This window comes from Pseudomonas sp. 1 R 17 (assembly GCF_900067035.1).
Lineage (GTDB): Bacteria > Pseudomonadota > Gammaproteobacteria > Pseudomonadales > Pseudomonadaceae > Aquipseudomonas > Aquipseudomonas marginalis.
This window is the reverse complement of record NZ_FKLB01000007.1, coordinates 1-57,671: the sequence shown is the minus strand read 5'-3', so window position 1 is coordinate 57,671 and position 57,671 is coordinate 1. Positions and strand designations below refer to the sequence as shown.

At 62.0% G+C, this 57,671-nt stretch carries 43 protein-coding genes and 1 pseudogene; 23 read left to right on the top strand and 21 right to left on the bottom strand.

Annotated features, from left to right (window positions below; translation table 11 throughout):
- Positions 1-34: 34 nt before the first annotated feature.
- The gene (locus tag BFP99_RS01170; RefSeq protein ID WP_027608253.1) at positions 35-412 is read right to left on the bottom strand and encodes a COG4315 family predicted lipoprotein; all 378 of its coding nucleotides are present in this window, start codon (positions 410-412) and stop codon (positions 35-37) included.
- A 155-nt stretch (positions 413-567) separates the two neighbouring features.
- Here BFP99_RS01170 and phoB point away from each other — a divergent pair, with 155 nt between their 5' ends.
- From phoB to BFP99_RS01155, 3 genes are all read left to right on the top strand, one after another.
- Positions 568-1,257, top strand: a complete 690-nt coding sequence (phoB, locus tag BFP99_RS01165; protein WP_003176964.1) for a phosphate regulon transcriptional regulator PhoB — start codon at positions 568-570, stop codon at positions 1,255-1,257.
- Positions 1,258-1,339: 82 nt separating this feature from the next.
- Positions 1,340-2,626: a phosphate regulon sensor histidine kinase PhoR gene (phoR, locus tag BFP99_RS01160; protein ID WP_235865632.1), complete on the top strand. Its 1,287-nt coding sequence runs from the start codon at positions 1,340-1,342 to the stop codon at positions 2,624-2,626.
- 271 nt (positions 2,627-2,897) lie between these two features.
- A complete protein-coding gene (locus tag BFP99_RS01155; protein ID WP_027608251.1) occupies positions 2,898-4,238 on the top strand; it encodes a hemolysin family protein in 1,341 nt (446 codons plus the stop codon).
- 3 nt (positions 4,239-4,241) lie between these two features.
- Here the strand turns inward: BFP99_RS01155 and BFP99_RS01150 are convergent, their stop codons facing one another.
- The 8 genes from BFP99_RS01150 to BFP99_RS01115 form a co-directional block, all read right to left on the bottom strand.
- Positions 4,242-4,913: a peptidoglycan DD-metalloendopeptidase family protein gene (locus BFP99_RS01150; protein ID WP_065926746.1), complete on the bottom strand. Its 672-nt coding sequence runs from the start codon at positions 4,911-4,913 to the stop codon at positions 4,242-4,244.
- An 82-nt stretch (positions 4,914-4,995) separates the two neighbouring features.
- A complete protein-coding gene (locus BFP99_RS01145) occupies positions 4,996-5,907 on the bottom strand; it encodes a response regulator (RefSeq protein ID WP_027608249.1) in 912 nt (303 codons plus the stop codon).
- A gap of 168 nt (positions 5,908-6,075) precedes the next feature.
- Positions 6,076-6,837 (bottom strand): phosphate signaling complex protein PhoU, encoded by a 762-nt coding sequence (gene phoU, locus BFP99_RS01140; RefSeq protein WP_027608248.1) that lies wholly within the window; start codon positions 6,835-6,837, stop codon positions 6,076-6,078.
- Positions 6,838-6,907: 70 nt separating this feature from the next.
- Positions 6,908-7,741 (bottom strand): phosphate ABC transporter ATP-binding protein PstB, encoded by an 834-nt coding sequence (gene pstB, locus BFP99_RS01135; protein WP_027608247.1) that lies wholly within the window; start codon positions 7,739-7,741, stop codon positions 6,908-6,910.
- A 93-nt stretch (positions 7,742-7,834) separates the two neighbouring features.
- On the bottom strand, positions 7,835-9,505 hold the full coding sequence (gene pstA / locus BFP99_RS01130) for a phosphate ABC transporter permease PstA (protein ID WP_027608246.1): 1,671 nt from the start codon (positions 9,503-9,505) through the stop codon (positions 7,835-7,837).
- 15 nt (positions 9,506-9,520) lie between these two features.
- Positions 9,521-11,554 (bottom strand): ABC transporter permease subunit, encoded by a 2,034-nt coding sequence (locus tag BFP99_RS01125; RefSeq protein ID WP_174562752.1) that lies wholly within the window; start codon positions 11,552-11,554, stop codon positions 9,521-9,523.
- Between the two features lie 384 nt (positions 11,555-11,938).
- Positions 11,939-12,925 (bottom strand): phosphate ABC transporter substrate-binding protein PstS, encoded by a 987-nt coding sequence (locus BFP99_RS01120; RefSeq protein WP_016978637.1) that lies wholly within the window; start codon positions 12,923-12,925, stop codon positions 11,939-11,941.
- A 267-nt stretch (positions 12,926-13,192) separates the two neighbouring features.
- Entirely contained in the window at positions 13,193-14,482 is a 1,290-nt protein-coding gene (locus BFP99_RS01115) for an MFS transporter (protein ID WP_027608244.1), read from the bottom strand.
- Between the two features lie 409 nt (positions 14,483-14,891).
- Here BFP99_RS01115 and BFP99_RS01105 point away from each other — a divergent pair, with 409 nt between their 5' ends.
- Positions 14,892-15,296: an acyl-CoA thioesterase gene (locus BFP99_RS01105; protein WP_003176975.1), complete on the top strand. Its 405-nt coding sequence runs from the start codon at positions 14,892-14,894 to the stop codon at positions 15,294-15,296.
- Between the two features lie 57 nt (positions 15,297-15,353).
- Positions 15,354-16,253, top strand: coding sequence for a D-hexose-6-phosphate mutarotase (locus BFP99_RS01100; RefSeq protein WP_065946488.1), 900 nt, complete (start codon positions 15,354-15,356; stop codon positions 16,251-16,253).
- Between the two features lie 57 nt (positions 16,254-16,310).
- Here the strand turns inward: BFP99_RS01100 and BFP99_RS01095 are convergent, their stop codons facing one another.
- The 5 genes from BFP99_RS01095 to BFP99_RS01075 form a co-directional block, all read right to left on the bottom strand.
- Complete coding sequence (locus BFP99_RS01095) at positions 16,311-16,847, bottom strand: DUF3299 domain-containing protein (protein WP_027608241.1); 537 nt, start codon at positions 16,845-16,847, stop codon at positions 16,311-16,313.
- Between the two features lie 77 nt (positions 16,848-16,924).
- A complete protein-coding gene (locus tag BFP99_RS01090) occupies positions 16,925-17,170 on the bottom strand; it encodes a GlsB/YeaQ/YmgE family stress response membrane protein (protein ID WP_065926751.1) in 246 nt (81 codons plus the stop codon).
- Positions 17,171-17,274: 104 nt separating this feature from the next.
- Positions 17,275-18,360, bottom strand: a complete 1,086-nt coding sequence (locus BFP99_RS01085; RefSeq protein WP_065926752.1) for a 5-(carboxyamino)imidazole ribonucleotide synthase — start codon at positions 18,358-18,360, stop codon at positions 17,275-17,277.
- 11 nt (positions 18,361-18,371) lie between these two features.
- On the bottom strand, positions 18,372-18,863 hold the full coding sequence (gene purE, locus BFP99_RS01080) for a 5-(carboxyamino)imidazole ribonucleotide mutase (RefSeq protein WP_003176980.1): 492 nt from the start codon (positions 18,861-18,863) through the stop codon (positions 18,372-18,374).
- A 308-nt stretch (positions 18,864-19,171) separates the two neighbouring features.
- The gene (locus BFP99_RS01075) at positions 19,172-20,080 is read right to left on the bottom strand and encodes a LysR substrate-binding domain-containing protein (protein ID WP_065926753.1); all 909 of its coding nucleotides are present in this window, start codon (positions 20,078-20,080) and stop codon (positions 19,172-19,174) included.
- 182 nt (positions 20,081-20,262) lie between these two features.
- Between BFP99_RS01075 and aspA the strand changes: the two genes are divergently transcribed.
- The 8 genes from aspA (at position 20,263) to BFP99_RS01035 (ending at position 37,311) form a co-directional block, all read left to right on the top strand.
- Positions 20,263-21,687, top strand: coding sequence for an aspartate ammonia-lyase (gene aspA, locus BFP99_RS01070; RefSeq protein WP_025854459.1), 1,425 nt, complete (start codon positions 20,263-20,265; stop codon positions 21,685-21,687).
- 412 nt (positions 21,688-22,099) lie between these two features.
- Entirely contained in the window at positions 22,100-23,545 is a 1,446-nt protein-coding gene (locus BFP99_RS01065) for an alanine/glycine:cation symporter family protein (RefSeq protein ID WP_065926754.1), read from the top strand.
- 77 nt (positions 23,546-23,622) lie between these two features.
- Positions 23,623-24,600, top strand: a complete 978-nt coding sequence (locus BFP99_RS01060; RefSeq protein ID WP_065946487.1) for an asparaginase — start codon at positions 23,623-23,625, stop codon at positions 24,598-24,600.
- 116 nt (positions 24,601-24,716) lie between these two features.
- Entirely contained in the window at positions 24,717-29,279 is a 4,563-nt protein-coding gene (locus BFP99_RS01055) for a hypothetical protein (protein ID WP_065946486.1), read from the top strand.
- A gap of 48 nt (positions 29,280-29,327) precedes the next feature.
- A complete protein-coding gene (locus BFP99_RS01050) occupies positions 29,328-30,320 on the top strand; it encodes an AraC family transcriptional regulator (protein WP_065946485.1) in 993 nt (330 codons plus the stop codon).
- Positions 30,321-30,459: 139 nt separating this feature from the next.
- Entirely contained in the window at positions 30,460-31,494 is a 1,035-nt protein-coding gene (locus tag BFP99_RS01045; protein ID WP_065926757.1) for a histone deacetylase family protein, read from the top strand.
- Positions 31,491-32,582 (top strand): polyamine ABC transporter substrate-binding protein, encoded by a 1,092-nt coding sequence (locus BFP99_RS01040; protein WP_065926758.1) that lies wholly within the window; start codon positions 31,491-31,493, stop codon positions 32,580-32,582. Before BFP99_RS01045 ends, BFP99_RS01040 begins: the two co-directional genes overlap by 4 nt.
- Before the next feature lie 4 nt (positions 32,583-32,586).
- The gene (locus BFP99_RS01035) at positions 32,587-37,311 is read left to right on the top strand and encodes a dermonecrotic toxin domain-containing protein (protein ID WP_256098055.1); all 4,725 of its coding nucleotides are present in this window, start codon (positions 32,587-32,589) and stop codon (positions 37,309-37,311) included.
- Positions 37,312-37,314: 3 nt separating this feature from the next.
- Here BFP99_RS01035 and BFP99_RS01030 read toward each other — a convergent pair whose 3' ends face one another.
- Positions 37,315-38,856: a MocR-like pyridoxine biosynthesis transcription factor PdxR gene (locus tag BFP99_RS01030; RefSeq protein WP_065946495.1), complete on the bottom strand. Its 1,542-nt coding sequence runs from the start codon at positions 38,854-38,856 to the stop codon at positions 37,315-37,317.
- Positions 38,857-38,946: 90 nt separating this feature from the next.
- Between BFP99_RS01030 and BFP99_RS01025 the strand changes: the two genes are divergently transcribed.
- Genes BFP99_RS01025 through BFP99_RS01015 form a run of 3 tightly spaced genes read left to right on the top strand, consistent with a single transcriptional unit; the run spans position 38,947 to position 40,719 of the window.
- On the top strand, positions 38,947-39,585 hold the full coding sequence (locus BFP99_RS01025) for an FMN-binding negative transcriptional regulator (protein ID WP_065946484.1): 639 nt from the start codon (positions 38,947-38,949) through the stop codon (positions 39,583-39,585).
- Positions 39,582-40,028, top strand: coding sequence for a GNAT family N-acetyltransferase (locus BFP99_RS01020; protein WP_065946483.1), 447 nt, complete (start codon positions 39,582-39,584; stop codon positions 40,026-40,028). The genes BFP99_RS01025 and BFP99_RS01020 overlap by 4 nt, the downstream gene beginning before the upstream one ends.
- Before the next feature lie 10 nt (positions 40,029-40,038).
- Entirely contained in the window at positions 40,039-40,719 is a 681-nt protein-coding gene (locus tag BFP99_RS01015) for a GNAT family N-acetyltransferase (RefSeq protein ID WP_065926761.1), read from the top strand.
- A 3-nt stretch (positions 40,720-40,722) separates the two neighbouring features.
- On the opposite strand, the gene BFP99_RS01010 is transcribed toward BFP99_RS01015, so the two are convergent.
- Positions 40,723-41,622: a homocysteine S-methyltransferase family protein gene (locus BFP99_RS01010; protein ID WP_027608227.1), complete on the bottom strand. Its 900-nt coding sequence runs from the start codon at positions 41,620-41,622 to the stop codon at positions 40,723-40,725.
- Between the two features lie 112 nt (positions 41,623-41,734).
- On the opposite strand from BFP99_RS01010, the gene BFP99_RS01005 reads away from it, so the two are divergent.
- The 4 genes from BFP99_RS01005 to BFP99_RS00990 all read left to right on the top strand — a co-directional run bounded on the left by BFP99_RS01005 (position 41,735) and on the right by BFP99_RS00990 (position 46,111).
- A complete protein-coding gene (locus BFP99_RS01005) occupies positions 41,735-42,556 on the top strand; it encodes an ABC transporter substrate-binding protein (RefSeq protein WP_065946482.1) in 822 nt (273 codons plus the stop codon).
- 29 nt (positions 42,557-42,585) lie between these two features.
- Positions 42,586-43,356, top strand: coding sequence for an amino acid ABC transporter permease (locus BFP99_RS01000; RefSeq protein ID WP_074848264.1), 771 nt, complete (start codon positions 42,586-42,588; stop codon positions 43,354-43,356).
- A gap of 166 nt (positions 43,357-43,522) precedes the next feature.
- Positions 43,523-44,833, top strand: coding sequence for an autotransporter outer membrane beta-barrel domain-containing protein (locus tag BFP99_RS00995; protein WP_065926764.1), 1,311 nt, complete (start codon positions 43,523-43,525; stop codon positions 44,831-44,833).
- Positions 44,834-44,941: 108 nt separating this feature from the next.
- A complete protein-coding gene (locus BFP99_RS00990; protein ID WP_065946481.1) occupies positions 44,942-46,111 on the top strand; it encodes a hypothetical protein in 1,170 nt (389 codons plus the stop codon).
- Between the two features lie 66 nt (positions 46,112-46,177).
- Here BFP99_RS00990 and oadA read toward each other — a convergent pair whose 3' ends face one another.
- Both oadA and BFP99_RS00980 read right to left on the bottom strand, forming a co-directional pair.
- A complete protein-coding gene (oadA, locus tag BFP99_RS00985; protein ID WP_065926766.1) occupies positions 46,178-47,986 on the bottom strand; it encodes a sodium-extruding oxaloacetate decarboxylase subunit alpha in 1,809 nt (602 codons plus the stop codon).
- An 11-nt stretch (positions 47,987-47,997) separates the two neighbouring features.
- Positions 47,998-49,413: an acetyl-CoA carboxylase biotin carboxylase subunit gene (locus BFP99_RS00980; protein WP_027608221.1), complete on the bottom strand. Its 1,416-nt coding sequence runs from the start codon at positions 49,411-49,413 to the stop codon at positions 47,998-48,000.
- A 195-nt stretch (positions 49,414-49,608) separates the two neighbouring features.
- On the opposite strand from BFP99_RS00980, the gene BFP99_RS00975 reads away from it, so the two are divergent.
- Positions 49,609-50,583 carry a LysR family transcriptional regulator gene (locus tag BFP99_RS00975; RefSeq protein WP_027608220.1) on the top strand — a complete coding sequence of 325 codons (975 nt, stop codon included), beginning with the start codon at positions 49,609-49,611 and terminating at the stop codon, positions 50,581-50,583.
- On the opposite strand, the gene BFP99_RS33480 is transcribed toward BFP99_RS00975, so the two are convergent.
- The 3 genes from BFP99_RS33480 to BFP99_RS00965 form a co-directional block, all read right to left on the bottom strand.
- The gene (locus tag BFP99_RS33480) at positions 50,513-50,710 is read right to left on the bottom strand and encodes a PA3496 family putative envelope integrity protein (RefSeq protein WP_074848013.1); all 198 of its coding nucleotides are present in this window, start codon (positions 50,708-50,710) and stop codon (positions 50,513-50,515) included. The two genes, BFP99_RS00975 and BFP99_RS33480, sit on opposite strands and share 71 nt — an antisense overlap.
- A 224-nt stretch (positions 50,711-50,934) precedes the next feature.
- A complete protein-coding gene (gene hexR / locus BFP99_RS00970; RefSeq protein WP_010168370.1) occupies positions 50,935-51,801 on the bottom strand; it encodes a transcriptional regulator HexR in 867 nt (288 codons plus the stop codon).
- A 161-nt stretch (positions 51,802-51,962) separates the two neighbouring features.
- Entirely contained in the window at positions 51,963-54,836 is a 2,874-nt protein-coding gene (locus BFP99_RS00965) for an EAL domain-containing protein (protein ID WP_065946480.1), read from the bottom strand.
- Between the two features lie 279 nt (positions 54,837-55,115).
- Here BFP99_RS00965 and uvrD point away from each other — a divergent pair, with 279 nt between their 5' ends.
- Positions 55,116-57,299 (top strand): DNA helicase II, encoded by a 2,184-nt coding sequence (gene uvrD, locus BFP99_RS00960; protein WP_065926768.1) that lies wholly within the window; start codon positions 55,116-55,118, stop codon positions 57,297-57,299.
- Positions 57,300-57,488: 189 nt separating this feature from the next.
- Positions 57,489-57,671: pseudogene (locus tag BFP99_RS00955) on the top strand (hypothetical protein); the annotation flags it as partial.

Genomic DNA, 57,671 nt, shown 5'->3' with positions numbered 1-57,671 from the left:
GCTTGCCCCCGATGGTTTCAGCAGCACCGCGAAATCAGGGCTTGATCACATGCCATGCCCCACCCTTGCCATCACCGCTCTTGTCACCGGCCTTGTGGTCATCCTTGTAGGTGTAGACAGGTTTGCCCTTGTAGGCCCATTGACTGGTCTGGTCATCACGGGTGATCACGGTCCAATCGCCCATTGATTTGTCGGTAGACTCTGCTTTCAGCGGCGGCCAGTTGGTCGCGCACTGGTCCTTGCACACTGACTTGCCATCGGCGTCCTTGTCGAAGGTGTAAAGGGTCTTCCCACTGTGATCCACTAACAGACCGTTCTGGGTCATCGCCGGCTCCGCCGCGAATGCCAGTGTCGGGAGCGTCAACGCCGCCGTGACCAGCAGGGCCTTCCAAGAAAAAGTACTGTGAGTCATCGGAACCTTCCTTTTGTGGTTGTCAGGATTCGGACCCAAAGCGTAGTCCAGAGTGCCCCGAATTGCCCAAGCGACTAAATTACTGTCACACGACTGCAATAATTCCGTTATCTAATGCGGCGCAAGACAGTTAAATGACAAGAGGATTTTCGAGCATGGTTGGCAGGAGCATTCTGATTGTTGACGACGAAGCGCCCATCCGCGAGATGATCGCCGTTGCGTTGGAAATGGCCGGCTATGACTGCCTGGAGGCGGAGAACTCCCAGCAGGCCCATGCCATTATCGTCGACCGCAAGCCGGACCTGATCCTGCTGGACTGGATGCTGCCCGGCACCTCCGGCATCGAACTGGCCCGCCGCCTCAAGCGCGATGAGCTGACCGGGGATATCCCGATCATCATGCTCACCGCCAAGGGCGAAGAAGACAATAAGATCCAGGGCCTGGAAGTCGGCGCCGATGACTACATCACCAAGCCGTTTTCCCCACGGGAACTGGTAGCGCGCCTGAAAGCCGTGCTGCGCCGTGCCGGCCCGACCGATGGCGAAGCACCTATCGAAGTCGGTGGTCTGCTGCTGGACCCGATCAGCCACCGCGTAACCATCGACGGCAAGCCGGCCGAGATGGGCCCGACCGAATACCGCCTGCTGCAGTTCTTCATGACCCACCAGGAGCGTGCCTATACCCGTGGCCAGTTGCTGGACCAGGTGTGGGGCGGCAACGTGTATGTCGAGGAACGCACCGTCGATGTGCATATCCGTCGCCTGCGCAAAGCCTTGGGCGATGCCTACGAGAATCTGGTACAAACCGTGCGCGGCACCGGCTACCGGTTCTCCACCAAGGGCTGAGCCAGCCACTTTCCTTCCTTAACAGCTGACAAGGACGCATGTTTAAGTGAACCAGAACTGGCATGGCACCCTGATCCGCCACATGCTCCTGTTGATCACCGCCTGCTTGTTGGTCGGCCTGGTCAGCGGCTATTACGGCTGGAGCCTGGCCATCGGTATCGGCCTGTACCTGGGCTGGACCCTCAAGCAATTGCTGCGCCTGCATGAATGGCTGCGCCAGCACAAACCCGACGAAGCACCGCCCGATGGCTACGGCCTGTGGGGTGAGGTGTTCGACAGCATCTACCACCTGCAACGCCGCGACCAACGGGTACGCGGGCGCCTGCAAGCCGTGATCGACCGGGTGCAGGAGTCCACCGCTGCGCTCAAGGACGCGGTGATCATGCTCGACAGCGACGGCAACCTGGAGTGGTGGAACCGCGCCGCCGAGACCCTGCTGGGCCTCAAGACGCCCCAGGACAGCGGCCAGCCGGTAACCAACCTGGTGCGTCACCCGCGCTTCAAGGAATACTTCGAGCAGGACAACTACGAAGAAGCCCTGGAAATCCCCTCGCCCACCAACGACCGTGTGCGTATCCAGTTGTACCTGACCCGCTACGGCAACAACGAACACCTGATGCTGGTGCGCGACGTAACCCGCATCCATCAACTGGAGCAGATGCGCAAAGACTTCGTTGCCAACGTCTCCCACGAACTGCGCACGCCCTTGACGGTGATCTGCGGCTACCTGGAGACGCTGCTGGACAACGTCGAGGAGATCAACCCGCGCTGGAGCCGTGCCCTGCAGCAAATGCAGCAGCAGGGTTCACGCATGCAGACCCTGCTCAACGACTTGCTGTTGCTGGCCAAGCTCGAGGCCACGGATTATCCGTCGGACAACCAACCGGTAGCCGTCCAGAGCCTGTTGCAGACCATCAAGAATGACGCCAAGGCCCTGTCGGGCGAGCGCGGGCAGCAGATCAGCCTGGATGCCGACCCGCAGGTGTTGCTCAAAGGCAGCGAGGGCGAATTGCGCAGCGCGTTCTCCAACCTGGTGTTCAACGCGGTGAAGTACACCCAGGACAAGGGCACTATCCGCATTCGCTGGTGGGCCGACGAGCAAGGCGCACACCTGAGCGTGCAGGACTCTGGCATCGGCATCGACGCCAAGCATCTGCCGCGCCTGACCGAGCGTTTCTACCGCGTCGATTCCAGCCGCAACTCCAACACCGGCGGCACCGGGCTGGGCCTGGCCATTGTCAAGCATGTGCTGCTGCGCCACCGTGCACGCCTGGAAATCAGCAGCGTGCTGGGACATGGCAGTACATTCACCTGCCATTTTCCACCCGCGCAGATGACCCGTTCGCGGCTCGTCGGAAATGACGAATAACTCAAACACAGCACAAAACTAAATGTGGGAGGGGGCTTGCTCCCGATGGCGGTGCATCAGTATCAGATATGCTGACTGACACACTGCTCTCGGGAGCAAGGCCCCTCCCACAATTGGAATTGTGCTGTTTCGAATAAGGCATTCCAGGCCCCACCCGGCAGCAACCACTAGGCAAGCGCCCCGTCAGCCGCTACATTGGCCGACTTGCGCCTGCCTTTCAGGCCCTTCTGTCACCCCCTTATTGAACACACGGAACCTGCAAAACCCAATCATGGACCCTTCCCCTGGTATCACCCTCGCCACACTCTTCGCCGATTTCGGCATGATTCTTTTTGCTCTAATCCTGGTACTGCTCAACGGTTTTTTCGTTGCGGCGGAATTTGCCATGGTCAAGCTGCGCTCGACCCGGGTCGAGGCCATCGCCCACACCAACGGCTGGCGCGGGCAGATCCTGCGTACCGTGCACAGCCAGCTCGACGCCTACCTGTCGGCCTGCCAGCTGGGTATCACCCTGGCCTCCCTGGGCCTGGGCTGGGTCGGTGAGCCGGCGTTCGCGCACATCCTCGAACCGCTGCTGGGCGCCGCAGGCGTCGAATCGCCGGAAGTGATCAAGGGCGTGTCGTTCTTTGCCGCGTTCTTCGTGATTTCCTACCTGCACATCGTGGTCGGTGAACTGGCGCCCAAGTCCTGGGCCATTCGCAAGCCCGAACTGCTGTCACTGTGGACGGCGGTGCCGCTGTACCTGTTCTACTGGGCCATGTACCCGGCGATCTACCTGCTCAACGCCAGCGCCAACGCGATCCTGCGCATCGCCGGCCAAGGCGAGCCCGGCCCGCACCACGAGCACCATTACAGCCGCGAAGAGCTCAAGCTGATCCTGCACTCCAGCCGTGGCCAGGACCCGAGCGACCAAGGCATGCGCGTACTGGCCTCGGCCGTGGAGATGGGCGAGCTGGAAGTGGTGGATTGGGCCAACTCCCGTGAAGACCTGGTGACCCTGGACTTCAACGCCCCGCTCAAGGAAATCCTCGCGCTGTTCCGTCGCCATAAATTCAGCCGCTATCCGGTGTATGACGCGGTGCGCAACGAGTTTGTCGGGCTTTTGCACATCAAGGACCTGCTGCTGGAACTGGCGGCCCTGGACCACATCCCCGAATCGTTCAACCTGGCCGAGCTGACCCGCCCGCTGGAACGTGTGTCGCGGCACATGCCGTTGTCGCAGTTGCTGGAGCAGTTCCGCAAAGGCGGCGCGCACTTTGCCCTGGTGGAAGAAGCCGACGGCAAGATCATCGGCTACCTGACCATGGAAGACGTGCTGGAAGTGCTGGTGGGCGATATCCAGGACGAACACCGCAAGGCCGAGCGCGGCATCCTCGCCTACCAGCCTGGCAAATTGCTGGTACGGGGCGATACGCCGCTGTTCAAGGTGGAACGCCTGCTGGGCGTCGACCTGGACCACATCGAGGCCGAAACCCTGGCAGGGCTGATCTACGACACCCTCAAGCGCGTGCCGGAAGAGGAAGAAGTGCTGGAGGTTGAAGGCTTGCGGATCATCATCAAGAAGATGAAAGGGCCGAAGATCGTGCTGGCCAAGGTCCTGCTGCTGGATTGACCCTCAATTGCCCAATGCAAAATTGGGCAATGTCCCGACCGGCTGGTTGAATTCGTAAGGAATCGACACCAGCCCGGCCGCGGTACTCTGTTGCACCACAAAGTGCAGGTGCGGCCCGCTGCTGTTGCCGGTATTGCCCGACAACCCCAGCGCGCTGCCCACCGCCACACGCTGCCCCGGCCTGACACTCACCGAGCCTTGCTTGAGGTGCAGGTACACACCCTGGGTGCCGTCATCGTGCTGCACGCGCACGAAATTGCCTGACGCATCGTTGCCGCGTCCGATCTGGCTATTCTCGATTTTCACCACCACACCGCTGCGTGCCGCGATGATCGGCGTGCCTTCGGGCATGGCGATGTCCATGGCGTAGCGGCTTTTGGCGTCGGTGTGGCTGAAGCTGCCGTTGGGACCTTGGGTCAGGCGGAACGGACCGCCACGCCAGGGCAAGGGGTAACGGTAGGCTTGTTGCGGGTAAACGGGTTTTGGCCTGTAGAGTACCGGCGGCTGTACGCGCTCGACCCTACGTTCCTGGATCACGAACGCCTGGGCGCCGGGGGTTTGCCGATCGCTGAAAAACACCATGCCGTTGGCATCGGTGGATTTGTACAGGGTCATGGCCTGGGTCGAATTGGCGACCAAGGCCAACATGCAGGACAGCAAAAGGCGAAGGAGCATGGCGCGAACCTGCCGGAGTGAATGAACAGCAAGCTAGCAAGGGATCATGACAATCCCGGGGCACGCCCCTTCGGACTGAAAGTCAGGCCCCCGGCACAAAATGCTTCTGCGCCGTACCGCGCGCAATCAGGCGGGAGATGTAGTCGAGCTTCTGCGCATCCTGGTCGATAAAGCGGAAGGTCAGTTGCAGCCAGTCACTGTCCGGCTTGGGTTCGAAGGCGACGATGGCGTGCAGGTAGCCGTTGAGACGCGCCACCTCGGCGTTGTCGCCCTGTTCCAGGTCGAGCACGGCACTTTCCAGTACCTGAGGCAGGACCTCACCGCGACGCACCACCAGCAGCGCCTCCTTGATGCTCAGCGCCTTGATCACGCATTGCTGAGTGCCGCTGGACAGGCGCAACTGGCCCTGGCCACGGCCGCCAGTGGGTGCAGCGCCTGGCGCTTGGACCGGCGGGGCGTTGTTAAGCAGGCCTTTGCTTGGCGCAGACGCAGCCGCCGCAACGGGGGCTGCACGTACGGCTTCAGGCTTGCCACCGGTCAGGGCACTCAGGGAATCATTGCCGAAGGCCGAGTTCATCTTGGTCGGCGCGCTGGCGACCAGGGCGTCGAGGCGACCGACCTTGTGCAGGGCTTGCTTGACCTTGTTCAGCAGTTGCTCGTTGGTGAACGGTTTGCTGACGTAACCGGAAACCCCGGCCTGGATCGCCTGGACCACGTTCTCTTTGTCGCCACGGCTGGTCACCATCACAAACGGCATGGCCTTGAGGTGCGGTTGCTCACGGCACCAGGTCAACAGCTCCAGGCCGGACATCTCCGGCATTTCCCAGTCGCACAGCACCAGGTCGAAGCTCTCGCGCATCAGGATGGTCTGGGCCTTCTTGCCGTTTACCGCATCTTCAAGCTTGATCCCGGGGAAGTAGTTGCGCAGGCACTTCTTCACCAGGTCGCGGATAAACGAGGCGTCATCCACCACCAATACACTGACTTTACTCATCGACCCTTCATCCTATAAAAACTTCGGCACGCAAAACGCCTGACTAATGGCATTTTGCCAAAACTCTGTAGTCACGTTCGGACTTTCTTTTACCCGATTCGCAAAAAATTCAGGCGCCACAAACGAAAACGCCCGACCAGAGGCCGGGCGTTAATTTCTCGGGCAACCTTACTTATCGTCAGGTTCGCCCGGAACATTAGGGATTTGATCGGCTGAACCCTCAACTTCGGCCTTCATGCGCTTGAGACCCATGTGCCGTACGTCGGTACCGCGCACCAGATAGATCACCAGTTCCGAGATATTGCGCGCGTGATCACCGATCCGCTCCAGGGAGCGCAACACCCAGATGATGCTCAAGACCCGCGAGATAGAGCGTGGGTCTTCCATCATGTAGGTGGCCAGCTCACGCAGGGCGGTCTTGTATTCTCGGTCGATGACCTTGTCGTACTGCGCTACCGACAATGCCAGCTCGGCGTCAAAGCGCGCAAAGGCATCCAGGGCATCCCGTACCATGTTGCGCACCTGGTCGCCGATATGACGCACTTCGACATAACCGCGCGGCGCTTCACCCTCTTCGCACAGCTGGATGGCACGGCGGGCAATCTTGGTGGCTTCGTCGCCGATCCGCTCGAGGTCGATCACCGACTTGGAAATGCTGATGATCAGGCGCAGGTCGGATGCTGCCGGCTGGCGACGGGCGAGAATGCGCAGGCATTCTTCGTCGATGTTGCGTTCCATCTGGTTGATCTGGTCGTCGATCTCGCGCACTTGCTGGGCCAGGCCCGAGTCGGCCTCGATCAGCGCAGTAACGGCATCGTTGACTTGCTTCTCCACCAGCCCGCCCATCGCCAGGAGGTGGCTGCGCACCTCCTCGAGCTCGGCGTTGAACTGCGCGGAGATGTGGTGGGTAAGGCCTTCTTTGCTAATCATGTTGGCGTCCTTGGAGCGTCCGGTAAGGTGCGGAGAACCGCAGCGTCAGTGCAATCAGAACCACAGCTTCCTAGCCGTAGCGACCGGTGATGTAGTCTTCGGTCTGCTTCTTCGCCGGATTGGTGAACAGGGTGTCGGTATCGCCGAATTCCACCAGCTTGCCCATGTACATGAACGCGGTGTAGTCGGAAACCCGCGCCGCCTGTTGCATGTTGTGGGTCACGATGACGATGGTGAACTTGGACTTGAGCTCGTAGATCAGTTCTTCGACTTTCAGCGTCGAGATCGGGTCGAGTGCCGAGCACGGTTCGTCGAGCAGCAGCACTTCCGGCTCCACGGCGATGGTGCGCGCGATCACCAGACGTTGCTGCTGGCCGCCGGACAGGCCGAGTGCCGATTCGTGCAGGCGGTCCTTGACCTCGTCCCACAGCGCCGCGCCTTTAAGGGCCCACTCAACCGCTTCGTCGAGGATGCGTTTCTTGTTGATGCCCTGGATGCGCAGGCCGTAGACCACGTTTTCGTAGATGGTCTTGGGGAACGGGTTAGGCTTCTGGAACACCATGCCCACACGGCGACGCAGTTCGGCCACGTCTTCGCCCTTGCGGTAGATGTTGGTGCCGTAGAGGTTGATGGCCCCGTCCACGCGGCAACCGTCCACCAGGTCGTTCATGCGGTTGAAGGTACGCAGCAGCGTGGACTTGCCACAGCCCGACGGGCCGATAAAGGCGGTCACGCGCTGCTTGGGGATGTTCATGCTGACGTCGAACAGTGCCTGCTTGTCACCGTAGTACAGGCTCAGGCCCGGTACTTCGATGGCCACGGTTTCCTGGGCCAGGCTCAGGCTCTGTTTGTCGCGACCCAGGGCAGACATGTTGATGCCGTGGGAATGGGTGTCGTGTTGCATGGTCTCACTCCGTTCGTAGCTGCACGCTTTTAGCTGCAAGCTGCAAGATTTGAGCAAAAGCGGCTTGTAGCTTGCCGCTTGTGGCGAATAGCTTTAGCTGTCCAGCGCCTTGTACTTCTCGCGCAGGTGGTTACGAATCCACACCGCCGACAGGTTGAGCGTGGCGATCACCAGCACCAGCAGCAAGGCGGTGGCGTACACCAGCGGCCTTGCGGCCTCGACGTTAGGGCTCTGAAAGCCGACGTCATAGATATGGAAGCCCAGGTGCATGATCTTCTGGTCCAGGTGCAGGTACGGGTAGTTGCCGTCCAGCGGCAGCGACGGGGCCAGTTTCACCACGCCGACCAGCATCAGCGGCGCCACTTCACCGGCGGCGCGGGCCACGGCGAGGATCATGCCGGTCATCATCGCCGGGCTGGCCATCGGCAGCACGATCTTCCACAGCGTTTCCGCCTTGGTCGCGCCCAGCGCCAGGGAGCCTTCACGCACCGTACGCGGAATCCGTGCCAGGCCTTCTTCGGTGGCCACGATCACCACCGGTACCGCCAGCAGCGCCAGGGTCAGCGAGGCCCAGAGCAGGCCCGGTGTACCGAAGGTCGGTGCCGGCAGCGCTTCGGCGAAGAACAGACGGTCGACCGAGCCACCCAATACATACACGAAGAAACCCAGGCCGAACACGCCGTAGACGATGGCCGGTACACCCGCCAGGTTGTTCACGGCGATGCGGATGATGCGCGTCAGGGTGTTCTGCTTGGCGTATTCACGCAGGTACACCGCCGCCAGCACGCCGAACGGGGTCACGATCATCGCCATGATCAGGGTCATCATCACGGTGCCGAAGATCGCCGGGAAGATCCCGCCTTCGGTGTTGGCCTCCCGCGGGTCATCACTGAGGAATTCCCACACCTTGCTGACGTAGAAACCGATCTTGGTCACGGTCCCCATGGCGTTCGGCTGGTAGGCGTGCACCACCTTGCCGATGCCGATTTCAATTTCCTTGCCGTTGCCATCGCGAGCGGTCAAGGCATCGCGATTGAATTGGGCGTGCAGGTCGGCCAGGCGCGCTTCGATGTCCTGGTAGCGCGCGTTCAGCTCGGCACGATCGGCCTCCATGTCGGCCTGGGCGGCAGCGTCGAGCTTGCCTTCCAGTTCCAGTTTGCGGCCATGCAGGCGGATGCGCTCGAGGCCGGCGTTGATCGCGCCGATGTCGGACTTCTCCAGGGTCTTGAGCTGGGCCGCCAGCTTGTTCACACGGTCCACGCGGGCTTGCAGCTCCGGCCACGCGGCCTCGCCTTCAGCGATGACCTTGCCATCCTGCTTGACGTTGACCAGGGTGCCGTAGAAGTTGCCCCACTCACGACGTTCGATGGTCATCAGGTTCTTCGGCGTGCTCTGGTCCTTCAACCATTCGCCGACGATCCAGGTGAAGTCGTTGCCGTTCAGGTCGCGGTTGCCGACCTTGATCAGCTCGCGGGTCATGAACTCCGGGCCCGCATCGGGCACCGGCAGGCCCGCGCTTTTCAGGCGCTCGCGCGGCACTTCTTCTTTCTGCACCACTTCGCCGATGACGATATGGTTTTCCTGGCCCGGCACGTTGTAGTTGGCCTGGATCAGGTCGGCCGGCCAGAAGTGGCCCAGGCCACGCACGGCAATCACGGCCAGCAAACCAATGGTCATGATGACCGCGATGGACACCGCGCCACCGCTGATCCAGACGCCCGGAGCGCCGCTCTTGAACCATCCATTCAGGGAGTTCTGTTTCACAGACTTCTACCTTTCTTAAAGCGACGAGTATTTCTTGCGCAGACGCTGACGAATCAGCTCGGCGAGGGTGTTCATGATGAAGGTGAACAGCAGCAGCACCAGCGCCGAGAGGAACAACACACGGTAGTGACTGCCGCCGACTTCCGACTCGGGCATTTCCACCGCGACGTTGGCCGCCAGGGTGCGCAGGCCTTCGAACAGGTTCATCTCCATCACCGGCGTGTTACCGGTGGCCATCAGCACGATCATGGTCTCGCCCACGGCGCGGCCCATGCCGATCATCAGCGCCGAGAAGATGCCCGGGCTGGCGGTCAGGATCACTACGCGGGTCATGGTCTGCCACGGCGTGGCGCCCAGGGCCAGGGAACCCAGGGTCAGGCCGCGCGGTACGCTGAACACGGCGTCTTCGGCGATGGAGTAGATGTTCGGGATCACCGCAAAGCCCATGGCCAGGCCGACCACCAGGGCGTTGCGCTGGTCGTAGGTAATGCCCAGGTCGTGGGAGATCCACATGCGCATGTCGCCGCCGAAGAACCAGGTTTCCAGGTACGGGCTCATGTACAGCGAGAGCCAGCCCACGAACAGGATCACCGGGATCAGGATTGCGCTTTCCCAACCGTCGGGAACCCGCAGGCGAATCGACTCGGGCAGGCGACTGAAGACAAACCCGGCCACCAGGATGCCAATCGGCAACAGCATCAGCAGGCTGAAGATCCCCGGCAGATGCCCTTCGACATACGGCGCCAGGAACAGGCCGGCGAAGAAGCCGAGGATCACCGTCGGCATGGCTTCCATCAGTTCGATCACCGGCTTGACCTTGCGGCGCAGGCTCGGGGCCATGAAGTAAGCGGTGTAGATCGCCGCGGCAACGGCCAGTGGCGCCGCCAGCAGCATGGCGTAGAACGCCGCCTTCAGGGTACCGAAGGTCAATGGCGCCAGGCTCATCTTGGGTTCGAAGTCGGTGTTGGCGGCGGTCGATTGCCAGACGTACTTAGGTTCGTCGTAGTTTTCGTACCAGACCTTGCTCCACAACGCGCTCCAGGACACTTCCGGGTGCGGGTTGTCCAGCAGCAGCGGCTGCAGCTTGCCGCCGGCTTCGACGATCACGCGGTTGGCGCGCGGCGACATACCAAACACGCCCTGGCCGTCGACCACCGGATCCACCAGCAGGGTGCGGTGGGCGGTGCTGTGGAACACGCCGAACTTGCCGGAAGCGTCGAGGGCGGTAAAGCCTTTGCGCCGCTCTTCGGCGGTGATTTCCACGATGGGCGCGGTGCCCATCTGGAAGGTACGGATCTGCTTGAAGCGCTGCTCGCCATCCGGGTCACGGGCCATGAACCACTGGGCCAGGCCGCCTTTGGAGTTACCGACGATCAGCGAGATGCCGCCCACCAACTGGGTGCTGGCGGTGACTTCGGCAGTGCCATCTTCCAGTAATTTGTAGCGACCGTTGAGGCTCTTGTCGCGCAGGCTGAACACATCCGCCAGGGCGCGGCCGTTGATCACGTACAGCCATTGCTGGCGCGGATCGATGAAGATCGCCTTCACCGGCTCGGTCATTTGCGGCAGCTCGACACGCTTCTGCTCGCTGGTGACTTCACCGGTCATCATGTTTTCTTCGCGGCTCAGGGTCAGCACGTTCAAGTGCGAACCGGCCGAGCCTGCCACCACCAGCGACGAATCGGTGGCGTTGAGGGCGACATGCTCCAACGGGCGGCCGGCATCGTCGAGCACGATCGGCGTTTCACCGTAGGGGTATTCAATCGCAGGCGTGATGGTCTTCTTGCCGTCCGGGTACGACACCTTATAGGTGTGACGGAACACCAGGGACTGGCCGTTGGACAAACCGAGGATCACCAGCGGGCTGCCCGGCTGGTCTTCACCGATGGAAGCCACGCTCACGCCGGGCGCAAGCGGCAGGTCGACACGCTTGAGTTCGGCACCGCTCGTGACGTCAAAGAACAGCGCCTGGCCCTTGTCGGAAACCCGCATGGCGACCTGGTTCTGCTCTTCCAGGGAGATCAACAACGGCTTGCCGGCGTCCTGCATCCAGGCGGGCGTCAGTGCGTCTTCCTTGGTCAGCGAGGCGCCTTGGAACAGTGGCGCGACCACGTAGGCGAGGAAAAAGAAAATCAGGGTGATCGCACCCAGAACGGCGAGGCCGCCCACCAGCACATACCAACGGGTCAGGCGATCCTTGAGCGCGCGAATACGGCGCTTGCGTTGCAGCTCAGGCGTATTGAAATCAATGCGCTTGGGGGGAGAAGTTGTCGTCATGGTGGAATTGGCCAGATCATTCATGCGCACACCCTAGCGATCCTGTATGACAGAAAGATGACAGTGCAGTGACGCAACAAATCCGCCGCGAAGCAGGGCTGGCAGCGGACTAGAAAATTCGGATGCGGGGCCGGTATTCCGGCCCCGCAGAGGCAATCAGTTGCCTTCTTTCAGACCCAGGTCAGCCAGGGCCTTGGCGGCAACCTTGGCTGGCAGTGGGATGTAGCCGTCCTTGACGACAACTTCCTGGCCCTGTTTGGACAGAACCAGTTTCACGAACTCGGCTTCCAGCGGGGCCAGAGGCTTGTTCGGGGCTTTGTTGACGTAAACGTAGAGGAAACGCGACAGCGGGTATTTGCCGTTCAGGGCGTTTTCTTCGCTGTCTTCGATGAAGTCAGTGCTGCCTTTCTTGGCCAGGGCCACGGTCTTCACACTGGCGGTCTTGTAGCCGATGCCCGAGTAACCGATGCCGTTCAGCGAAGAGCTGATCGACTGCACGACCGAAGCCGAGCCGGGTTGTTCGTTCACGTTAGGCTTGTAGTCGCCTTTGCACAGGGCTTCTTCCTTGAAGTAGCCGTAGGTGCCGGATACCGAGTTACGGCCGAACAGTTGCACTGGCTTGTTGGCCAGGTCGCCGGTCACACCCAGGTCACCCCAGGTTTTCACATCGGCTTTGCCACCACACAGGCGAGTCGAGGAGAAGATCGCGTCGACTTGTTCCATGGTCAGGTGCTGGATCGGGTTGTCCTTGTGCACGAACACGGCCAGGGCATCCACGGCAACCGGGATAGCGGTTGGCTTGTAGCCGTACTTCTGCTCGAAGGCCGCCAGTTCGGTGTCCTTCATCTTGCGGCTCATCGGGCCCAGGTTGGAGGTGCCTTCAGTCAGCGCAGGTGGCGCGGTGGCGGAGCCGGCAGCTTGAATCTGGATGTTGACGTTCGGGTATTCCTTTTTGTAACCCTCGGCCCACAGGGTCATCAGGTTGGCCAGGGTATCGGAACCGACGCTGGACAAGTTGCCCGACACACCAGTGGTCTTGACGTAAGCCGGGATTGCCGGATCAACACCTGCGGCCACCGCGTTGGCGGTCGCAACGCCAGCAGCGACAAAAGTCATTGCCGCCATCAAACGTTTCAGTTTCATGCCTTGCTCCTAGCAGATAGGGATAGTTGGATCGGGGCCAAGTATCGAGAGGCCGTGTGAACACTCTATGTCTGAAATATGACAATTGGATGAAAGGCCAGCATTGGAGATCACACAACAAAAGGAGAGAAGGTCGGGACGTACGAGGAGGTTAGAGCGACTAAGCGACTTCTTGGAAACAAGCTGTAATTGTTATAAAACGCAAGGCATGTGGCGAGGGAGCTTGCTCCCTCGCCACATGGTTACCGGTAAAAGCGCTAAACGGGGTTACCGCCCGCGCTTCCACAGATACCCACCCACCACCATCCCCATCACACACAGGACAGCCACGTAGTAAGCCGGGCCCATCGGGCTTTCCTTCATCAGCAGCGACACCGCCAGCGGCGTCAGCCCGCCGAACACGGCGTAGGCCACGTTGTAGGAAAACGACAGGCCACTGAAGCGCACCACGGGCGGGAAGGCTTTCACCATCACGTAAGGCACCACGCCAATGGTGCCGACGAACAGGCCGGTCAAGGCGTACAGCGGGAACAGCCAGTCCGGGTGGGTCATGAGGCTGTGGTACAGCGTCCAGGAGGTCGCCAGCAGCAATGCGCAACCGCTTACCAGTACACGCCCGGCACCAAAACGGTCAGCCAGGGCGCCGGAGGCAATGCAGCCAAGGCTCAAAGTCACGATGGCCAGGCTATTGGCTTGCAGCGCAACAGTCGGGCTGAAGTGGTAGATGGTCTGCAACACGGTCGGGGTCATCAGGATGACCACCACGACGCCGGCCGACAACAGCCAGGTCAGCAGCATCGACAATACGATGGCACCACGGTGGTCGCGCAGCACGGCACGCAATGGCAGCTCGGCGGCCAGGGTCTTGCGTTGCTGCATCTCGGCGAAGATCGGCGTTTCATGCAGCCAGCGGCGCAGGTACACCGACAGCAGGCCGAACACGCCACCGAGCAGGAAAGGAATGCGCCAGGCGTAATCCGAGACCTGCTCCGGGCTGTAAATAGTGTTGATGGCAGTGGCCACCAGCGAACCCAGCAGGATACCGGCGGTCAGGCCGCTGGTCAGGGTGCCGCAGGCGTAACCAATGTGGCGCGGCGGTACGTGTTCGGACACGAACACCCAGGCGCCCGGGACTTCGCCGCCAATCGCTGCGCCCTGGATGATGCGCATCAACAGCAACAGGACCGGCGCCCACAGGCCGATCTGCGCGTAGGTCGGCAGCAGGCCCATGATCAGGGTCGGCACCGCCATCATGAAGATGCTCAGGGTGAACATCTTCTTGCGGCCCAGCAGGTCACCGAAGTGCGCCATGATGATGCCGCCCAGCGGGCGTGCCAGGTAACCGGCGGCGAAGATGCCGAAGGTCTGCATCATGCGCAGCCATTCGGGCATATCGACAGGGAAGAACAGTTTTCCGACCACGGTGGCGAAAAACACGAAAATGATGAAGTCATAAAACTCCAGCGCCCCGCCCAAGGCAGACAGCGACAGGGTTTTGTAGTCGTTGCGGGTCAGCGGGCGCGACGGTTGCGCACTGCTTGCGGGCACGGAGGACATGGCAAGGCTTCTCTTATAGTAGTCAGCTTGATAAGGACGGCACGCCCGGGACTGGCGGCGGGTCTGGCAAGATAGCAAATCGCTTGTAAAAGCACAGCGCCAGGAGAACAGTTGCGCGCAAAAGCCGCGATACAGCGGCTATTTACCGACCAAATGAGCGTCGGGAGGTCGTCGTGGCGCCAGGGTCTCGATATACTCGGCCCTTGCAAGCGCAAGAACCCCAGGCTTGAGGGGCTGCTGCGCCAAAACGCCGTTGGGTGCCATCCAGCCGATTTGGCAGAGTTTCCCTTTAGCACGCCTTACGAGAAACGTATCGAACGGAGTATGTTTGTGCTGAAACGTTTTTCTAACAGTCGGCTATCCACCTTGCTCCACCTATAAAAGCGTCACGGGTCAGAGGCCCCCCGGCATGATCGAACTCGAACAAGAAGATCCTATCCCGCAAGGCGATCTCGCCCTGCAAATCACCGCGCTCCCGCGTGAAACCAACGGTTTTGGCGATATTTTCGGCGGCTGGCTGGTCGCGCAGATGGACCTCGCCGGTACCGCCATGGCCAGCAAGGTCGCGGGCGGGCGTGTGGCCACCGTGGCCATTGACCGCATGGCGTTCCTGGTGCCGGTGGCAGTGGGCGCGCAATTGTCCTTCTATACCCAGGCCCTGGAAATCGGCCGCAGCTCGATCCAGATGATGGTCGAAGTGTGGAGCGACGACCCGCTGTCCAGCGAATGGCGCAAGGTCACCGAGGCGGTGTTTGTGTTCGTCGCTATCGATGGCAGCGGCCGCACACGCTCGGTGCCATCGCGCGCGCGTTAAACCTCGCGGGGTTTTGACGGTCAATTGCCCCATTGCCTGCCATTGAGAGTGCCTGTTATGCCTACGCCCCACGTTGAGACCGTGAAAGTCGACGAACTGGACTGCTGGCGCATCCGCCATAACGGCGCCGAACTGATGATCGCCCAGCAGGGCGCGCATATCTTCAGTTACGGCCGCGAAGGCGAGCAGCCGCTGATCTGGCCGAACCCTGAGGCGGTGTTCAAGAAGGGCAAGGGCATTCGTACCGGCGTCCCGGTGTGCTGGCCCTGGTTTGGGGTGTTCGACCGCAACCCGCCCAGCGTAAAGGCGATGCGCCAAAGTGATCAGCCTGCGGGCGCTCACGGTTTCGTGCGTACCGCGACCTGGGCATTGGCCGGGACCACCCTTGAAGGTGAAGCGCTGCGGGTGGACCTGCAACTACCGGTTCCTGCAGGCGGCTTCCCCGGCTGGCCCCATCAGGTCGACCTGAGCCTGAGCCTGCTGCTGGACAACCAACTGCACATCCGCCTGACCAGCCACAACCGTGGCAACGACACTGTCACGCTCAGCCAGGCGCTGCACACCTATTTCGCCGTGAGCGACGTACGCAACGTGCAGGTCGAAGGCCTGGACGGCTCGGTATACATCGATACCGCCGATGGCTGGAGCGAGAAAACCCAGTCCGGCCTGCTGCACTTCACTGCCGAGACCGACCGCATCTACCTCGATACGCCCCCGTCGCTGAGCATCCTCGATCAGGACTGGCAGCGTCGCATCCAGCTCACCAGCCAAGGCTCGAAATCCACCGTGATCTGGAACCCCTGGACCGAACGCGCCAAGGCCTTCGACGACATGGCCGACGATGGCTGGCAGGGCATGCTGTGCATCGAAACCGCGAATGTGCTGGATGATGTGGTGAACCTGGCCCCAGGTGAAAGCCACACGCTGGGCGTGAGCATCACCGCTATCGCCCTGTAAACCCAATCGAAAATGTGGGAGGGGCGCACCGCCCCCCACATTGGGTTCAGCGTAAGCTTATAGATCGGATTCCTTTACGACCCGCACCTTGCCCGCATCCAGCGCATAGGCGGCGTCGGCCAAATCGTTATTCACCGTCTCCACCTTCAACGTGCCGGTCACCCACAGCGGCGTGTAGATATCATCCAGCTTCAAACCCTTGGGATAACGCACCAGCACCAACTGGTTAGGCGGCGGTGGCGGCACGTGGATGCAGGCGCCCGGGTATGGCACCAGGAAGAACAGGGTGCTGCGGCCTTTGGCGTCGGTTTCCAACGGCACCGGGTAGCCGCCGATGCGGATGTTCCTGCCGTTCATGGCAGCCACGGTCTTGGTCGAATACATCACCGCCGGCAAGCCTTTGCTCTGCTTCAGGCCACCTTTGTCGGTGAACGTGCCTTGGGCTTCGGGGGAGTTGTGGTCGATCTCGGGCATGGCCTCGAGGGCCTTCTGGTCCGACAGCGGCATCAGGTCGAGCCAGTCGGTTTCCGGCAATTCACCGGCGTGGGCCAGGCCAGAGCCCAGCAGAAGGAGAGTCAACAGGAGACGGCGCATGGAGAGGCTCGGCAAGTACAAGTGGCGAGCATTCTAGCCCTCTGCGCCTGCGCAGCGCAGAGGACTTTGTCGGCTGATTACTTCTTTTTGATCAGGCCGTAGAGCACCAGCAGCACAATGGCGCCGACCAGTGCGCCGATAAAGCCTGCGCCTTGACCCGCCTGGTAGATACCCAGTGCCTGGCCACCGTAGGTCGCGGCCAGGGAACCGGCGATACCCAGCAGGATGGTCATGATCCAGCCCATGCTGTCGTCGCCGGGCTTGAGGAAACGCGCCAACAGGCCGACGATCAAGCCGATAAAGATGGTTCCGATGATACCCATGGCATTTCCCTCTGAATGAAGTGAGCTATGCCAAAGCCTAGACAGGCTTTGGCATCCTGCAATCAGAGGACGGCGATAACCAATGGTTCCCGCCGATCCCCGGGTTATTGCTCGGCGATCAGCGCTTCGACCTTGAGGATCTGCGCTTGCAGCGTTGCGCGGTCCTTGCAGCGCAGGTTGGCGTGGCCGACCTTGCGCCCGGCCTTGAAGGCCTTGCCGTAGTGATGCAGGTGGCAGTCTTGGATGGCGATCACGCGCTCCACCGGCGGTACCACGCCGATAAAGTTGAGCATCGCGCTCTCACCGACCTTGGCCGTGGAGCCCAATGGCAAGCCCGCGACAGCGCGCAGGTGGTTTTCGAACTGGCTGCACTCGGCGCCTTCGGTGGTCCAGTGCCCGGAGTTATGCACACGCGGGGCGATTTCGTTGGCCTTGAGGCCGCCGTCGACTTCAAAGAACTCGAACGCCATCACACCGACGTAATCCAGCTGCTTGAGCACGCGGCTGGAATAGTCTTCGGCCAGGGCCTGCAACGGGTGATCGGTGCTGGCCACGGACAGCTTGAGGATGCCGCTGTCGTGGGTGTTGTGCACCAACGGGTAGAAGCGGGTCTCACCATCCCGGGCACGCACGGCGATCAACGAGACTTCGCCGGTGAACGGCACGAAGCCTTCCAGCAGGCAGGCGACGCTGCCCAGTTCGGCGAAGGTGCCGACCACATCGGCGGCGGTGCGCAGGACTTTCTGGCCCTTGCCGTCGTAGCCCAGGGTGCGGGTTTTGAGCACGGCTGGCAGGCCAATGCTGGCGACGGCGGCGTCCAGGTCCGCCTGGGACTGGATATCGGCGAAGGCTGGGGTCGGAATGCCGAGGTCCTTGAACATGCTCTTCTCGAACCAGCGGTCACGGGCAATGCGCAAGGCTTCGGCGCTCGGGTACACCGGTACGAACTGCGACAGGAAGGCCACGGTTTCGGCCGGGACGCTTTCAAACTCGAACGTCACCAGGTCGACTTCGTCGGCCAGTTGGCGCAGGTGGTCCGGGTCGCTGTAGTCAGCGCGCAGGTGTTCACCCAAGGCTGCCGCACAGGCGTCCGGCGCAGGATCCAGGAAAGCGAAGTTCATCCCCAGCGGGGTGCCCGCCAAGGCCAGCATACGGCCCAGTTGGCCGCCACCGATTACACCGATTTTCATCGTCAACACCCTCAGGCGATACGTGGGTCTGGATTGTCCAGCACGCTGTCTGTCTGCTCGGCGCGGAATTTCTTCAGCACCGCGTGGAACTGCGGGTGCTTGGCGCCCAGGATGCTGGCGGACAGCAGGGCTGCGTTGATCGCGCCGGCCTTGCCGATCGCCAGGGTGGCCACCGGGATACCGGCCGGCATCTGCACGATGGACAACAGCGAATCCACGCCCGAGAGCATTGCCGACTGCACCGGTACGCCAAGCACCGGCAGGTGGGTCTTGGCCGCACACATGCCCGGCAGGTGTGCGGCACCACCGGCACCGGCAATGATCACCTCGATGCCACGGGATTCTGCTTCATCGGCATACTGGAACAGCAAATCCGGGGTGCGGTGGGCAGAGACCACTTTCACTTCATACGGAATGCCGAGTTTTTCCAGCATATCGGCGGTGTGGCTAAGGGTGGACCAATCGGACTTGGAGCCCATGATCACGCCAACCAATGCACTCATCGTCGTGCCTCTTCTCTCTGGGCGCCCGCAGGCGCGTCAAAAAACAACAAGCCACGCGGGAAATCCGGCGTGGCTTGTTGTACGAAATGTGGCCGGTTGGACCGGCCGAAGGCCGCGCAGTATACCGTAATAATCCAGATAAACAGCCCCTGGGATGACCATCTGTCTAGCGGGGCAAAGTGGCGGTTTTATTGACCCTGTAGGAGCGAGCTTGCTCGCGAAGATCGCCAACGATGACGCGGGCGTTCTGAATGGATGCGGCGCTCTCAGGTTTTTCGCGAGCACGCTCGCTCCTACAGGGATCGCATTCAGGTACTTTGCGCCGCGCCACCTTCCAACTTGCGCCACAACAACCGCACATTCGCCTTGCGCACCAGCGCGCAGCGATACAGACGAATTTCCAGCGGCACATGCCATTGCGGCCCGCCGCAGACCACCAATTCACCGCGGGCCAGTTCGGCACGCACGCTCAGTTGCGGCACCCAGGCGATGCCCAGGCCTTCCAGGGCCATGCTTTTGAGGCTGTCGGCCATGGCGGTTTCGTACACCGTGGTAAAGCGCAGCGCGCGCTGGCGCAGCAACAGGTGCACCGAACGGCCGAGGAACGCCCCGGCGCTGTAGGCCAGCAGCGGCACACTGCCCTCGCCTTCGAGGTCGAACAGCGGCTTGCCGTCGGCGTCGGCCGCGCATACCGGGAGCATTTCGGTGTTGCCCAGGTGCAGTGAGGGGAAGATTTCGGCGTCCATTTGCATCGCCGCATCCGGGTCGTAGAACGCCAGCATCAGGTCGCAGCCGCCTTCACGCAGGGCATGCACCGCATCGCCGACGTTGGTGGCCACCAGCCGCGTGGCGATGTTCAGGCCGTCGTTGCGCAGTTGCGCGATCCAGCGCGGAAAGAAACCCAACGCCAGGGAGTGGGCCGCAGCCACCTGCATGACTTCGCCCTGCCCGCCTTCCAGGTGATGCAAATGGCGCAGCACTTCGCCGAGCTGCTCGACCACGGTACGCGCGGTGACCAGGAACAACTGCCCCGCCGCCGTCAGCTCAACCGGCGTGCGCGAGCGGTTGACCAGGGTCAGGCCCAATGCGGCCTCAAGGCTGCGGATACGTCGGCTGAACGCCGGCTGGGTGACAAAGCGCCGCTCGGCCGCCTGGGAAAAGCTGCGAGTCGCCGCCAGGGCGCTGAAGTCTTCCAGCCATTTGCTCTCAAGGTTCATCACTGCCTCCCACGGATACGCACCATTTTGGCACACACGCCCGCCATGATAGCCGGGTCACACTCACATTATGCCGTTTATGCATAGGCCAGTGTTTAACAGCATTGGCCCAAAATTTCCTACAGGCCTAGCATTCGCAGCGTTCCGGCCTGTTCCGGGTCCATATCGAGATGATTTCCGTCATGTCCTCCGCTGCATCATTCCGCACAGAAAAAGACCTGCTTGGCGTACTCGAAGTACCTGCCCAAGCGTATTACGGCATCCAGACCCTGCGAGCGGTGAATAACTTCCGCCTCTCGGGCGTTCCGATTTCGCATTACCCGAAATTGGTGGTCGGCCTGGCAATGGTCAAGCAAGCGGCGGCTGACGCCAACCGCGAGCTGGGCCAGCTCAGCGAAGCCAAGCACGCGGCCATCAGCGAAGCCTGCGCCCGCCTGATCCGCGGCGATTTCCACGAAGAATTCGTGGTGGACATGATTCAAGGCGGCGCCGGCACTTCAACCAACATGAATGCCAACGAAGTCATCGCCAACATCGCGTTGGAGGCCATGGGCCACAACAAGGGCGAATACCAGTACCTGCACCCCAACAACGACGTGAACATGGCGCAGTCGACCAACGACGCCTACCCGACCGCGATCCGCCTGGGCCTGCTGCTGGGCCACGACGCGCTGCTGGCCAGCCTCGACAGCCTGATCCAGGCGTTCGCCGCCAAGGGCGTCGAATTCAGCCACGTGCTGAAAATGGGCCGCACCCAATTGCAGGACGCCGTGCCGATGACCCTCGGCCAGGAATTCCGCGCCTTCGCCACCACCCTCGGTGAAGACCTGGCCCGCCTGAAAACCCTGGCGCCAGAACTGCTGACCGAAGTGAACCTGGGCGGCACCGCCATCGGTACCGGCATCAACGCCGACCCGCGCTACCAGGCCCTGGCCGTACAACGCCTGGCCGTTATCAGCGGCCAGCCAGTGGTCCCGGCTGCCGACCTGATCGAAGCCACCTCCGACATGGGCGCCTTCGTACTGTTCTCCGGCATGCTCAAGCGTACCGCGGTGAAACTGTCGAAGATCTGCAACGACCTGCGCCTGCTGTCCAGCGGTCCACGTACCGGCATCAACGAGATCAACCTGCCGGCGCGCCAGCCAGGCAGCTCGATCATGCCCGGCAAGGTCAACCCGGTGATCCCGGAAGCCGTCAACCAAGTCGCGTTCCAAGTCATCGGCAACGACCTGGCCCTGACCATGGCGGCCGAAGGCGGCCAGCTGCAACTGAACGTGATGGAGCCGCTGATCGCCTTCAAGATCTTCGACTCGATCCGCCTGCTGCAACGCGCCATGGACATGCTGCGCGAGCACTGCATCGTCGGCATCACCGCCAACGAAGCCCGCTGCCGCGAACTGGTGGAACACTCCATCGGCCTGGTCACCGCGCTGAACCCGTACATCGGCTATGAAAACGCCACCCGCATTGCGCGTATCGCCCTCGAAAGCGGCCGCGGCGTGCTGGAACTGGTGCGCGAAGAAGGCTTGCTCGACGACGCCATGCTCGACGACATCCTGCGCCCCGAAAACATGATTGCCCCACGCCTGGTCCCGTTGAAGGCCTAAGCGTTTGTTGCACCGCTCACCAGGTTGAGGGACTAGACACCTCTCACCTTTTGAGGGCCTGAAGGCTCGTTCTTCAGGCCCTTTTTTTTGCTTGTAGGAGCGAGCTTGCTCGCGAAAAACGCAAGGAGACCGCAACCGTCCAGACAGCCAACTTCATCGTTCACGACCTTCGCGAGCAAGCTCGCTCCTACAAACCTTTAATCAGCCCGAGCAGACGGATCACGTTCGCCTAGGTATAGTGCCGCCCCTCTTCGCGTCTGCGGCCGTCGACAACGGCTAGCACGCAGCGATAGCGCATGAATAACAACACCCGCAAAAGGATTGGGGTCGAACCGTCGCGCACTGCCTGGTGCTATGCGAGGGGTAGGACCGTCCTGCGTTTGCCATTAGAAAAATCAGCGAGGAACACTCCATGCTCGAGGTCATCAACGACTTCCTCTCAGGGAAAGTACTGATCGTGCTCATTGTCGGGCTCGGCGGTTATTTCACGATCCGCTCGCGTTTCGTTCAATTGCGTCACTTTTTCCACATGTTTTCGGTGTTTCGCGACAGCCTGAAAAACAGCTCCGACCAACTCAGCTCGTTCCAGGCGCTGATGCTCAGCCTGGCCGGCCGCGTCGGTGCCGGTAACATCGCCGGTGTCGGCATTGCCGTGACCCTGGGTGGTCCCGGTGCCGTGTTCTGGATGTGGGTCACCGCGCTGGTGGGCATGTCTTCGAGCTTTATCGAGTGCTCCCTCGGCCAGTTGTACAAGCGCACTGACGCGGAAGGCACCTACCGTGGCGGCCCGGCCTATTACATCCAGCACGGCCTGCACAAGCGCTGGCTGGGGATGGTCATGGCGTTCCTGCTGCTGGTGACCTTCGGCTTCGCCTTCAACGGCCTGCAAGCCCACGCCGTGACTCACTCACTGAACAACGCGTTCGGCCTGGACACCACCTACACCGGCCTGGCCCTGGCGGTATTGCTGGGCCTGGTGTTCATCGGCGGGATCAAGCGCATCGCCTCGATCGCCGACCTGCTGGTGCCGGTCAAGACCCTGGTCTACATCGCCGTGACCCTGTACGTGATCGTGCTGCAATTCGACCACGTACCGGCCATGCTCGCGACCATCGTCAAGAGCGCTTTCGGCCTCGACCAAGCCTTCGGTGGCCTGGTGGGCAGCGCGATCATCATGGGCGTCAAGCGCGGCGTGTTCGCCAACGAAGCCGGCTTGGGCAGTGCGCCGAACGTGGCGGCGGTAGCGTCGGTTGAACACCCGATCGCCCAAGGCGTGGTCCAGGCGTTCAGCGTGTTCCTCGACACCTTCGTGATCTGCACCTGCACCGCGTTGCTGATCCTGCTCTCCGGTTTCTACACCCCAGGCTTCGAAGGCGACGGCATTGCCCTGACCCAGAACTCCCTGGCCGCTGTGGTGGGTGACTGGGGCCGCATGTTTATCTCGGTGGCCCTGGCGTTGTTCGTGTTTACCTCGATCATGTACAACTACTACCTGGGCGAGAGCAACCTGCGCTTCCTGGTGGGCAACAACCGCAAGGTGCTGATGGGTTATCGCGCGCTGGTGCTGGTGCTGATTTTCTGGGGTTCGATCGAGAACCTGAGCACCGTGTTCGCCTTCGCCGATATCACCATGACCCTGCTGGCGTTCGTCAACCTGTTTGCCCTGGCGTTCCTGTTCAAGATTGCCATGCGCATCCTGAACGACTACGACAACCAGCGCGCGGCAGGCATCAAGACCCCGGTGTTCGACTCCAGCCAGTTCCCAGACCTGGACCTGGACCGCAAGGCCTGGCCGGCCAACCCGGCAAAACCGGACGTTGCCGCATCGGCAGAACTGAACGCTCAAGTGCAACGCTGAGCGTAGACAGATGACACGCCGCCCGGCCTTGGGCATGCTCTGGGCCCGGCGGCGTTTTTCGTTCAGGAGAATCTTCGATGTCCCCAGCCAATAACCTCATGGTGCTCTACACCGGTGGCACCATCGGCATGCAGGCCAGCGCCAATGGCCTGGCGCCCGCATCCGGTTTTGAAGCGCGCATGCGCGAACAGCTCGCCAACGTGTCAGTACCCGCCTGGCGCTTCCGGGAAATGTCCCCGCTGATCGACAGCGCCAACATGACCCCCGCCTACTGGCAACGCCTGCGCACCGCCGTGGTCGAGGCCGTGGATGACGGTTGCGATGCCGTGCTGATCCTGCACGGCACCGACACCCTGGCCTACAGCGCGGCGGCGATGAGCTTCCAGCTGTTGGGCTTGCCGGCGCCGGTGGTGTTCACCGGCTCGATGTTGCCTGCCGGCGTCCCCGACAGCGATGCCTGGGAAAACGTCAGCGGAGCCCTGCTGGCGTTGGGCGAGGGCCTGGCGCCCGGCGTGCACCTGTACTTCCACGGCGCGCTGATGGCCCCGACCCGCTGCGCGAAGATCCGCAGCTTTGGTCGCCATCCGTTCGCCGCGCTGCAGCGCAACGGCGGTGTGGCCCAAGCCGAAGCGCTGCCCGCCGCGCTGGATTACCGCCAGCCGAAGGCCCTGGCCAATGTCGGCGTATTGCCGCTGGTACCGGGCATCGCCGCAGCACAATTGGACGCACTGCTCGGCAGTGGCATCCAGGCACTGGTGCTGGAATGCTTCGGCAGCGGCACCGGGCCCAGCGATAACCCTGAGTTTCTTGCCAGCCTCCAGCGCGCCGAAGAAAACGGCATCGTGGTCGTGGCAATCACCCAATGCCATGAAGGCGGCGTGGAACTGGATGTGTACGAAGCCGGCAGCCGCCTGCGCGGCGTGGGCGTGTTGTCAGGTGGCGGCATGACCCGTGAAGCGGTATTCGGCAAGCTCAACGCGTTGCTCGGGGCCGGGCTGTCCATCGCCGAAGTCCGGCGACTGGTAGAGCTGGACCTGTGCGGCGAACTGAGCTGACCCCACCGCCGCACTGTAGATAGTCACCCCCTTCCCTGGCTGGCCGGCCCCTAGCATGGAACACCCGAGCGAACACCTCGGGCCGTTCCCATCAACCGGCAAGACAGGGATGCCCCATGACCACGCCCATCTCAATCGCTTCACAACAGCCACTGGAATTGCTCACCCAACTGTTAACAGGCCCGTCGTTCAGGGAAGTGGCGGCGGTGTTGTTGCGCCAGGCGCTGCAGGCCCGCTACCCCACACTGGCAATCGACCCCGATATCTGCCTGATCGGCACCCCCGGCTGGGACATCATCGACGAACAGGCCTGCGCCACTACCACCGCCTACGGCACACTGAGCGACAGCCTGACCGATCAGGCCGTGCTCGGCGAACCGACCCTGTACATCGAAGGCGAACACTTCCTGACCCAGCAACCGCTCACCGAGCCGCCAACCCATTTGCCGGTGCGCATCGGTGACATCGCCCATCTGCTCAATACCCTGGCCCCCGTCATGCTGGCGGCCTGGCAGGAGCAACAGCTGGCGTTCTGGAACAAAAGCAACGGCAGCGGCCCCCATTGGCATCAGCTGTCCAACTCATTGCGCGGGGTGTGGAATGTCCGGCAGGCACCGGGCTGGAACGAAAGCGACTGCGCCATGGCGCGCCAGTTGTTTCACGCGCCCACCTACGATGTGCGACGGCTCGACGACCCTTACGCCAGCCACGCCTACCTGCTCGACATCGATCAGGTCGACGGCGCGCAGGTGACCCACCTCAACCGGCTCGCGCTGTCGGTTCTGATCGGCAAGCAGGCCGGACGAGACGTCATCCTCACCCACTCGCTGCTCAAGGGCTATGAGAAGTTCGCGTCCCTGGAACAGCTGGGCCGGAGCCTGCCCGCTCGCCTGGACACCTCGGCGCCCCGCACACAGTTGCAATGGCGCCTGTTCGAACCTGACGGCAATTTTTTCGATCACCAGGCCTGCAGCCTGATTGCCTTGCAGGTCGAGGCTATCGGCAGCCTGGACTTCTCCGACCTGCGCCACCCGGACACGGCTCCGCCACCCGGTGCCACCGAGTTGGCCACCGGCCCCGGCCCCGGCCGCGAGTGGTATCAGCAGGCGCTGCCGGGCTGGCTGCAGGAGGCGTCGACGTCCGACCTGAACTTCTATGCGCGGCATCTCAAGGACCTCGCGTCCCTGAACAGCAGCACCGGCGGCAAGTCGTATCAGGACGATATCCCGCCCATCGAGCAGTACGCGCTCAATCGCCTCAAGGCGGAAATCCTCAAGGACCACCCGCAAGCCGGTGCCCTGGCCTTGGATACGTTCACCCTGAAAGTCCAGCAGCCGGTGGTGTGGGGGACTTTCACGGTGCCCGGCATGACCGAGACCACCACCTTCAACCTCGCCGAACTGGCGCTGCACAACCTGATCGCCCTCCCGGTCGGCAACAAGACCTTGCAGCTGCATAACGGCCAAAATCTGCCGGACTGGCTGACCGTCGAGTACATCGAGAGCCTCGTTTCCCGGGTGGACATCGGCCAGAACTACCCGGCGCTGATCAAAAGCAAGCTGCTGGAAATGCCCCGCGAGGCCTCATCGCGAAAGAACCTCTACATCCAGCACCTGCGCATCCAGCTGCCGTTACTGGCCCTGCAAGGCAAGATTCAGCAACAGGATGGCATCGATGACCGCGGCTATCGATACGTCGCCACCCTGATGCAAGCCGATGCCTCGGATCACACAGTAGACGGGCAGACCATCGTCATGCGGCCTCTGGCGTTCATCCCGCAACGGCGGGACGACGCCACTGCCGATGAGGTCGAAAACATGTACGTCATCGGCCCGCAAGATCCCGCCGCCGGCCCCTGCCTGCTCTATCGACCTCTGTTCACCCCGGCCCTGGTGCAATATCCGTCCCCGGCCAACCTGATGTACGCCATTGCCCAGTCCCCCGACCTGCGCCGTTCGGTGCTGGCCTGGTTGCCGGACAGCGCGCGCGATGCTTACGCCAACTATGTGTTCCCGGGAGCATTGCCTTCCCCCTGGGCCGTCGCCGATTTTCTGGTGGACGCCTCGACACTGGAAACCATGAGCGGCCCCATCGGCCTGGGCAAAGACCCACTCAAGGGTGACCTGCTCGCCGGGCTGTTTGAAGCCAACGCCCAGGCCCTGGTCAAGCTGGCCGACCGCCAGTCGACCTCCAATACCGAAAACCGCTGGGCGACCCTCAAGCAAACAGGCTGGACGCTCCTCAATGCCGCGCTGCCCTTTACCAGCCCCAGCGTGGCGACAGGCCTATGGATCTGGCAGGTCGTCGATCAGTTGCAACAGTTTGTCGGGGCCACGGAGCAGGATGACACCGCGGTCCAATGGACCACTTTCACCGACGTGCTGCTGAACCTGTCGATGGCGATTACCCTGCATATCAGCACGCGCCTGCGTCCCCGCGGCGCTCGGCCCGAGCGGGAATCCAGGCCGACCGAGCCCTCGGCAGGGCAGCGTGTCGAGATCAAACAGCTGGGCGCCATCGCCGGCAATGAAAGCCCAGCGGGCCACACTCCACTGCTGCATACCAGCGGCGCGCTCAATCGCTCGCCCGCCACCCTGGGGCGGGTGCTGGACCGTTTCAAAGTCAGCCAGCCTGGCGCGGCGAGCAGCGTCGACACCCGCCCGGGGCCGACCCGCCACCTTACCCGCGTCGCCCAGCGTCTCTACGCACAGGTCGGCGAGCGCTGGTTTGAAGTGAGCGCGGACGACGAGGGCAACGTGGTCATCATCGACCCTCGGCAGCCGGATCGAACCGGACCGCCGCTGATTCACAACGCCGCCGGCCAATGGTTCGTCGACACCCGCCTGCGCCTGCGCGGCGGCGGCCCCAAGCGCATGCTCAACAAAGCCGAAGCGGAAGCGACCCTCAAGGCCGCCGAAGTACGGGCCAAGCTTGAGGCCTTCGAAAACGCCAAGAAGACCGCACAAAGAGCGCTGCAACAGGCCCGCCAGGCCATGACCGACGTCTCCGGTAACGCTGCAGAAGTCAAACGCCAGCACTACATGGACACGCTCGACCAGCAGAGCGCGGATTACGAAGCGGCGCTGCAACACCTCAAGACCCTGAGTGTGTTCACCCCGGTCCCCGACTACCAGCAAAAAGCCCTGGGTTATATAAAAGCGCAACTGGAGCTTACCGAGGCCGCGATCAGGGAGGCCCAGACCACCTTCACCCCCCAGCTCAGGGTCGTGCTTGACCAGCTTGAACACCCCGACACCCGGCACCCGGCGCGGTACGTCGAAGACGCGCGACAAATGACCGAGATGAGTGAAGACATGATCACGCGCCTGGACTACACCCATGCGCGCTTCACTCAGCTCAAGGCCCTGGCCAAGGAGGGCGTGCAGTTGATCCAGAGCGCCAGGAAAAAACTGCCGGCCTACACCAGCATCGACCTCAAGGCCCTGCAGATAACCCTGGCGCGCAGGTTGTGCCTGCCGGAGGACAGCGCGACCCGTGCACCCCAGGCCTGGGCCAACCTCAATGAGATTGTCGACAACGCCGATCTGTCGGTCCAGGCCCTGCGCGACACCCTCAACGAACGCAGCGAGGCGCGGCTGGACGAACGCATCGAATCCCTGAGCAGCCTGATCGAACAGTTCAAGGTCCTTGACGAGCGCCTGGAGGACTTCTCCCAGGAGTTTTCCAGCCTGACCCACCTCTCCCCGCTGGAACGCCTGCGCAAACAGGTCAAGGATTTCTCCAGGCAGGCCTTGACTCATCTGTCCCAACTGCACGCTGAGCGGGACATCCTGCGCAACCGGCCCACCCCTCCACCGACGCCCCCCAAGCCCTTGAAGAAATTCATCCATACCCGTTACAACGGCGTGATGATCGGCGAGCCCCGCCTGACGGCGGTCGGCCTTGAAACTGACCTGGTGGATATCAAGTCACCGCTGACCCGACAGGTCATTGCCACCTTCCATGAGAAAAGCCCCAACGTCTGGGTGCAACGGCTGAGCCCTGCACACACCGAGCAGGCGGTGCCCGAGCTTCAAGCCAGCCTCGGGCAGGGCCGCACGCTGCTGGACGGTTTGCCCGCGTTCAGGCAACGGGCCATCGAGCAAACACGCCAAGCCGGGCGCACAGCCGTCGGCATCGAATACCTGTACCACCGTCACGCGTTGCTGCTGGAAGAGACCAACCGGCACATCGAGCAGGCCCTGGCCGACAGCACCCTCACAGCCGATCAAACCCAATCGGCAACCGCCCTTGGCAAGCAGCTCAACGACGCCGCGCAGGACCTGTACCGACGCGCATCCGAAAGCATGACGCGCATGATCAAGCATCAGCCCCCAACCACCAAAGGCGTCGAATGGCTGAGCGAGCGCGACGAGATCGTCATCAAGAAATCCGTGAGGCGTCGCCGGCTCAAAAGCAGCACACCGGACTACCTGGACGAATACATCATCACCGAGCGCGCGACCCATCAAGTGCTCTGGTACGCGCACTTTCATTATTCGACCGACTGGACGCCTGCCAAGGCCTACCTCAGCGCACGGTTGAAAACCACCCATGAATATCGACAAGGCTCGGCGGCCGACTCGGTCAAAGGCCTGAACGAGCAGCAGCAAATCGACTATTACCGCAGCGAGATCAGCCTGGAGGCGGCCAAACGGCTATTTTTTGACCACAAGTAGGCGGCACACTCCTTGCTGCCTCTGGGCAAACCCTGGCAGGACTCCCCCATGCTGCACTCGCACCTGACTACGCTCAACGCCGTCTCCCTGGTACTCGACACCTTCAGGGCCGAGGGCGTGAGCCGCGACGTGCTGCTGGCCGGCAGCGGTATCTGCGGCGCCGACCTGAACCGCGCCGACACGCGCATCACCACCAACCAGGAGATGCGCGTGTGTGCCAATGCCGTGGCCCTGCGCCGCGATATCGGCCTGGAGTTGGGCCGGCGCATGCACGTGTCATCCTACGGCATGCTCGGCTACGCGCTGCTGACCAGTGCCACCTTCGGTGACGCTTTGCGCCTGGCCCTGCGCTATCCGGCGCTGTTGGGAACACTTTTCGAGCTGAGCCTGGAAGACGACGGCCAGCGCATCTGGTTCACCGCCGACGGGTATCGGGAAAACCCGGCGCTGGCCACCTTCAATGTCGAGTTCTGCCTGGTGTCGTTGAAGGTCATCTGTGACGATCTGCTGGGCCATGCCCTGCCGTTGCTCGGTGCGCGTTTCGAACACCGCGCCCCCGACTATCGCGCACGCTATGCCGAGCACTTCGATTGCCCTCTTGCCTTCGCTGCCAGCGCCAATGCCTTCGCTTTCGACCGGCGCTGGCTCGACCAGCCGTTGCCGCTGGCCGACCCCATCACCCACCGCGCCATGGCCGAGCGCTGCCGCAAACAGAACACCGAATTCACCGGGCGCCAGGCCTGGCTCGGCCGGGTACGCCAATTGCTGGCCGCCCAATTGAACGCCGCCCCCGGCATCGATGGCCTGGCCGGGCAGATGAACTGTTCGCCGCGCACCTTGCGCCGGCATCTGCATGACCTGGGTTGCAGCTATCAGGAACTGCTGGACGAGTTACGCTTCGAGCGGGCCAAGCAGTTGCTGGGCGAGGACCAACTGCCGATCTATCGCATCGCCGAACAGTTAGGCTTCAGTGAAACCGCAAGTTTCAGGCACGCCTTCGTACGCTGGAGCGGCGTGGCACCGAGTCAGTTCCGCGCTTGAGTCGCGTGCCCCCACATGGGGCGAATAACGGACACAGGCTTTGGCCATATTTATCCCCTTTTGGCCGCTCCTGCCGTTCTCCAAACCTGCCCACGCCGCAACACTGCAAGGCATCCCAAGCAGCCTGCGGAGAACAACAATGCTGACGATCTATTCGGACGATCATCATCTGCACCACGGCCGTTGTGAATTGATGGACGGGCAATTGATGCCCTGCTTCGAAATGCCCGCCCGCGCCGACCATGTGCTGCAGCGGGTCAAGGACCGCCAGCTCGGCCCGGTGCAAGCCCCGCAGGACTTTGACCTGGCCCCCTTGCAGCGCATCCACAGCCGCGAGTACCTGGATTTTTTCAAAGGTGCCTGGGCCCGTTGGCTCGAGTTCGGCCAAGACGGCGACCTGCTGCCCTATACCTGGCCCGCCCGCACCCTGCGCGCCGTCATGCCCACCAGCCTGCACGGCCAGTTGGGTTACTACAGCTTCGACGGCGGCGCGCCGATTACCGCCGGCACCTGGCAGGCAGCCTACAGTGCGGCGCAGGTGGCGCTGACCGCGCAACGGGCGATCCAGCAAGGCGCCCACAGTGCCTTCGCGCTGTGCCGGCCACCGGGACACCACGCCGCCAGCGACTTGATGGGCGGTTATTGCTACCTCAATAACGCCGCCATCGCCGCCCAGGCATTTCTCGATCACGGCCACAGGAAGGTTGCGATCCTCGACGTGGATTACCACCACGGTAACGGCACCCAATCGATTTTCTATGAGCGCAGTGACGTGCTCTTTACCTCGATCCACGGGCACCCGGAAGCCGAGTTTCCGTTTTTTCTCGGCTATGCCGATGAGCGGGGCGACGGGGCCGGAGAGGGTTTCAACTTTAACTATCCGTTGCCGGCCGGTTCGGGCTGGGACACCTGGAGCGCCGCACTGGAACAGGCTTGCCAGGCGATTGAGGGCTACGGCGCCGACGTCATTGTGGTGTCCCTGGGCGTCGATACGTTCAAGGACGACCCCATCTCGCAGTTCAAGCTCGACAGCCCCGACTACCTGGCCATGGGCAAGCGTATCGCCCGCCTGGGCAAGCCGACGCTGTTCGTGATGGAAGGCGGTTACGCGGTGGAAGAAATCGGCATCAATGCCGTCAACGTTCTCGAAGGTTTTGAAGGGGCAGTCGAATGAATCTGTTCAAGTCGCTTGTGCTCTGCGCCGCCGTATTAAGCACCGCCGCGCACGCTGAAGAAAAAAACCTGCGGGTCTACAACTGGTTCGACTACATCACCCCCAAGGCCCTGGAAGACTTCAAGGCCCAAAACCCGTCGATCAAACTGGTCTACGACATCTTCGACACCAACGAAGCCCTGGAAGCCAAGCTACTCACCGGTAATTCCGGCTATGACGTGGTGGTGCCGTCCAACGTGTTCCTGGCCAAACAGATCGAGGCCGGTGTGTTCCAGGCCCTGGACCGCAGCCAGTTGCCGAACTGGAACCACCTCGATCCCAAGTTGATGAAGCTGATCGAGGCCAACGACCCGGGCAACAAATTCGCCGTGCCCTACATGTACGGCACCATCCTGATTGGTTTCAATCCCGACAAGGTCAAGGCCGCGCTGGGCGCAGATGCACCGGTGGACAGCTGGGACCTGATCTTCAAGGAGGAGAACATCAGCAAGCTCAAGCAATGCGGCGTGGCACTGCTGGATTCACCCTCGGAGATCCTGCCCCTGGCCTTGCAGCACCTGGGCCTGGACCCCAACAGCAACAACCCCAAGGACTATGAAAAAGCCGAAGCCTTGCTGCTGAAGATCCGCCCGTACATCACCTACTTCCACTCCTCCAAGTACATGGCCGATATCGCCAACGGCGACATCTGCGTCGCCGTCGGCTACTCCGGCAGCTTCTCCCAGGCCGCCAACCGCGCCAAGGAGGCCAGGAACGGCGTGATCGTAGACATGCGCCTGCCCAAGGAAGGCGCGCCGATCTGGTTCGACATGCTCGCCATTCCCAAGGGCGCGAAGAACCCCCAGGACGCCTACACCTTCATCAACTACCTGCTGCAACCGCACGTCATTGCGCCGATCAGTGATTTTGTCGGCTACCCCAATCCCAACAAAGACGCTACCGGGCAGGTGGACCCGGCGATCCGCAACAATCCCAACCTGTACCCCACCGAAGCCGCGATGGCCACGCTCTATACCTTGAAACCTCTGGGACGTGACGCCGAACGCGCCAGGACCCGCGCCTGGTCCAGGATCAAGTCCGGGACCTGAGCAAATGTGGCCGGGAAGTGCGCTTCCCGGCCATGATGACTTATCTACCGACCGCCCGGCCGCAGCGCCAATTACCTTGCAGCTCTTCATGCCGACCCAGGCCAAGGAGCTGCAGATGCCCAACGATTCACCCCCTAGCAACAATCGCCCGCCCAGCAGCTATGAGCTGCTGACGCAACTGAGCGTCGGCCCGTCGATCCGCGACGTTGCCGCCAACCTGTTGCGTTCGTCCCTCATGGAGCAATACCCGACACTCGCTATCGACCCTGACCTGGCCATGGTCATCACGCCGCACTGGCGCATCGTTGGCGATGTCATCCAATCCGCACCCGCCACCGCGCAATCGCTGACCTCGGTGCTGGCCAACCAGGCCCTGGCGCCCGAGCCGGTGATCTATATCGACGGCGAACACTTCCTCACCCTGGAGCCCGAGGCCAAGCCCGCCGTGCACCTGCCGGTGCAGATCGATGCCATTGCGCGGCTGATCAATGAGCTGGCGGCGCTGATCTTTACCGCCTTCCAGGAGCAGCAACTTGACTACTGGAACGCTTCCAACGGCCTGACGGGCCCACGCTGGCAAACACTTTCCCATTCCCTGCGCAACGTGTGGAACGTCACCGCGCAGGACGGCTGGGATGAACACGATTGCGCCATGGCCAGGACGTTGTTCCACTTTCCGGACCGGGCCAAGCGTCGGAACTTCGACACATTCCAGACACACGCTTACCTGATCGATATAGATGGACTTAAAAACAACCGCTCCACTCACGTCGGCCTGTCGGATATCGCGGTGCTGATCGGGGTACATGAGCAACGCCAGCGGGTCCTGACGTATTCGCTGATCAACGGCTACGAGAAATTCGAGTCACTGCAAAAGCTCGGCGAAGCCTTGCCCGCGGCACTGACTCAAGCGGAGGGGGAGGTAACCGTGCAATGGCGATTGTACGAACCCGCCGGGGATTTTTTCGACAGCCTGGCGTGCAACCTGATCGCCCTGCAATTGCAGGCCATCGGATCAATTGGCTCCGCCGACCTTGAAGCCCCCGCCACGGCTGCCGTCACCGGCCAGGCCGTCGCGCGCATCCTGCCGGTGATTGAAGACTTGAGCGATCACTCATTGTCGAGCATCCGCCAGATCCACGAGCAACTTCCCGACTGGCTTGCCAATGCCTCGGACCTGGACGTATCGACCTACAGCCGTTATGTGATCGAGCTGGCCGAACTGCATACCCACAACCACGGGCAGTCTTTCCAGGACGGTATCCCGCCGATCCGCGACTACGCCAGGCAGCAACTGCAAAACCGGATCAAGGCCCATGCAAATGGCGCGAGCCTGAACCTGGACAAGATAGAGATCAGCATCGAGAGCCCGGTGGTCTGGGGCACCTTCGTGCTGCCCGGAACCACTGACATCACCCGGCGCAGCCTGATCGACCTGGCCCTGGAAAACCTCACCGGGCTGCCCACCGGTACGCCCAGCGTGCACTACAACGGCGGCGAGGGGCCGCAATGGCTGACGTACAACTACCTCAAGGACGTGATCGAAACCCTCGACATCGGTGAACGCTACCCGACGCTGATCAAACACACCTTGCTCGACGACCCCGTTCAATCAAGGCGCCGGCAAACCCTCTACACCTCGCACTTGCGGGTGCAACTGCCACTGCTGGCCTTGCAGTGGAAGATCCAGGGCCTGCACGGCATCGATGATCGCGGTTATCGCTATATCGCTGCCGCGGTGCAGGCACACGTCCATGAACGGCAGGTCGAGGGGCAAGAGATCGTCATCCGGCGCCTGGCGTTCATTCCAACCCTGCGCACCAGCCAGGCGCAGGATGGGGTGGCGAATATGTTTGTGATCGGCCCCCGCGACCACACCCAAGGCCCGTGCCTGTTGTACCGCCCACTGCTGGAGCCGGTGCTGATCCAGTACCCGTCACGGCAAAACCTGTTGTACGCCATCAAGCATCACCGCACCCTGCGCGACTCGGTACTGGCCTGGCTGGCCGAAGATGTGCGCTTCAACTACGAGCAGTATGTCTTCCCTGCCGCATTACCTTCGCCGTGGACCGTGGTGCGCGGGTTGGTGGAGCCGCAAGTGGTGGTGCAAATGAGCGGCCCCCTGGCCTTGAGCGACGAAGTGATGGGCAACGACAGCCTGGCGACGCTGTTCAGGGACAACGCCAACGCGATGGTTGAATTGGCGACGCGGCAATCGGTGTCCAACGCCCAGAAACGCTGGGCAAGCTATCGAGAAGCCGGCTGGCTGATTTTCAGCGCGGCGTTGCCATTCATGGGCCGCACCGTGGGCATCGCGGCCTGGATCTGGCAAATCATGGACGACCTGCAGGCGACCGCCCAGGCGGAGCCGGAGCCTGACGGGCAGGTGTCCTGGACAGCCCAGGTGGATCTGCTGCTCAACCTGGGCATGGCCCTGGTGCTGCACGTCGCCCTGCGCCATCCGCCGCTGCGAAAGACGCCCAAGGCCACGTTGCCGAAACATGAAGCCACCCCGACCCAAGCGCCTGAAACCAGACTGCCGCCGGAGCGCCGGATCCCCGTGATGCGCCGCCCCGACTTGCCCGACGCCGAACCGCCCGCTCGCCATCAAGGCCCGCTGTACAACAGCGGCGCACTCCAACGCTCTCCGACAAGCCTGGGGGCCACGTTGGATCGCTTCAAAGTGGCCAGGCCCGACGGGCTGGGGGAAGCCGTCAAGGAAACAGGGCCGCACCTGCATCTCTGTGCGCTTGCCGATAAATGGTACGCGCCGGTGGGCGCACGCTGGTTCGAGGTGGCGGTGGATGAAAACGACAATGTCATGATCGTCGATCCGGGCCGCCCCACTCACGTCGGCCCGCTGCTGGTGAGCAACCTGGCCGGGCAATGGTTTGTCGACACTCGCCTGCGCCTGCGCGGTGCCGGTTTCAGGAATCGCCGGCAATCGGCTCGCGGCAAGGCACCTTCGCGGATCACCGACCTCCGGCAGAAACTCAACCAATTCGATGCCGACGAACGGCGCGGGCAAGCTGAAGTCGCCCAGGCCCACGCCGCGATAGACCCGGTGCCCGGGCCCTCCTCCGATCGCCAGCGCCAGGCGTTCCTCGACAAGGTCGACAGCCGCCTGGCCGACTATGACGTGCCCATTCGCCAGTTACGTTCGCTGAATGTCATCGATTCGGTACCCAACTACCAGAGTTCGATGATCGACTACCTGAACAAACAACTGCTGCTGACCCGCTCGGCCATCTCGGAACGCTTGCCGGTCTTTCGCGACAAGTTGCTGGTGTCGGTGGAAGACATGGAAGCCGTCACCGCCCTGGACATCAAGCAGCGTAACGAGATCGCACAGACGATGGCGAAGCTGAACCTGGATATGATCAACCGCATGGAGTATGCGCAATCGCGCTATCGCCAATTGGAAAGCCTGGGCATAGAGGGTGCCAAGGTCATCCACACCAGCGTGCAGGCCCTGCCCGACTTCAAGCTGCACGACCTCAAGGCCATGCAACTCACCCTCAGCCGCTACCTGTGTATTGGCGAAGGCAGCGGGGAGGCCTTCACCGACGCCCGGGTACAACTCAATGACATCGTGGATACCGCCGATCTCACGGTGCAAACGTGGATCGAGACCCTGGTGGAAACCAGCATCAGCGACCTGCACGAGCGTATTGACGTGCTCAACAGCCTGGTCGACCAGTTCGCGATTGTCGACCAACGCCTGCTGGACCTGCACGCCGAACACCCGGAACAGGTGCAGCGAGACCCCCTGGAACACCTGCGCCAACGCATCGATGAATTCAACCAACAGGCGGTGCATGAACTGGCGCTCTTGATCAGGCAACGAAAAGCCCTGGAGCCCAAGCCTGGCCCATCAAAAGCCCCCCCGACACCCAAGCGCAAAGTCATCAAGACACGCTTTAACGGGGTGGTGGTGGGCGAGCCCCGTGAAGCCGAAAGCGGCCTGGTGGACGTCAAGGCCCCAGTGACGGGCAAACTCATCGCGACCTTTCACGAAAAAACCCCTGGGGTCTGGGTCGAACGCCAGAGCACACCCTCAAGCCCGCGTGAGCCCCAGGTGATCGACCTGGGTAGCAGCATCGACGCCGCCCAGAGCCTGCTGGATGAAGAGCCCGCCGCCACCGTGCGCACCCTGGACCACGCGAAGAAAGCCGGGCGTATTCCGGTGGAAATCGAAGAGATGTTCCACCAGTACGCCGCACGCCTTGAACACGCAATGGCCACGATCGAAGAGGCGCTCACCCGGCTCAACCTCACGGAAAGCGACCGTCCGCCCGCCGCCGCCCTGAACCGCCGGCTCAATGACGCCGCACAACGGCTATACGAACTGGGCACAAGCACCCGCATCAGCATGACCAAACAACAACCACCCACGGCGGCACGGGTGGAGTGGCTGCACAGCCAAGGCCTGGTGAAAATCGCCAAAGTGGTCACGCGGCGGCGGCTCAAGGGCCCCGGCAAAAACTACCTGGACGAATACGAGGTGCGTGATCACCAGACCCATGCGGTGCTCTGGTATGCGCACTTTCACTATGAGTCTCCCCAGACGGCGCTGGAGCACTACACCGCCGGCCACCTCAAGACCCGCGACCAGCAGAAGCTGGGGGGTGCTGTACACCGCACGGGCTTGAGCGACCGTGACCAGATCGCGATTTATCGCAGTGAAATCAGCCCGATCCTGGCCCGCTCGTTGTTTTTCCAGGCCTGACCGTCAATCGTGCTGCCAGGCCCTGCGCAACGTTGCCAGGGCCTCGGCAACGGCCGTCTCGGGTACGGCGGCAAACCCCAGCACCAGGCCGGCGCGCTGGTCTGCCGGAGTGGTGGAGTGCGCCAGCCAGTAACTGCTTAAACCATTGACTTCGACGCCCACGGCACGGGCCTGCTCAAGCAGCTGTTGCTCGCGGGCCAGGCTGTCCACGCGCACGGTCATGTGCAGCCCTGCGGCGATAACGGGCAACTCGCCCACCCCCGGCAGACCACGCGGCCACCCGGCGAGCAAGGCATTGCGCCGGCTCAATGCCGCGCGCCGCATCCGGCGGATATGCCGCTGGAAGTGCCCGGCCGCCATAAACTCGGCCATCACCGCCTGGGTACTGACTTCCGAGTGGCGCATATCCACCGCACGGCGCCGTGAGAAAGCATCAACCAGGCCTGGCGGCAATACCAGATAGCCCAGGCGCAAGGCCGGGAATGCGACTTTGCCGAAGGTACCGACGTACAGCACGCGACCGCTGCGGTCCAGCGCGGCCAGCGGCGCCAGGGGTGCGCCGCTGTAGCGGTATTCGCCGTCATAGTCGTCCTCCACGATCCAACCGCCGGTGCGCTCGGCCCAGGCCAGTAACTCCAGGCGCCGCGCCAGGCTCATCACCACGCCCAGCGGATATTGGTGGGAGGGCGTGACATAGGCCAGGCGGCAATCACCCAAGGTATTCAGGACCTGGCAATCGATGCCGTCGCTGTCCACCGGCACGCCCTGCAGGTTGGCACCGGCCAGTGCGAACGCGTGCCCGGCGGCCCGATAGCCCGGGTTTTCCACCGCTACCCCATCGCCTGGCTCTACCAGCAGCTGTGCACAAAGGCTGATTGCCTGTTGTGCACCGCTGGTGATCACTATTTGCTCAGCCGTACATTGCATGCCCCGTGAGCTGCGCAGGTAAGCGGCGATCAGGCCGCGCAGGCGGCTGTCACCCGCCGGGTCGCCATAGCACAGCTGCGCGAGGTCCGGCTTGCGCCAGAACGCCCCGTTGAGCTTGGCCCAGACCTCGAAAGGGAACAGATCGAAGGCTGGCACGCCCACGCGAAATGCCTTGGGCGGCCCCGACGGCGGCTGTGGCAAATGGTTACTTTGCACGCGCCCCAAGGCCGGCCTGTGGATAAATTCGCCGTCGAGATCTTGCGGCAAATCCATCCACTTTGTGGATAAGGCTGGGGATAACCTTGTTGATAAGCCTGTGGATACTTTTGTGGATAGTTTTTTTGCCGTGGGCAATTGGGCGACATAGGTGCCATCACCCACACGGCCTTCGACAAACCCCTCGGCGTACAACTGATCGTAGGCGCGCACGACGCTGTTGCGGGAAATCAACAGCGCAGCGGCCAGGTCACGGCTGGCGGGCAGGCGCGTACCGCTGGCCAGGCGCCCATCCAGCACGCGCTGACGCAGGGCTTCATAAAGCTGGCGCGTCAGGCCTTGGCGACGATCCAGCTCGATACCGGCAGGGTTGAAGGACAGCGGCGGCGAAATGGGCGACATCATATTGGACCTATGAAATTGGCCGAAGATGGCTCTTACAACGAACCATTAGCCTGCCTAGGATGCAGGCATTCGCCAAGGAAAATATTCATGTACACACCACGCGCTTTTGCCCTCGACGACTTGCCCGAAATACAGCAACTGATCCAGCACACACGCCTGGCGCAGTTGGTCACCTTTGGCGATCAAGGCCTGCAGGCCAGCCACTTGCCGCTGCTGCTCAATCCCGACGAAGGCCCCAACGGCACGCTTTACGGGCACCTGGCCAAGGCCAATCGGCAGTGGCAAGACCTGCAAGACGGCAGCGAGGCTTTGGTGATCTTTGCCGGCGCCGAGGCCTATGTCAGCCCGGGGTTTTACCCGGCCAAGGCTGAGCACGGCAAAGTGGTGCCCACCTGGAATTACATCGCGGTGCATGCCTATGGCAAGGCCGAGGTGTTTACCGATGCCGAGCGCCTGCTAGGCGTGGTCAGCGCCCTCACTGACCGCCACGAGGGCAATCGCGCCCAGCCCTGGAAAGTCAGCGACGCCCCGGCTGATTACATTGACGGCATGCTCAAGGCCATCGTCGGCTTCAGCCTGCCGATCGAACGCCTGATCGGCAAACGCAAACTCAGCCAGAACCGCAGCGCGGCGGACATCGCCGGCGTGCGCGACGGCCTGGCCGCCAGCGCCGATATACGCGACCAGACCCTCGCGCGCTTTATTCCCCAAGGAGTTTCAGAATGAGCCAGATCGAGATCCGCCCGGTCACCGCAACCGACCACGCCGCCTGGCTGCCGCTGTGGCAGGCGTACTTGACGTTCTACAACACCGAACTGCCGGACGCCGTCAGCCAAAGCACCTGGCAGCGTCTGATCGATGCCCATGAGCCGACCCACTCCGCGCTGGCCTGGCAGGATGGCAAGGCGGTGGGCATGGTCAACTTCATCTACCATCGTTCCAACTGGAGCATCGAGAACTCCTGCTACCTGCAGGACCTGCTGGTGGACCCGGCCCAGCGCGGCACCGGTGTCGGCCGTAAACTGATCGAGTTCGTCTACGCCACTGCCAAGGCCGACGGCTGTTGCAAGGTGCACTGGCTGACCCACGAGACCAACACCACCGCGATCCAGCTCTACGAGCGCATCGCCGAACGCCCTGGCTTCATTCAATTTCGCAAAGGTCTTTAAGGAGCGCAGCATGTCCACTTCTCTCGCCGACTGGAAAGGCGCCCCGGCGCCCACCGCGCAACTGCTTGAAGGGCGCTTTATCCGCCTGGAAAAACTCGACCCGGCCCGCCACGCCGCTCAATTGTGGCAAGCCCTCGAAGGCCCCGGTGCCGACCCCAAGTTGTGGGATTACCTGCCTTACGGCCCGTTTGCCGAGCGCGCCGCGTTTGATGCGTGGTTGAACAACCATGCGGCGAACAGCGACCCGTATTTCTTCAGCGTGGTCGACCGTGCGTCCGGCCAGGTGCAGGGCATCCTCAGCCTGATGTCCATCGTCCCGGCCCAGGGCCGTATCGAAATCGGCCATGTCACCTTCGGCGCGCCGATGCAGCGCTCACCCAAAAGCACCGAGGCGGTGTATCTCTTGGCCAAATACGCGTTCGAACAGGGCTACCGCCGCCTGGAGTGGAAGTGCAACAACGGCAATGCCCGCTCCAAGTATGCGGCTGAGCGGTTGGGGTTCAGTTTTGAAGGGGTGTTCCGCCAGCATATGGTGGTGAAGGGGCAGAACCGCGATACGGCGTGGTATTCGATCCTGGATTCGGAATGGCCGACGGTGGGTGCGGGGTTTGAGGCGTGGTTGTCGGAGGCGAACCAGGCAGGTTCCGGGCAGTTGAAGGGCCTGGCGGAGTGTCGCCGCCAGGCGCTTTAAGGCTTACCCCAGCTTCTGGGCCAGCACCGCAATGTGCTCCGGCCCGATCCCGCAGCACCCGCCCAAGTGGCTGGCACCGCGCTTTTTCCAGTCCGCCGCCCACTGCAGGTAGCCCGGTGGGTCGAGATCCTCGCGCAAGGGGTCCAGGCCGTCGTTGGCCGTGGCTTCCTTGGGCTGTGGCGGGAAGGCGTTGGCGTAGGCACCGATCTGAATCGCCACGCCCAACCGTTCGAAGGTTTGGCGTGCGGCATCGATCGCCGCGCCGATTACTTCCGGCTGGCTGCAATTGAACAGTAACACTTGCACACCCAACTGCGCCGCCGCTTCGGCCGCGTCCGCCACCGGTTCGCCGGAACGCAGGCGCGGTACTTCGTCGGTGTCTTCGTCTTTCAAGGTAAACGACAGCCAGAACGGCTTGCCATCCTTCGGCAGGCCCGCATGAATCGCCCGCGCTTCGACGATTGAGCTCTGGGTCTCCGCCAGCCACAGATCGACATGGGGTGCCAGGCCCTGCACCAGTGGCGTCAACAGCTCAGATACGCGCTGCGGCTCGAACAGATCAGGCCGATACGAACCAAACAGCGGCGGCAACGAGCCGGCCACGCGCACGGCCTTGCCCGAAGCCTGCACCGCCCGTCTGGCCAATTCACCCGCCAGCGCCGCCAGGGCCTGGCCTTCGGCAGCAAAGCGCGCCTCGCCGATATGGAACGGCACCACCGCATAGCTGTTGCTGGTAATCACGTTGGCGCCACTGTCGATATAGGCCGCATGCACCGCCTCCACCGCCTGCGGTGCTTCGCTCAATGCCAGCGCCGACCACTCCGGCTGCCTGAAGGGCGCACCGCGGCGTTGCAGTTCACGGCCCATGCCGCCGTCCAGAATTACTGTGCTTACTGCGCCCATATGCTTTTTACTCATAAGCTTATGAAAATAACTCACTATGAGAGTCGTTCTTATAACTATTTAATACGTTCCGTTCGGTTCATAACAACCTCTTTTTTATTCAGGTGCCTCCTTGAAACTTAAACCGCTATTGGCCTTGGGCCTGACGATGCTTGCTGCCTCCACCCAAGCCTTTGGCGGCGCGACCCTGGACCGGGTTGAGAAGAAAAAAGAACTGGTGGGCGTGCTGATGGAAAGCTACCCGCCGTTCTCGTTCCTCAACGAGCAAAACCAGCTCGACGGCTTCGATGTCGATGTGGCCAAGGCTGTCGCGCAAAAGCTCGGTGTGAAACTACGCCTGGAAACGCCGTCGTGGGACGTGATCGCCGCCGGCCGCTGGAGCGGGCGCTATGACATCTGCATCTGCTCGATGACCCCGAGCAAGGCCCGCGCCGAAGTCTTCGACTTCCCGGTGGAGTATTACGCCTCCCCTGCCGTGATCGTGGTCAATGCCAAGGATGACAGCATCCACGGCGCCAAGGACCTGAGCGGCAAGAAAGTCGGCCTCACCAGCGCCTCCAGCTACGAGAGCTACCTGAACAAGAACCTGGTGATCGAAGGCGCCGAGGACACCCAGTTGCAGTACCCGTTCGAGAACGTGCAGATCGCCCCGTACGACACCGATAACGTCGCCTTCCAGGACCTCGGCCTGGGCGTAGGAGTGCGCCTGGATGCGATCCTGACCAACCTGGTCACGGCCCAACCGCGCCTGGACCAGGACAAACGCTTCAAACTCGCCGGCGCAGCGCTGTATGCCGAACCCAACTCGGTGGCCATCGAAAAAGGCGACGCCCAGTGGGACGCCAAGGTGCGTGAGGTGTTTGCCCAGTTGAAACAGGACGGCACCCTGAGCAAACTGTCGCAAAAATGGATCGGTGCCGATATCAGCCAATGAGTGTTCCCCCAAAACCTGCGCGCGCCCTGCTGGGCTTTCGCACGCGGCTTTACCTGACCTGGGCGGCGCTGTTCGCCCTGTTTGCCAGTTTCTTCCTGAGCTTTGACCTGAAGTTCTCGATCATTCTCGACAAGCTGCCCAACCTGGTCGGCCTGCACCTGGCACCCAATGGCTTCCTGCAAGGCGCAGCGCTGACGCTGTTCCTGTGCCTGTGTTCGATTGCCGCCTCGTCGGTGCTAGGCTTCGTCACCGCGCTCGGGCGCTTGTCCAAAAGTGCCGTGGCCTTTGGTATCGCCAGCTTCTACGCGTCGTTTTTCCGTGGCACGCCGTTGCTGATCCAGATCCTGCTGATCTATCTGGGCCTGCCGCAGCTGGGCCTGGTGCCGGGCGCCATCGTCGCGGGGATCATCGCGCTGTCGCTGAACTACGGCGCGTACCTGAGCGAGATCTTCCGCGCCGGCATCCTGGGCGTCCCTCAGGGGCAACGGGAAGCCGCATTGGCCCTGGGCATGCGCGACAGTGCGATCTTCTGGCACGTCACCCTGCCCCAGGCCATGCGCACCATCGTCCCGCCGGCGACCAACCAGTTCATCTCCATGCTCAAGGACTCGTCGCTGATCTCGGTGATGGGCGTGTGGGAAGTGATGTTCCTGGCGCAATCCTACGGGCGCTCCAGCTACCGTTATATCGAGATGCTCACCACCGCTGCGATCATTTACTGGGTGATGTCCCTCGGCCTGGAACTGATCCAGGCACGCATGGAGCGGCACTATGGCAAGGGATATGCGAGGCGAGAGTGAGGTCATTGAAGTCACTATCGCCCTCAGGCTTACTGCACCAATCGAGCTGAACTTTTATCGCATCGGACTAGAGACATCTCCCGCAAACACGCGGTGCTTGGCCTGACAGTTATCCCCCGGGTGCCCCGCTAAATTCCCCGCCTCATACATCAGGAGGTGGGTTTACATGCCACTCATTCAGAAACAACTCGTACTCGCCATCACGCTCGCGCTGGGGGCCACCTGTGCTCAGTACGCACAGGCCCGTGACGACATGGAACCCGACAGCGAGTGGTTCGAACAGATTGCGAAACATCACCAGAAAACTCATTTCGACCCGGCCACTCCCACCCCCGAAGATTTCTATTTCATCGACCGAGCCAACAGTCGTAACGGCCTGAGCGTTGCCCGCGTGCTGGACTCCGCAGTGGATGCCGCGCTGGCATCGGAGGAGTTGAGTGACTGGGAAAAGTACCAGCTTGAAAACTACGGGCTGTACTTGAGCAGCCTGGAGCCAGGTCGCTTGGGTACGCTGCTGGAGCAATTGGCCGGCAGCCAGAACGCCAACCTGGGCACGGCCACTCAAAACAGCATGAAACGCTTGCACGCCAGCCTGCTGACAGCCATACGCCAATTGGATAACCACACCGGTGAGGACGGCCGTGTCTGGCTCCAAGGCCTGGCCAGCAGCGGTGCCCTCGATGCCCAACACGGCAGCGCCGGCTTGAAACAAAGCAGCCAGGGCCTGTTGCTGGGTGCAGATGGAGCAATCGATGACGCCTGGCGGGTCGGTGTGGTGGGCGGCAAGTCTGGCAGCGACCTGAGCGCCCGGCATTTCAACGGTGAAGTGGACAGCTGGCACCTGGGCGCCTATGCGGTGCGCCAGGACGGTCCATGGGCTTTACGCCTGGGCGCGCTGTACAGCAGCCATTCCGGGCAGAACACGCGCAGTGTGGACTTCGACTTCATCGATTACCGCGAACGCCTCACGGGCAAGTACAAGGCCCAGAGCCAGAACGCATTCGCCGAACTGGGCCATCGGTTCGTCACCGACGGCTTGCATGCCGAACCGTTTGCCGGAATCGGCTTCCAGCGGTATCACCGTGACCGCTTCTCCGAGAAAGGTGGCCATAGCGCGTTGAACGTGGGCACCCAAACCCAGCAAAACCTCAGCAGCACCTTCGGCCTGCGCTTGAGCCGCGACATCGCAGTGGCCGACCGGATCACCCTCAAGCCGCACCTGAGCGCCCATTGGAAACACTTGTATGGCGACACCAACAGCCGCGTACGCCAATCCTTTGCCAGGGAAACCCGCGAGGACTTCAACAGCGCGTTCAGCATCGGCGGTACCTCGCTGGACCGAGATAATCTGGCCTTGCGCACGGGGCTGGACATGCGTCTTTCGGAGCACCAGACCCTGAGCATCGCGTACACCGCCGAAGTGGGCGACAACAGCCGCAACCATGGACTAATGGGCCAATGGCAAAGCGCGTTTTAAGACAGAAACTGAAGAACCTTCACACTCACACAGGTCTTGAAGGCTGACATTAAGCACCACTTTTTGCTCGCTACACTCCGGTCTCCTATACAAACGAGGCCGGAAATCATGATATCGACACTCTCGTTTTTCCCTCCCCTTGGTGCACTCTTCGCACAAAGCGCCAACGCCTTGGCCGAGGCTGCCACTCCGCCCGCCGCAGCACCCGAGCCACACACCGCGCCTCCAACCACTCCGCGCTCGTTCGGGCACCCCGCCCGCCAGGCCTCAAATGGCCAGCTCGGCACCAATATTGTCAAAGTCATCACCACGCCTAACTCCCCGCGCCGCGACGGGATGAATATCGACGAGATCGCGCGCCTCACCCAAACCCCGTCCAACCTTGATAAGTCACACATCATCAAAGCCGTCGACATCGTCAACAGCCCGGGCGTGCACATCAACTCACCGGGTCATGGCCTGAGCAGCTCCGGGCTCACCTCTGTCTGGCTGGAGAATCGAGGAAGCATCACGGCCCAATCCGGCACGGGTATGGCCCTGAAGGGAGAAAAGGCCGATGAGGTGATCAACCATGGCCTGATTGCAGGTGGCAATGGAGTCGCTCTGGACATGGGCGGCGGTGACGACCTGTTGGTTGTCAAAAATGGCAGCCGCTTCAAAGGCGAAGTCGATGGCGGCAGCGGTACCAACCAGGTGGTTCTCGATGACACCAAAGGCGGCACGTTCGAAGGTGCGACCCGAATGCAACACCTGTGGGTCGGCAAGGGCGCCTGGGAACTGACCGGTGCACTGCACGACAATCGGCACGGCAAGGTGTACGGCGATGCTGCCTTGACCAACCGCAGCGTTATCAAGGGGACCCTGGATATTGATGCGGGCGGCAGCTACTCCGGCGGCACCGTCGACTCCCTTAATGTCGCGGGTACTCTGCTGCTCGATCCTGAAAATACACCACGGACCCGGATCTGGAAGGATCTGCACCTCAAACCAGGATCGACCATGGCGTTCAAAGTGGGCGCAGACCAAGCCCACTCCACGCTGAAAGTCGGCAATACGTTAACGCTGGATAACGCCACCCTGAAACTTGATGTACAGCCGGAAAGTGAAGCACTGCTCACGCGCCAGCTACGTATCGCGGATGCGGCATCCATCAAGGGAACATTCAGCGCCGTTACCAGCAACCTGACCACCCTGGAACCTGAACTGCTCTACAAACCTGAGGGTATTTTTGTCGGCTTCAAGCGCAAGCAGAGCGCCGCACCCTCCGCTGACCATTAAAAAATTGGCAAAAAAAAGGGGGGCACCTGCCCCCCCGAGGATTAAACGGTAGTGTCGAAGGCTGGATCAGCCTTCGATTTCAATCAGGATTTCGCCAGGGTTCACCCGGTCGCCCTTGGCCACGTGAACGGCGGACACCTTGCCGGCAATCGCAGCCTGCACTTCGGTTTCCATCTTCATCGCTTCGGTGATCAGCACGGCCTGGCCGGCCTTGACCACATCGCCTTCCTTGACCAGCACATCGACGATATTGCCTGGCATCGCCGTGCTGACATGCCCCGGCTCGCTGGCCTGCTTGCGCTTGCTGCCGCCACCGCCGACGAATTCGTTGAGCGGTTCGAACACCACTTCTTCCGGCATGCCATCGATGGACAGGTAGAAATGGCGCTTGCCTTCGGCTTTCACACCGACACCGGTGATGTCCACACGGTAGCTTTCGCCGTGCACGTCGATGACGAACTCGGTCGGCACGCCTTCACCACCGGCACGGGCCACGCCGCCGGCTTCAGGGATAGGCAGCAGCACCTCAGGCGTCAGGGTGCCGGCGTCGCGTTCCTCGAGGAACTTGCGCCCGATGTCCGGGAACATGGCGTAGGTCAGCACGTCTTCTTCGGACTTGGCCAGTGCGCCGATTTCGCCGCGCAGCTTGGTCATCTCCGGCTTGAGCAGGTCGGCCGGGCGCACGTCGATCACTTCTTCGCTGCCGATGGCCTGGCGACGCAACTTCTCGTTCACCGTGCCCGGCGCCTTGCCGTAGCCGCCTTGCAGGTAAAGCTTCACTTCGTTGGTGATGGTCTTGTAGCGCTCACCGGCCAGCACGTTGAAGAACGCCTGGGTGCCGACGATCTGCGAAGTCGGGGTCACCAGCGGCGGGAAGCCGAGGTCTTCACGCACCCGTGGAATTTCAGCCAGCACTTCGCTCATGCGGTTCAGAGCGCCCTGCTCTTTCAACTGGTTGGCCAGGTTGGAAATCATCCCGCCCGGCACCTGGTTGACTTGCACACGGGTGTCGACGGCGGTGAATTCGCTTTCGAACTGGTGGTACTTCTTGCGCACGGCATAGAAGTACAGGCCGATCTCTTGCAGCAGCTCCAGGTCGAGACCGGTATCGAATTCGCTGCCTTTAAGGGCGGCGACCATAGACTCGGTGCCCGGGTGGCTGGTGCCCCAGGCGAAGCTGGAGATCGCGGTGTCGATATGATCGGCACCGTTTTCGATCGCCTTGAGTTGGCACATCGCGGCCAAACCGGCGGTGTCGTGGGAGTGGATAAAGATCGGCAGGCTCTGCTCGGCTTTCAGCGCCTTGACCAGTTCACCGGTGGCGTACGGCGTCAGCAGGCCGGCCATGTCCTTGATCGCGATCGAGTCGCACCCCATGGATTCCAGCTGCTTGGCCTGGGCCACGAAGGCCTCGACGGTGTGCACCGGGCTGGTGGTGTAGGCGATGGTGCCCTGGGCATGCTTGCCGGCGGCTTTGACCGCTTCGATGGCCACACGCAGGTTACGCACGTCGTTCATGGCGTCGAAGATGCGGAATACGTCGATACCGTTGACGGCAGCCTTGGCCACGAAGGCCTTGACCACGTCGTCGCTGTAATGGCGGTAGCCCAGCAGGTTCTGGCCGCGCAGGAGCATTTGCAGGCGCGTGTTAGGCAACGCGGCACGCAGTTTGCGCAGGCGCTCCCACGGGTCTTCCTTGAGGAAGCGTACGCAGGCGTCGAAGGTCGCGCCGCCCCAGACTTCCAGGGACCAGTAGCCGACTTTATCGAGCTTGTCGCAGATCGGCAGCATGTCGTCGGTGCGCATGCGGGTCGCCAGCAACGATTGGTGGGCGTCGCGCAGGATGGTGTCGGTTACGAAGATTTTTTTAGTCATTGGAATGTTCCTCACAGGCCTGCGTGGGCGGCGATGGCGGCGGCGATGGCCAGGGCCAGCTCTTCGGGTTTGCGCTTGATCGAGTAGTTGGTCAGCTCAGGGTGGCTTTCCACAAAACTGGTGTTGAACTGGCCGCTGCGGAATTCCGGGTTACGCAGGATTTCCTGGTAGTAGGCGGCCGTGGTCTTCACGCCTTGCAGGCGCATGTCGTCCAGGGCACGCAGGCCGCGGTCCATGGCTTCTTCCCAGGTCAATGCCCAGACCACCAGCTTCAGGCACATGGAGTCGTAGAACGGCGGGATGGTGTAGCCGGTGTAGATCGCCGTGTCGGTACGCACGCCGGGGCCGCCGGGCGCGTAGTAACGGGTGATCTTGCCGAAGCTTGGGAGGAAGTTGTTCTTCGGGTCTTCGGCGTTGATGCGGAACTGCAACGCAAAGCCACGGTGCTGGATGTCTTCCTGTTTGACCGACAACGGCAGGCCCGAGGCGATTCGGATCTGCTCGCGGACAATGTCGATCCCGGTGATTTCTTCGGTGATGGTGTGCTCCACCTGCACCCGGGTGTTCATCTCCATGAAGTACACCTCGCCCTCGGCGAGCAGGAACTCCACGGTGCCGGCGTTCTCGTAGCCCACGGCCTTGGCCGCGCGCACCGACAGGTCGCCGATGTAGGCGCGCTGTTCCGGGGTGAGCTGCGGGCTCGGGGCGATTTCGATGAGCTTCTGGTTACGGCGCTGGATCGAACAGTCGCGCTCGAACAGATGCACCACGTTGCCGAAGCTGTCACCGAGGATCTGCGCCTCGATGTGCTTGGGATTGACGATGCATTTTTCCAGGAACACTTCCGCCGAACCGAACGCCTTGGTAGCTTCGGAGATCACGCGGGGGAAGGCTTGTTCGAGTTCTTCACGGCTGTTGCAACGGCGGATACCGCGACCGCCACCACCGGAGGTGGCCTTGAGCATCACCGGGTAACCAATGCGGTCGCCTTCGGTGAGGGCCTCGGTGATGTCGGCGACGTTGCCTTCGGTGCCGGGCGTGACCGGCACACCGGCCTTGATCATGCTGCGGCGGGCTTCGGTCTTGTCGCCCATGCGGCGAATCACTTCAGCCGAAGGGCCGATGAATTTGATTCCCCGTTCGGCGCAGATGTCTGCCAACTCGGCGTTTTCCGACAGGAAGCCGTAGCCGGGGTGCAGCGCATCGCAACCGGTTTCCACCGCCAGGTTCACCAGCTTGCGCGGGTTCAGGTAGCCGGCCAGCGGCTCGGCACCAATGCTGTGGGCTTCGTCGGCACGCTTGACGTGCAACGCATGGCGGTCGGCGTCCGAGTAAACCGCGACCGAGCGAATGCCCATCTCGGCGCAGGCACGCACGATTCGTACGGCAATTTCACCACGGTTGGCGATCAGGATCTTTTTTATCACTTGGAAATTCCCTTGAGCCGATTGCTGCGTTCTTCGACCCGCTGGAGCCGGGTCGGCGCGTGACTAAATGTTTCAAGCCAGTCGCAGCCACACACTAAGCCCGTGGAGGGATTAACAAAAATCAATAATTATTGGGTCGCTCATAAGTAAAGACTTATAGTTGGCCGGTCGACCTGGGACGAGAGGATTTAAATAATGCGTAAGTCGCTGATGCGTATGACATTGCGTCAATTGCAGATCTTCAATGAAGTGTGCGACTTGCGCTCTTACAGCCGCGCGGCCGAGGAAATGTCTCTCACCCAACCGGCCGTGAGCCTGCAAATTCGCCAGCTCGAAGAGCTGGTCGGCCAGCCGCTGTTCGATTATGTCGGCAAGAAGCTCTACATGACCGAGGCTGCCGAAGCCCTGCAACGGGCCAGCCGGGATATTTTCGGGCGCCTGGAAAACCTCGATATGCAGCTGTCGGACATGCAGGGTTCGTTGCAGGGCCAGCTAAAGCTCGCGATTGAATCCAGCGCCAAGTACTTCGTGCCGCACCTGTTTGCCGCGTTCAAACGCCAGCATCCCGAGGTGCAACTGCACCTGACCGTGGTCAACCGCGCCCAGGTGATCCGCCGCCTCTCCGACAACCGCGACGACCTGGTGATCATGTCCATGGTGCCCCAGGACATGGGCCTGGAATTCCTGCCGTTCCTCAACAATCCGATCGTGGCCGTGGCGCCACCTGATCACCCCTTGAGCCTGCAAGGGCCGTTGCGTTTGCAGGACCTGGAACCCTACACGCTGTTGCTGCGCGAACCGGGCTCGGGCACGCGACTGGCCTGCGAGGAGTATTTCAAGGAGAAACGCGTGCACTTCACCCAGACGGTGGAAGTGGCCTCGGCCGAGGCGCAACGTGAATGCGTATGCGCCGGCCTGGGCGTGGCCTTGCTGACGCGCCATGCGGTCAATATGGAACTGGCCACCGGCGGGCTCAAGGAGCTGCCGGTGGAAGAACTGCCGCTGTACCGCAGCTGGTGCCTGGTGCAGGCCAAGGCCAAGCGCCTGTCACCGGTGGCCCATGCGTTCCTGGGCTTTATCCGCAGCGAACGGGTGCAGATCAGCGCGTTGGCTGAACGTTTCGCTGGGCAGCCGCGGGTGCCTGCCAGTGGAGTTCCGGGTAGTCACTGATGCTCTGCTGCAGCTGGCGCTGGTCGCAGCGGTCTTCGATTGCGCGACGGAACGCCATGCGGCGCTGGTCTTCCTGTTGACGACGGGTCTTGACGGAGCTGTTGCTGTCTTCGTAGGGCCGGGCCATTTGGAGTCTCCCAATGCGAGTACGGGGAGTACAGGATGGGTTGTAGCGATGACGGTTTAACGGCGCGGGGGTTACAGGACGATGAATCTTCCGAATAGATAAACAATCCAAATGTGGGAGGGGGCTTGCTCCCGATTACGGTACATCAGCCGATTTCTCTTTGACTGACCCACTGCTATCGGGATGTAGCCCCCTCCCACATTTTGAGCGTGTATGGCCCTGGATCAGTCGTCGAGGGCTTTGACGGACTTGGGCGACAACCGCAGGCTGCGCAAGCTGCGCTTGACGCTCTTGAGGTGGTTGACCAGGCTCGGGCCCCGCGCCATGGCAACGCCCATCGCCAGCACGTCGATCACCACCAGGTGAGCGATACGCGACGTCAGCGGGGTGTAGATCTCGGTGTCTTCGTGCACATCGATCGCCAGGTTGACCGTGGACAGCTCCGCCAACGGCGTCTGGCTCGGGCACAAGGTAATCAATGTCGCACCGCTTTCACGCACCAGGTTGGCGGTGATCAGCAGGTCTTTGGAGCGGCCCGACTGGGAAATGCAGATCGCCACGTCGGTCGGCTTCAAGGTCACCGCCGACATCGCCTGCATGTGCGGGTCGCTGTAGGCCGCTGCGGTCAGCAGCAGGCGGAAAAATTTGTGCTGGGCGTCTGCCGCCACCGCACCGGACGCGCCGAAACCATAGAACTCCACACGCTGGGCCTGGGACATGGCGGTCACGGCCTTTTGCAGCTCTACCGGGTCAAGCTTCTCGCGCACCTCCATGAGCGTGTGCAAGGTGGTGTCGAAGATTTTCAGGCTGTAGTCGGCGACGGAATCGTCTTCGTGAATCGCAAACTGGCCGAAGCTCGCGCCGGCGGCCAGGCTCTGGGCCAGCTTGAGCTTCAAGTCCTGGAACCCGGAGCAACCGATGGCGCGGCAGAAGCGCACGATAGTCGGCTCGCTGATGCCCACGCTGTGGGCAAGGTCGGCCATGGAACTGTGCATCACGGCCGCAGGGTCAAGCAGCACGTGATCGGCAACCTTGAGTTCCGATTTGCGTAACAGGTGGCGCGACTGGGCGATATGTTGCAACAGGTTCAAAGGGCAGGACTCTTGTTATTGGCAGGGCCAGGGATGTAGCAAGCTTGTAGTTATACTACAAGAATTGCCGTTTTGCCCGCCCGATGCATCACTAAATCGCCCTGATGCCCTTTGAATCAGCGGGCAGCTGCCTTGTAGCCATAGGGGCGTGCGGACTGTCTTCAGGGAAAATCTGCATTGTTGCGTAACAAATCTGCCAGCCCTTCGGCCTCCATCGGCCGACTGATCAGGTAGCCCTGCACCTCATCGCATCGTTCTGTACGCAGGAAATCCAGCTGCTGCTGATCTTCCACGCCTTCGGCCACCACTTTGAGCGCCAGTCCGTGCGCCATCGCAATGATCGCTCGGGTAATGGCGGCGTCTTCCCGCCCCTGACCGAGGCCGCGGATAAAGGTCTGGTCGATCTTTACGTAATCCACAGGGATACGCTTGAGGTAACTGAGGGATGAATAGCCGGTGCCAAAGTCGTCGATGGCCAGCTTCACGCCCAGGTCGCGCAGTTGCTGGAAGGTCGCGATGATGTGTTCAACACTGTCGAGCAACTGGCTCTCGGTCAGTTCCAGTTCGAGGTATTGCGGGTCCAGGCCGGTTTCTTCCAGTACCTGGCGCACCAGGCTGACCAGCTTGCCCTGGCGCAACTGGTGCACCGAGAGGTTCACCGACACGCGGATCGGTGCCAGCCCCTGGCGCTGCCACTCACAGGCTTGCCAGCAGGCCTCGCGCAGCACGAATTCGCCCAGCGGTACGATCAGGCCCGTTTCTTCGGCCAGGCCGATAAAGTCGCCTGGCGGCACCATGCCCCATTGCGGATGTTCCCAGCGGATCAACGCTTCGGCAGCGTTCAGCTTGCCGGTGGCCAGGCACAGTTTCGGCTGGTAGAACACCGTGAGCTGGCGCTCATCGATGGCTTTGCGCAGATGGTTTTCCAGCTGCAAACGCTCCAGGGTGCTGGCTTGCAGGCTGTCGGTGTAGAACTGGAAGTTATTGCCGCCCAAGTGCTTGGCGTGCTGCATGGCCATGTTCGATTGACTGACCAGCGCGGAAATTTCCCGCGCGTTATCCGGCAACAGGCTGATACCCATCGACGCACTCACCACCAACTCATGCCCTTCCACCGTCACCGGCACCCGCAGTTTGGCCAGCAGCCGTGTGGCCACCCGCGCCAGGCTCGACAGGTTGCCGTAGGCGTCGAACAGCACGGCGAACTCATCGCCGGACAAACGCGCGATGGTGTCAGCCTCGGGCAAGGCATTGATCAACCGACGGGCCATTTTTTGCAGCAACTGGTCGGCCACTTCATGGCCCAGGCTGTCATTGAGCAACTTGAAGCGGTCGAGGTTGATATGCAGCAACGCCAGGCTGCGCCCGCCCTGGCGTACACGCTGATGGGCCTCGCGCAGCCGTTCGCGGAACAGCGAGCGGTTGGCCAGGCCGGTCAACTCATCGTAGTGGGTGAGGTAGCGCATGCGCTCCTCGGATTCGCGCCGCGCCGATAGATCGGCGAAGAAGCCCACGATATGACTGACTTTTCCGCGAACATCGCGCACCACGTTCAGTTGCAGCCATTGCGGGTACAGTTCGCCATTCTTACGCGTTTCTACCAATTCGCCCTGCCAGGTCCCATGCGTGAGCAGCGCTTGGCGGATCACCGGGAAGTGGCGCCGCGCATCACGACTGCTGGGCAGCTCGACGACGTTGCGACCGAGCATGTCATCGATCTCAAAGCCAGTGACACGGCTGAAAGCCTGATTGACGGCGATTAATTTGTAGTCCGGATCAAGGATCACAATGCCTTCGCTGGCCGCCTCGAACACGGTCGAGGCCAGTCGCTGTTGCTCCTCCAGGGCTTTGCCGGCGCTGACGTCGCGGCGTGTGCCGAGCATTCGAATCACTCGCCCGCTCGGCGCGCGCTCTACGGCGCGACCACGGTCTTCGATCCATACCCAGTGACCATCGCCATGGCGCACGCGGTATTCCACCTGGTAATCCTCAGTGCGCCCTTTAAGGTGCTCCACCAGCGCCCGCTTGAGCAGCGGCAGGTCGTCGGGGTGCAGGCGCGGCTTGAGGTGGCCGAGCATGGCCGTGACGTACTCGGGCTCGAGGCCGAACAGCTCTTTGAGCTGGGTGTGATGAACCTCATCGGTTTGCAGGTTCCAGTCCCACAGGCCCAGCTCACTGGCTTGCAGGGCCATGGCCAGGCGCGCCTCGCTTTTATTCAGGGCCAGGCTGGCGGCGTCCAGTTCCTGGCTGCGTTGTGCCACGCGGTCCTGCAGGCCGATCTGCGCCTCACGTAGTTCCTGCTCAACCTGACGCCGCTGCTCGACTTCGCGCACCAGATCCTGATTCAGCTGCTCGCTGCGCTGCTGCGCCTGCTGCAGATGCTCGATCAATGCCTGGTTCTGGAAACGCCGCAGCAGCCCGCGCTGGATCAGGCGGTTGACCTGCCACGCCACCACGCTCAGGGACGCCAGCAGGATCAGGCCGAGCACACCCCAGCCCTGTTGCTGCGGGGCGCCATTCCAGAACAGATAGACAATCGCCGGCACCAGGCACGGCAAGGCAAAGGACAGGAACGCCGGAAAGCTCACTGCGTAGGCAACGCTGGCCGACAGCGTCGCCGCACCGATCAGGCCGAACACCCAGGCCTGCTGCATGAAGCTGTCCACCGGCACCAGGGCGATGGCTGCGGTGGCCAGGGTCAGTCCGCTGACCGCCGAACCCAGCATGAACATGCGCCGCCAGATGGGTTGGGCCTGACGGCTGGGCATGGCCGAATCAAAGGCCGCCACCTGGATCACACGCATCGCCACCAGGGCCAGCAGCCACACCAGCCAGACGCTGTCGAGCAGGTATTGCCTGGGGTTCCACAGCAGCCAGGCGCAGACCAGGCCGTTGACCAGCATTAATAAGGTGGGCAGCAACGAGCCCTGATAGAGCAGGCGTGTGCGCTCGACCGCCATCTCGGTAGCGTAATGTTTGCGGATAACCTGCGCGGGCGCCGCCGAGGGGCCGAGCAGGTCGGTGCTGAGAGTCATAGGCAGTGTTCTTATAATGGTGAGCCCGAAACGTCGACGGAGCATACACAAGCAAGCGCTTGGGCCAAACTGCTCCAGATCATAAAAGTCACCCTGTGAACAGCCGCAAACCTTGGGGCCAGACCCCTTGAGCGAGGCACGGCGCGGGCTGTGGCCCATGACTTACCGGTCATCAGCCCTGCCAGAATGTTTGCCCGGCCGGGACCACGCGAGACGTTTTGCGTCGACCACCCGGCATTGGGATTTGCCCGAGCCCCCTTAGGCCCATAGAATGCGCCGATGCGCGATGATCTCTCTCTTTTGCTGAACTCCCTCAACGATGCCCAACGCCAGGCCGTAGCGGCCCCCGTTGGCCGTCAGTTGGTCCTGGCCGGTGCTGGCTCCGGTAAAACCCGAGTGCTGGTGCACCGTATCGCCTGGTTGATCCAGGTCGAGAACGCGTCCCCGCATTCGATCCTGTCGGTGACTTTCACCAACAAGGCCGCTGCCGAGATGCGCCACCGCATCGAGCAGTTGATGGGCATCAGCCCGGCCGGTATGTGGGTGGGCACCTTCCACGGCCTGGCGCACCGCCTGTTGCGGGCACACTGGCAGGAAGCGGGCCTGGCCCAGACCTTCCAGATCCTCGACAGCGATGACCAGCAACGCCTGGTCAAGCGCGTGATCCGTGAGCTGGGCCTCGACGAGCAGCGCTGGCCGGCGCGCCAGGCCCAGTGGTTTATCAACGGCCAGAAAGACGAAGGCCTGCGCCCGCAGCACATCCAGGCCAGCGGCGATTTGTTCCTGGCCACCATGCGCAGCATTTATGAAGCCTACGAGGCGGCCTGCGCCCGCGCTGGCGTTATCGACTTCTCCGAGCTGCTGCTGCGCGCCCTCGACCTGTGGCGCGACAATCCGGGTTTGCTGGCCCATTACCAGAAACGCTTCCGTCACATTCTGGTGGACGAGTTCCAGGACACCAACGCCGTGCAGTACGCCTGGTTGCGTCTGCTGGCCAAGGGCGGCGACAGCCTGATGGTGGTGGGCGACGACGACCAGTCGATCTACGGCTGGCGTGGCGCGAAAATCGAGAACATCTACCAGTATTCCGAGGACTTCCCGGACGCGGTCACCATCCGCCTGGAGCAGAACTACCGCTCCACCGCCGGCATCCTCAAGGCCGCCAACGCCTTGATCGCCAACAACACCGGGCGCCTGGGCAAAGAGCTGTGGACCGACGGCGGCGAAGGCGAGGCGATCAACCTGTATGCCGCGTTCAACGAGCACGATGAAGCGCGCTACGTGGTGGAAACCATCGAAAGCGCGCTGAAAACCGGCCTTGCCCGTAGCGATATTGCGATTCTGTACCGTTCCAACGCCCAATCGCGGGTGCTTGAAGAAGCCTTGCTGCGCGAGCGCATCCCGTACCGCATTTATGGCGGCCAGCGCTTCTTCGAGCGTGCGGAAATCAAGAACGCCATGGCATACCTGCGTTTGCTCGAAGGCCGTGGCAACGATGCAGCGCTGGAGCGGGTGATCAATATCCCGGCCCGTGGCATCGGCGAGAAAACCGTCGAGGCGATTCGCGACCACGCGCGCCATGCCGATGTGTCGATGTGGGAGTCCATGCGCCTGCTCATCGCCAATAAAGGCCTGACCGGCCGTGCTGCCGGGGCGCTGGGGGTGTTTGTCGAGTTGATCGAGAACCTCGCGGCCAAGTGTTCGGAAATGCCCCTGCACCTGATGACCCAGACGGTGATCGAGCAATCCGGGCTGATTGCCTATCACGAAGCGGAAAAAGGCGAGAAAGGCCAGGCCCGGGTAGAAAACCTCGAGGAACTGGTCAGCGCCGCCCGCGCGTTCGAAAACACCGAGGAAGACGAAGAGCTGACTCCGCTCGCCGCCTTCCTCGGCCATGCGTCCCTGGAGGCCGGCGATACTCAGGCCGATGAGCATGAAGACAGCATCCAGTTGATGACCTTGCACAGCGCCAAGGGCCTGGAGTTTCCGTATGTGTTCCTGGTGGGCATGGAAGAAGGCCTGTTCCCCCACAAGATGAGCCTGGAAGAGCCCGGCCGTCTTGAAGAGGAACGCCGCCTGGCCTATGTGGGCATCACCCGCGCAATGCAGAACCTGGTGATGACCTACGCCGAGACCCGACGCCTGTACGGCAGCGAGACCTACAACAAGGTATCGCGCTTCGTACGTGAAGTGCCGAAGGGACTGATCCAGGAAGTGCGCCTGTCCAACAGCGTCAGCCGCCCGTTCGGCGGGGGCCAGCAGCAGAACTCCAGCAACATGTTCGCCGGTTCCGAGATTCCGGAAACCCCATTCAGCCTGGGCCAGCAGGTCAGGCATGCGATCTTCGGCGAAGGCGTGATCCTCAACTTCGAAGGCGCCGGAGCCCAGGCACGGGTGCAGGTGAACTTCGCCGAAGGCAGCAAATGGCTGATGATGGGCTACGCGAAGCTCGAAGCGGTCTGAAACATTTGCCAACATGAAGGTTATTGGCCCGCCCTTGTTTTTAACGAGCGCGGGCCAATATCTGTAATACGTCCTACAGACCATTCTGATTCGGTCTTACGCAAAAGCCCGAAACATTATGTCGCTAGCCACTGTCACTACACCTGTGCAACATGGCGCGCGTGCAATCCACAAATGGGAATTCCCTTTATGAAACGTTTTCTTAGCATCGCCATGGCGTTGTGCATCGGCCTGACGATGAGCCTCGACGCCAACGCCAAACGCTTCGGTGGCGGCAAAAGCTCGGGCGCGGCGCCGACTCACCAGACCAGCCAAATGGCTCCATCCGCCGGTGCCGGCGGTGCTGCCGCTACCGCAGGCGCAGCCGGGGCT

What these genes read in the sequence shown, in the direction of transcription:
- BFP99_RS01170 (WP_027608253.1), bottom strand. Translation starts at nt 412, where the DNA reads ATGACTCACAGTACTTTTTCTTGGAAGGCCCTGCTGGTCACGGCGGCG.
- phoB (WP_003176964.1), top strand. Translation starts at nt 568, where the DNA reads ATGGTTGGCAGGAGCATTCTGATTGTTGACGACGAAGCGCCCATCCGC.
- phoR (WP_235865632.1), top strand. Translation starts at nt 1,340, where the DNA reads ATGCTCCTGTTGATCACCGCCTGCTTGTTGGTCGGCCTGGTCAGCGGC.
- BFP99_RS01155 (WP_027608251.1), top strand. Translation starts at nt 2,898, where the DNA reads ATGGACCCTTCCCCTGGTATCACCCTCGCCACACTCTTCGCCGATTTC.
- BFP99_RS01150 (WP_065926746.1), bottom strand. Translation starts at nt 4,913, where the DNA reads ATGCTCCTTCGCCTTTTGCTGTCCTGCATGTTGGCCTTGGTCGCCAAT.
- BFP99_RS01145 (WP_027608249.1), bottom strand. Translation starts at nt 5,907, where the DNA reads ATGAGTAAAGTCAGTGTATTGGTGGTGGATGACGCCTCGTTTATCCGC.
- phoU (WP_027608248.1), bottom strand. Translation starts at nt 6,837, where the DNA reads ATGATTAGCAAAGAAGGCCTTACCCACCACATCTCCGCGCAGTTCAAC.
- pstB (WP_027608247.1), bottom strand. Translation starts at nt 7,741, where the DNA reads ATGCAACACGACACCCATTCCCACGGCATCAACATGTCTGCCCTGGGT.
- BFP99_RS01125 (WP_174562752.1), bottom strand. Translation starts at nt 11,554, where the DNA reads ATGCAGGACGCCGGCAAGCCGTTGTTGATCTCCCTGGAAGAGCAGAAC.
- BFP99_RS01120 (WP_016978637.1), bottom strand. Translation starts at nt 12,925, where the DNA reads ATGAAACTGAAACGTTTGATGGCGGCAATGACTTTTGTCGCTGCTGGC.
- BFP99_RS01115 (WP_027608244.1), bottom strand. Translation starts at nt 14,482, where the DNA reads ATGTCCTCCGTGCCCGCAAGCAGTGCGCAACCGTCGCGCCCGCTGACC.
- BFP99_RS01105 (WP_003176975.1), top strand. Translation starts at nt 14,892, where the DNA reads ATGATCGAACTCGAACAAGAAGATCCTATCCCGCAAGGCGATCTCGCC.
- BFP99_RS01100 (WP_065946488.1), top strand. Translation starts at nt 15,354, where the DNA reads ATGCCTACGCCCCACGTTGAGACCGTGAAAGTCGACGAACTGGACTGC.
- BFP99_RS01095 (WP_027608241.1), bottom strand. Translation starts at nt 16,847, where the DNA reads ATGCGCCGTCTCCTGTTGACTCTCCTTCTGCTGGGCTCTGGCCTGGCC.
- BFP99_RS01090 (WP_065926751.1), bottom strand. Translation starts at nt 17,170, where the DNA reads ATGGGTATCATCGGAACCATCTTTATCGGCTTGATCGTCGGCCTGTTG.
- BFP99_RS01085 (WP_065926752.1), bottom strand. Translation starts at nt 18,360, where the DNA reads ATGAAAATCGGTGTAATCGGTGGCGGCCAACTGGGCCGTATGCTGGCC.
- purE (WP_003176980.1), bottom strand. Translation starts at nt 18,863, where the DNA reads ATGAGTGCATTGGTTGGCGTGATCATGGGCTCCAAGTCCGATTGGTCC.
- BFP99_RS01075 (WP_065926753.1), bottom strand. Translation starts at nt 20,080, where the DNA reads ATGAACCTTGAGAGCAAATGGCTGGAAGACTTCAGCGCCCTGGCGGCG.
- aspA (WP_025854459.1), top strand. Translation starts at nt 20,263, where the DNA reads ATGTCCTCCGCTGCATCATTCCGCACAGAAAAAGACCTGCTTGGCGTA.
- BFP99_RS01065 (WP_065926754.1), top strand. Translation starts at nt 22,100, where the DNA reads ATGCTCGAGGTCATCAACGACTTCCTCTCAGGGAAAGTACTGATCGTG.
- BFP99_RS01060 (WP_065946487.1), top strand. Translation starts at nt 23,623, where the DNA reads ATGTCCCCAGCCAATAACCTCATGGTGCTCTACACCGGTGGCACCATC.
- BFP99_RS01055 (WP_065946486.1), top strand. Translation starts at nt 24,717, where the DNA reads ATGACCACGCCCATCTCAATCGCTTCACAACAGCCACTGGAATTGCTC.
- BFP99_RS01050 (WP_065946485.1), top strand. Translation starts at nt 29,328, where the DNA reads ATGCTGCACTCGCACCTGACTACGCTCAACGCCGTCTCCCTGGTACTC.
- BFP99_RS01045 (WP_065926757.1), top strand. Translation starts at nt 30,460, where the DNA reads ATGCTGACGATCTATTCGGACGATCATCATCTGCACCACGGCCGTTGT.
- BFP99_RS01040 (WP_065926758.1), top strand. Translation starts at nt 31,491, where the DNA reads ATGAATCTGTTCAAGTCGCTTGTGCTCTGCGCCGCCGTATTAAGCACC.
- BFP99_RS01035 (WP_256098055.1), top strand. Translation starts at nt 32,587, where the DNA reads ATGTGGCCGGGAAGTGCGCTTCCCGGCCATGATGACTTATCTACCGAC.
- BFP99_RS01030 (WP_065946495.1), bottom strand. Translation starts at nt 38,856, where the DNA reads ATGTCGCCCATTTCGCCGCCGCTGTCCTTCAACCCTGCCGGTATCGAG.
- BFP99_RS01025 (WP_065946484.1), top strand. Translation starts at nt 38,947, where the DNA reads ATGTACACACCACGCGCTTTTGCCCTCGACGACTTGCCCGAAATACAG.
- BFP99_RS01020 (WP_065946483.1), top strand. Translation starts at nt 39,582, where the DNA reads ATGAGCCAGATCGAGATCCGCCCGGTCACCGCAACCGACCACGCCGCC.
- BFP99_RS01015 (WP_065926761.1), top strand. Translation starts at nt 40,039, where the DNA reads ATGTCCACTTCTCTCGCCGACTGGAAAGGCGCCCCGGCGCCCACCGCG.
- BFP99_RS01010 (WP_027608227.1), bottom strand. Translation starts at nt 41,622, where the DNA reads ATGGGCGCAGTAAGCACAGTAATTCTGGACGGCGGCATGGGCCGTGAA.
- BFP99_RS00995 (WP_065926764.1), top strand. Translation starts at nt 43,523, where the DNA reads ATGCCACTCATTCAGAAACAACTCGTACTCGCCATCACGCTCGCGCTG.
- BFP99_RS00990 (WP_065946481.1), top strand. Translation starts at nt 44,942, where the DNA reads ATGATATCGACACTCTCGTTTTTCCCTCCCCTTGGTGCACTCTTCGCA.
- oadA (WP_065926766.1), bottom strand. Translation starts at nt 47,986, where the DNA reads ATGACTAAAAAAATCTTCGTAACCGACACCATCCTGCGCGACGCCCAC.
- BFP99_RS00975 (WP_027608220.1), top strand. Translation starts at nt 49,609, where the DNA reads ATGCGTAAGTCGCTGATGCGTATGACATTGCGTCAATTGCAGATCTTC.
- BFP99_RS33480 (WP_074848013.1), bottom strand. Translation starts at nt 50,710, where the DNA reads ATGGCCCGGCCCTACGAAGACAGCAACAGCTCCGTCAAGACCCGTCGT.
- BFP99_RS00965 (WP_065946480.1), bottom strand. Translation starts at nt 54,836, where the DNA reads ATGACTCTCAGCACCGACCTGCTCGGCCCCTCGGCGGCGCCCGCGCAG.
- uvrD (WP_065926768.1), top strand. Translation starts at nt 55,116, where the DNA reads ATGCGCGATGATCTCTCTCTTTTGCTGAACTCCCTCAACGATGCCCAA.